The organism is Rheinheimera aquimaris (assembly GCF_020531985.1).
Lineage (GTDB): Bacteria > Pseudomonadota > Gammaproteobacteria > Enterobacterales > Alteromonadaceae > Alishewanella > Alishewanella aquimaris.
Map to the genome: position 1 here is coordinate 172631 of NZ_JAJAVQ010000004.1, position 56502 is coordinate 229132.

Genomic DNA, 56502 nt, shown 5'->3' on the forward strand with positions numbered 1-56502 from the left:
TCGGTTAAGCTGGTAAAGTGTTTTAGCTCGGTGACGGTACCGCTTATCTGCAGTTGCTGGCCGGGTTGATATTGCTCTGCCGCTTTCGCATCGGCAATAAACAGGCTGGAAGACGCACCACTAACTGCCCGGTTAGTTGCCCGCAGCATAACACCGGCCATTTTCGTACCCGGATAAAGCTGCGCCGTGACGACGCCGCGGGTACTGACCTGTTGTCCGGCCAACGGGCTGGCATCTGTTGTGCCCTGTATAGTATCGATAGCGGTAAAGTTATCATTGCATGGCAGTGCATAAGCAAACTGAACGCTGAATGCGGCACTGAGTAGCGTCAGCGGCACAGAAAGACGTAGTAGATTAACCATAAAGCCGTAATTCCGAATTAAAAAAGCAGTGTAGGCTGAAAGGATTAACAGACTATGACAACAGCCTTGCGCCGGTCATAGTCTGGGTTGCGACAAACTAGCCTTCAGGCCGGCAGCAAACCGGCCTGCGGTTTTAGTTTTTCTCGCGGGCGATGGCGCGATAGCCAATGTCGGTGCGGCAGAACATACCATCCCAACTGATTTTATCCGCCAACTGATAAGCCGCTTTTTGTGCAACAGTAACATTGTTGCCCAAAGCCGTAGCACACAGCACCCGGCCACCGTTAGTTACTACGTCATTACCGTTAAACTCGGTACCGGCGTGAAACACTTTGGCAGAGGCGCTATCTGCACCATCCAGGCCAGATATTACTTTGCCTTTGGCGTAGCTGTCCGGGTAGCCACCTGCAGCCAGCACCACGCCGACAGCCGCATCAGAGGTGAAATCTATGGCTTTACCAGCCAGCTGCGCTTGCGTTGCCGCTAAGCACAGCTCAACCAAGTCGGATTGAAGCCGCATCATAATGGGCTGGGTTTCCGGGTCGCCAAAACGGCAGTTAAATTCCAGTACTTTGGCGCTGCCATCTTCAGCAATCATCAGGCCGGCGTATAAAAAGCCGGTAAATAAAGTGCCTTCGCTTGCCATGCCATTTACCGTTGGGTAAATCACGTTTTGCATCACCCAGTCATGTACCGCAGGCGTTACCACCGGTGCTGGTGAGTAAGCACCCATACCGCCGGTATTCGGGCCTTTATCGCCGTTATCACGTGCTTTGTGATCCTGTGATGAGGCAAACGGCAGCGCAGTTTTGCCATCAACCATAACGATAAATGAGGCTTCTTCGCCGGTTAAGAACTCTTCAACCACAACGCGGCTGCCCGCATCGCCAAACTTATTGCCAGATAGCATATCGTCAATGGCCGCAGCGGCTTCTGCCTGCGTTTGTGCGATGATCACACCTTTACCTGCTGCTAAGCCATCAGCCTTGATAACAACAGGCAGGCCAAGTGTTTGCGCGAAGGCTTTTGCCGGTGCGGTGTCAGTAAAGTTCTGGTAAGCGGCGGTTGGGATCTTGTGGCGCGCTAAAAAGTCTTTGGCAAAAGCTTTAGAGCTTTCCAGCTGAGCGGCTGCTTTGGTTGGGCCAAAAATAGCCAGTCCTTCTGCCCGAAATGCATCTACCACGCCTTTTGCCAGTGGCGCTTCGGGGCCGACGATAGTCAGGCCGATGTCTTCTGCTTTGGCAAACGCCAGCAGCGCATTAACATCATCAGCTGCTATCGCAACATTGGTCAGGTTGCTTTCGCGTGCTGTGCCGGCATTCCCCGGTGCAACAAACACTTTGCTAGCCAGTGGTGACTGCGCTGCTTTCCAGGCCAGAGCATGTTCGCGGCCACCGCCGCCAATTACCAGTACTTTCATTTAACTTTCCGTCTGTTATGCAATAAAAAATTATTCTGTTTTCGCCGGTTTGCGGAACTTAAGCGTCATGCGATCGCTTTCACCAATTGCCAGATATTTGGTTCTGTCTTGCTCTTTTAATCGCAGAACCGGTGGCAGCGTCCAGACTCCGCCCGGGTAATCGGCGGTATCCTTCGGGTTGGCGTTAATTTCGCTGCTGTCTTCCAGTACAAAACCGGCCTTCTGTGCCAGTTCAATCGCCAGCTGCTGTGGGAAATAACCGGTTTTCACCCAGTCACCGCTTGCTTTATCGGCAGGTAAACGGTGTTCCACCACGCCCAGTACACCACCCGGTTTTAACGCTTTATAAAAGTCTTTAAAAATGGCAACCATGCCGTCGTTGCCGCCACTGTTATACCAGTTGTGCAGGTTACGGAATGTCAATACCACATCGGCGCTGCCGGCAGGCGCTATGGCACTGCTGTTGCCTGGGGCAAATTCGGTTAGCTGTACGCGGTTATAAACAGGATCGCTTGCCAGTTTTTCAGCAAAGGCGGCGCGGTTGCGCTTGTAATAATCTGAATCGGTCTCTGCCGGGAAGTGCGCGGCGTAGTAGGTACCGTGCGCCGCCAGTAGCGGTGCCAGAATTTCAGTGTACCAGCCACCGCCGGGGGAAATTTCTACCACAGTACTGTCTGGTTTTACGTCAAAGAAGGCCAGTGTTTCGACTGGATGACGGTATTGATCCCTGGCGGCATTTTCAGCGCTGCGATTGTGATGTTTAACAGCCAGTTGCAAAGCGTCGGCGGCATCATCTGCCAGAGTTAACGGGCTTAACAGAAGAGCAGACAGCATAGTAACGAGTTTTATGGTTTTCATCTTCGTGGTTCCCTGTGGTAAAAGTGGCGCTAGTGTAGCAAAAGCCTGCAGAAAAAGCAGGCGCGCTGCAGATTAATCCGCACTGAGTGGATGGCCAGACTGCTAATTTCTAATCAACAATTGGCTAAGGCTGTGATAGAATGCCCGCCCTTTTATGCGGGATGCCTTATGTTAGATCAAATCCGTATTATTCTTGTTGGCACCACCCATACCGGTAACATCGGCTCGGTCGCGCGCGCGATGAAAACCATGGGCTTGTCGCAACTGTATCTGGTTGCCCCGAAAGAGCTGCCTGATGGCCAGGCGTATGCGCTGTCGGCCGGCGCAAGCGATATTCTGGCCAATGCCAAAGTGTTTGATACGCTACAGCAAGCGATTACTGATTGCCCACTGGTGATTGGCAGCAGCGCGCGTTCACGTACATTAAGCTGGCCAATGCTGGAGCCGCGTGAATGCGGTGTGCAGGCAGTAAAAGAGGCTGTGACACATCCGGTAGCGCTGGTGTTTGGCCGTGAAAGCAGTGGTTTGACCAACGAAGAGCTGCAGCTGTGTAACTACCATGTCTGTATTCCGGCAAATCCTGAATACAGCTCGCTGAACCTGGCGATGGCGGTGCAAATTGTCACCTATGAAGTGCGGATGGCGTATCTGCAAACACAAACTGCAGCTGCCGTCAGCGACGACATTGCCTATCCGACTAATGAGCAACTGGCCAGCTTTTATCAGCATCTGGAAGACACGCTGAATGAGACCGGCTTTATCATCAAGCAGCATCCGGGCGTGGTGATGACGAAGCTTAAGCGCTTGTTTACCCGGGCGCGGCCGGAAGAGGCGGAATACAATATACTGCGCGGCATTTTAACGTCGGTGCAGCGATATGGCGCAAATGCCAAAGGCGACAAGGAGTAAAGCATGTTTGCTGGTATCAAAGAAGATATCAAAAGTGTGTTTGAACGCGACCCGGCTGCCCGCAGCAGCTTTGAGGTGCTAACCAATTATCCCGGTTTACACGCGATTTGGTGGCACCGGGTTAGCCATAAATTGTGGCGTGCGAACTGGAAATGGCTGGCACGGTTTTTAAGTACAGTGGCGCGCTGGCTGACCGGGGTTGAAATTCATCCCGGCGCCAAGATTGGCCGACGCTTTTTTATCGACCATGGCATGGGCGTGGTGATTGGTGAAACCGCAGAGATTGGTGATGACGTTACCTTATATCATGGCGTGACCTTAGGTGGTACCAGCTGGAACCCGGGCAAGCGCCACCCGACACTGGCAAATGGTGTGGTGATAGGTGCTGGCGCTAAGGTGCTGGGGCCGTTAATGGTCGGCGAAAACGCCCGTATTGGCTCTAATGCTGTGGTGGTAAAAGACGTACCTGCCGAGGCAACTGTGATTGGTATCCCAGGCCGCATTGTGGCGAAAGCCGATGTAGAAGTCAGTGACGGCCGTAAACAGTTGGCGAAAAAGTTTGGTTTTGACGCTTACGCCGTTGCTGCTGATAACCCGGATCCGGTGGCCAATGCCATAGGCCGGATGCTGGATCATATACAGTTTCTCGACAACAAAGTCGGTGAGCTGTGTCATAGCGTCAACAAGCTCGGCGGCAATGTGTGCGAGCAGGTCCCGGCCGTTGATATTGAAGAAGAAGACTTTAAACTGGCTGAGCAACGCGCCGCACAGCAGCGTAAGCGTGATGTCGAAGCCTTTGATCCAAATATTTAAACTGAACCTTAGCCCTGAATACCTGACTAAAGCAGTAGGTTATTAATACTTGACTAAAATAGTCAGGAAAGTAAAATAGTGCCAGTGTTTTCAGGGAGCAGACTATGAGATTAACGTCGAAAGGCCGCTATGCGGTGACGGCTATGCTGGATGTAGCCTTACACACAGCAACCGGGCCGGTGCCGCTGGCTGATATTTCAGAGCGCCAGGGGATTTCGTTGTCTTATCTTGAACAATTGTTTGCCCGCTTACGTAAACAGGGGTTAGTTAGTAGTGTGCGTGGTCCCGGAGGCGGTTATCAACTCGGCCGTGACGCAACAGCGATATCGGTATCGGATGTGATCAGCGCTGTTGATGAGTCGGTTGATGCAACCCGCTGTCAGGGCAAGTCTGACTGCCACAGCGGTACCCGCTGTTTAACCCATACCCTGTGGAGCGATTTGAGTCATCGCATCGAAGATTTTCTGACCGGCATTACGCTGGGCGAGCTGGTGAACCAGCAAGATGTTCAGGCCCTGGCCAAGCGGCAGAACAGCCGCATTGTAAAGAACCCGGCAACTGATATTGAAGTCAGCTGCCAGCTGTAGGCAACACGGAGCAAATAATGAAGCTACCTATTTATCTGGATTACGCTGCAACTACCCCGGTCGACCCACGGGTAGCAGAAAAAATGATGCAGTTTTTAACAATGGACGGCGAGTTTGGTAACCCGGCGTCGCGCTCGCATCGTTTTGGCTGGCAGGCGGAAGAAGCGGTAGAAATTGCCCGCAGTCAGATTGCCGAACTGATTAATGCTGACCCGCGCGAAATTGTGTTTACCTCAGGCGCTACAGAATCAAATAACCTGGCGATTAAAGGTGCCGCTGATTTTTACCGTAAAAAGGGTAAGCACCTGATCACCGTTAAAACCGAACATAAAGCTACGCTGGACACTATGCGTCAGCTCGAGCGTGAAGGCTACGAAGTCACTTATCTGGAGCCGCAGACCGATGGCATGGTCACCATTGAGATGCTCGAAGCGGCTATTCGTCCGGATACCACTGTGATCAGCGTGATGTTTGTTAACAACGAAATCGGTGTAGTGCAGGATATTGCTGCTATTGGCGAGTTATGCCGCAGCAAAGGTATAGTGTTCCATGTTGACTCTGCACAAGCGGCCGGCAAGGTAGATATCGACCTGCAAACGCTGAAAGTAGATTTAATGTCGTTCTCTGCGCACAAAGTGTATGGCCCTAAAGGTATTGGCGCCTTGTTTGTGCGTCGTAAGCCGCGTATCCGCTTAGAAGCACAGATGCACGGTGGTGGCCATGAGCGCGGTATGCGTTCTGGTACGTTACCAACGCATCAGATCGTCGGTATGGGTGAAGCGTTTCGCATTGCTAAACTGGAAATGGCGGAAGAAAACCAACGCATTACCGCGCTGCGCGACCGCTTGCTGGAAGGCGTTAAGGATATCGAACAGGTATTTTTAAACGGTAACCGTGAACACCGCGTACCTCAGATCACCAACATCAGCTTTAACTACGTTGAAGGCGAGTCGCTGATTATGGCGTTAAAAGATATCGCCGTGTCGTCAGGTTCTGCCTGTACCTCTGCCAGCCTGGAACCGTCTTATGTACTGCGGGCGCTTGGCATGAGTGATGAACTGGCGCACAGTTCGATCCGTTTCAGTATCGGCCGTTACACCACAGAGCAGCAGATTGATCACACGATTAAAATTGTGCATCAGGCGATTGAAAAACTGCGTGCTATGTCGCCATTGTGGGACATGTATAAAGATGGCGTCGATTTAAACACTGTAGCCTGGGTTGCGCATTAAGCGCGCTGGCTGCACACAGAGGTAACTATTATGGCTTACAGTAATAAAGTAATCGATCACTACGAAAACCCGCGTAACGTTGGCTCTTTTGATAAAGACGATGCAGGTGTCGCGACCGGTATGGTCGGTGCGCCGGCCTGTGGTGACGTAATGAAACTGCAGATCAAAGTTAACGCGGACGGCATTATTGAAGATGCCAAGTTTAAGACCTATGGCTGCGGCAGTGCTATCGCCTCCAGTTCACTGGTTACTGAGTGGGTAAAGGGTAAAAGCCTGGATGAAGCTCAGCAAATTAAGAATACTGACATTGCGCAGGAACTGGCTCTGCCACCGGTGAAAATTCACTGTTCTATTCTGGCCGAAGATGCGATCAAAGCTGCTATTGCTGACTATAAGCAAAAGCACGGGAGCTAAGCAGTATGGCGATTTCGATGACACCGGCGGCCGCTGATCGGGTACGCAGCTTTTTGCATAACCGTGGTAAAGGTATTGGCTTGCGGGTGGGTGTGAAAACCACCGGTTGTTCAGGTCTGGCCTATGTGTTGGAGTTTGTCGATACGTTAAACGATGATGACCAGGTGTTTGAACAGGACGATCTGAAGTTGATTGTTGACGGCAAGAGCCTGGTTTACATCGACGGTACTCAGCTCGATTTTGTCAAAGAAGGCCTGAACGAGGGGTTTCAATTTAATAACCCGAACGTTAACGGTGAATGTGGCTGTGGCGAAAGCTTCACGGTTTAAGCATGTACTTTAACTAGCCAGGGGCCGGATGAATTACTTTCAGCTGTTTAATCTGCCGGCGAAGTTCGATCTCGATTTAACCGAGCTCGGTTCGCGTTACCTTAAATTGCAAAAGCAGTTCCATCCGGACCAGCATAGCAGCGGGTCTGAACGCGACCGGCTGCTTGCGGTACAACAGACAGCTAATATTAACGATGCTTATCATAGCCTGAAGCAGCCATTGCTTAGGGCCGAGCATTTGCTGGCTTTACGCGGCTTGAAGATAAGCCATGAACAGCGCAGTTTTACCGACCCGATGTTTTTAATGCAGCAAATGGAGCTGCGTGAACAACTGGCTGAAATCGATCTCAGTGATGACCCTGATAGCGTAATCGACGATATAGACCGCCAGTTACAGCAACAGAAAAAACAGTTGTTAAACCAGTTGTCGGTGGCACTGGATGCAGAAAACGCAGAACAGGATCAACTGGCGGCCGACCTTATCCGTAAACTAAAATTCTTTTATAAGTTGCAGCAAGAGCTGGAGCTTATAGAACAGCAACTACAAGACTAACAACATTATGGCGTTATTACAGATCGCAGAGCCAGGACAAAGCGCTGCGCCGCATCAGCATAAGCTGGCAGCAGGCATTGACCTGGGTACGACTAACTCTCTGGTAGCAACAGTACGTAGTGGTGAGGCTAAAACGCTGGTTAATAGCCAGGGGCGCGATATGGTGCCGTCCGTGGTACGGTACACGCCAGATAGCGTCATTGTGGGTGATGCAGCAATGACCGCTGCGCAACATGATGCCGATAACACCATAGTGTCGGTGAAGCGTCTGATGGGTAAAGGCTACAGCGAAACGCTGGCACTAAAAGAGAAGGTGCCCTATCAGCTGATCGATCAACAAGGGCTGGTTGCCATCAATACCGTGCAGGGTGTTAAAAACCCGGTAGAAGTATCGGCTGAAATTCTGGCTACGCTGGCCAATACCGCCAGTGAGACCTTGGGCGGCGAATTAAATGGCGTGGTTATTACTGTACCGGCGTACTTTGATGATGCACAGCGTCAGGCAACGAAAGATGCCGCTAAGCTGGCCGGTTTAAATGTAATGCGGCTGTTGAACGAGCCGACAGCTGCTGCGCTGGCATACGGTCTGGATTCTGGGCAGGAAGGTGTGGTGGCCGTATACGATTTGGGCGGCGGTACCTTTGATATCTCTATCTTACGACTGCGCCGTGGTGTGTTTGAAGTGCTGGCAACCGGCGGTGATTCTGCGCTGGGCGGAGACGATTTTGACCATGCTATTGTCAGTTATCTGCAGCAGCAAAGCGGTTTGGCAGAGTTGTCACATCAGCAAATGCGGCAATATCTGACGCTTGCCCGCAGCATTAAAGAGCAGTTAACCGAAGAGGAATCGGTCAGTTTTAACTTGCCGGGTGACTCTGCACAAACGCAGTTTAGCCGCTCTCAATTTGAACAGCTGATTGCCCCACTGGTGAAAAAAACCATTCGTGCTTGTCGGCAGGTGCTACGCGATGCCGGTTTAACTGCAGAAGAAATTGTCAAAGTAGTGATGGTTGGCGGTTCTACACGGGTACCTCTGGTACGCAGCGAAGTGGCCGCGTTTTTTGCCAGTGAACCGCTTACCTCAATAGACCCGGATAAAGTTGTCGCTATTGGTGCCGCCATTCAGGCTAATGTGTTGGTGGGCAATAAAGCCGATGGCGATACACTGCTACTGGATGTTATTCCGCTGTCTTTAGGTCTTGAAACCATGGGCGGCCTGACAGAGAAAATTATCCCGCGCAATACGGTCATCCCGGTCGCGCGGGCACAAGAGTTCACCACTTTTAAAGATGGTCAGACAGCGATGGCGCTGCATGTAGTGCAAGGCGAGCGCGAACTGGTGGAAGACTGCCGCTCTTTGGCTCGGTTTGAATTGCGTGGCATTCCGCCTATGCCAGCCGGTGGTGCTCATATCCGTGTGACTTTTCAGGTTGATGCAGACGGTTTGCTCAGTGTCACCGCGCAGGAAAAATCTACCGGCGTGCAGTCGAATATTCAGGTTAAGCCATCTTATGGCCTCAGTGATGATCAGGTTGCCACTATGCTAAAAGGCTCGATGCAGCATGCCCGGCAGGACATGCAGCAGCGCTTATTACGCGAGCAGCAGGTCGAGGCTGCCCGCGTACTGGAAGCGGTAAGCCGCGCGCTGCAGGCTGATGCGCACCTGTTAAATGATACTGAGCGTTTGGCTATTGAGCAGGCACTGACCGATCTGGCCACTGTGCAGCAGGGCGACGATACCGCCGCAATTAAAGCCGCTATTGAACATACTAACCATTTAACCGATGACTTTGCCGCGCGGCGCATGGATCAGTCGATCCGCAGCGCCTTGACTGGTCACAACGTGGACGAGGTATAACAGATGCCACAAATTGTATTTTTACCCCATGCAGAACTGTGCCCTGAAGGCGCTGCACTGGAAGCAAAAGCCGGTGAAACTGTGCTGGATGTGGCACTGCGTAACGGCATTGCAATAGAGCATGCCTGTGAAAAATCCTGTGCTTGCACGACTTGTCATGTCATCGTGCGCGAGGGCTTTTATTCACTGAATGAAAGTGATGAGCTCGAAGATGACATGCTCGACAAAGCCTGGGGCCTGGAGCCTGAGTCCCGCTTAGGTTGTCAGGCACGGATAGCTGACGAAGACCTGGTGGTAGAAATACCCAAATACACGGTCAATATGGTCAGTGAAGGGCACTGAGTTACAGTGTTAAGAAAAACGGCCTGCGGGCCGTTTTTTGTGCCCGACAACTAATGTAGCTCAATAATAACAACGAAATGCTGGAGATTGGCCGGGCTTGGGCTAGTCTCAGTAAGACAACAAAAGACAAAGACAACGGATGGAGTATCTATGATAAAAAAATCGCTTCTTGCCCTGAGTTTATCGGCGTTGCTGGCTGCGCCGGCCTATGCAGACCTGACCATTAATGGTTTCGCGTCAATCAAAGCGGGTATGACACTGGACAGTGATGACACGCTGTATGGCTACGACGACAGTCTGGACTTTAAAAACGAAAGCTTATTTGCTGTACAGTTGATGTCAGATTTAGGCGACAAGTTGTCAGTCACTGCGCAGTTAATGGGACGTGGCGCTGATGATTTCGACGTCGACTTTGAATGGGCTTTTATCAGCTATCAGCTGACAGACGAGGTGCGGATTAACGCCGGACGCCTGCGTACCCCTTTTTATAAGTACTCTGACTACCGTGATGTAGGTTATGCCTATGACTGGCTACGGGTACCGCAAAGCGTATATGGTTTGGGTTTTGATAACATCGAAGGGGTATCGCTATACCACACTACGCAGCTGGGTAACTTTGATTCGAGTCTGCAGCTGATCGCTGGAGCTTACGATGGCGAGGCGAGTATCAGTGGCACTGAAGTGAATGCTGAAATTAAAGACATTTTGGGTATTACCTGGGAGCTGAGCCAGGATTGGTACAGCCTGCGGGCCGCTTATCTGATTGGTAAGGTCAGTGTCGGTGCAGAGGCCGTATCGTTACAACCCGGCGTTACGTTCGGCGACTTCTTCAACGGTTTAGCCGGTGCGGGTTTCTCTGCACTGGTGAACGAAATTGACATTGTTGAAGAAGACGGCGAGTTTTTCGGCTTAGGCTTCACTGTAGATAAAAATGACTGGTTAGTGGTTGCCGAGTACACCACAGTAAAAGTGGACAACAGTTTTATCGCCGATCAGAAAAACTTCTATGTGTCGCTGGGACACAGGTTCGACACTATTACACCTTATATCTCCTACGAGAAAGAAGATAACCCGGCAAAAGATGAAATTTACACACCTTTTCAGGGTAGCTTGCCGCCGTCACTATTACTGCCGGTTGTCGGCATAGTACAAAGTCAGGCGCGCGAAGCAACAACCTATAATGTTGGTTTACGCTACGACTTCCATCCTTCAGCAGCGTTTAAAGTGCAATACAGCTCTGAAGATAACGAAATTGCCGATCTGCGCCAGGATGTTCTGGCATTTGGCGTAGATCTGGTATTTTAAGGAGGCGTTATGCGTATTAAATATCTTTCCCTGTTAGCCTGCGCTTTGTTGTCTGCCTCTGTTATTGCTGATATCGCTGTGGTGGTACATCCATCGAACGCCAACGCCGTGTCTGCAGATGACTTAAACCGGCTGTTCCTTGGTCGCACATCCAGTTTTGCCGATGGCAGCAAAGCGACACCGCTTAATCTGGCAGAAGGGGCTGCCGCCCGGGACGAGTTTGACAGTAAAGTGCTTAGCCGCTCTTCATCTCAGCTAAAAGCTTACTGGTCAAAACTGGTTTTCACCGGCAAAGGCACTCCGCCGAAAGAACTGGCCGATGATGCTGCGGTAAAAGCAGCGGTAGCGGCTGATCCAACCGCTGTTGGCTACATCAGTAGCAGTAGTGTTGATGGTAGCGTAAAGGTAGTGGCTAACTTCTAAAAACCTGTTTGTCATAAAAAGTCGCGATACTGAGGGGGAACCTTAAATCGCGGCTTTTTTTGTCAGCAAAAATAGGTTTTTTCTGACAACTGGCGTATAATTTGCCGCCTTAAATTTTAATCACACAGTTTAATTACTCACTTACAGGGAGCCTGTTATGGCGTTAGAACGCACTTTTTCAATTATCAAGCCGGATGCAGTAGCAAAAAATGTTATCGGCGCTATCTACAACCGTTTTGAATCTGCAGGTTTACGTATCGTTGCAGCCAAAATGCTACACTTGAGCAAAGAGCAGGCTGAAGGTTTCTATGCTGAGCACAAAGAGCGTCCATTCTTTGCTGCGCTGGTTTCTTTCATGACATCTGGCCCGGTTATGGTTCAGGTATTAGAAGGTGAAGATGCTGTGCGTAAAAACCGTGAAATCATGGGTGCGACTAACCCGAAAGATGCATTAGCAGGTACTTTACGTGCTGACTATGCTGCCAGCATTGACGAGAATGCTGTTCACGGTTCAGATGCTGCTGCGTCAGCTGCACGCGAAATCGCTTACTTCTTTACCGAAGCTGAGCTGTGTGCCCGTACCCGCTAAGCGTTCATCGCCGGCGGTAACGGACTAAGGGGGCAACAGCCCCCTTAGTGCATGTTGGTACAGTGTTTTATGGCTATTGTTTATTGTGGTAAGGAGTGCTCTGCAAATGACTGAGCAGACTAATAAAATTAATTTACTTGATTTAACGCGCGCACAAATGCAGGCGTTTTTTGTCGAGTTAGGCGAAAAGGCTTTCCGCGCTGATCAGGTAATGAAATGGATTTACCACTTTTGTGTCGATGACTTCGACAAGATGAGCAATATCAATAAAGTATTGCGGGAAAAGTTAAAAGCGCGCTGTGTTATAGAAGCGCCTGTTGTTGTTACCCGGCAGGACAGCTCGGACGGTACCATCAAGTTTGTTATGGGGCTGAGCGGCGGCCAGGAAGTGGAAACGGTATGGATCCCGGAAAAAGATCGCCGTACTTTGTGTGTCTCTTCGCAGGTAGGTTGTGCGCTTGATTGTTCGTTTTGCTCTACAGCACAGCAGGGCTTTAACCGCAACCTGAGCGTGGCAGAGATTATCGGCCAGGTTTGGCGTGTGGCGCAGATTATTGGCAGCTATGGTGACACTGGTGACAAGCCCGTGACCAATGTGGTGATGATGGGTATGGGTGAGCCGTTGCTGAATCTGAACAATGTCGTGCCGGCAATGGAGCTGATGCTGGAAGATTATGGCTTTGGTTTATCCAAACGCCGGGTAACCTTAAGTACTTCCGGTGTTGTGCCTGCGCTGGACTTGCTGCGCGACAAAATCGACGTGGCCTTGGCTATTTCGCTGCATGCACCTAACAATGAACTGCGAAATGAACTGGTGCCGGTAAACCGCAAGTACCCAATGGAAGAGTTTTTAGCTGCTTCAAGACGTTATGTCGCGAACTCTAAGGCAAATGATAAGGTCACAGTGGAGTACGTGATGCTTGAAGGAGTTAATGACAGTATGGAGCAGGCACATGAGCTGGCGCATGCGCTGAAAGATACGCCTTCCAAAATTAACCTGATACCCTTTAATCCTTACCCGGGCTCGCCGTATAAACGTTCGAGCAATTCACGGATTGACAGGTTTAACAAAGTCTTACAAGAATACGGCTTTACTGTTATTGTACGTAAAACCCGTGGCGATGATATTGACGCTGCCTGTGGCCAATTGGTGGGCGATGTGATCGACAGAACAAAAAGGCTGATCAAGAAGCAGCAGAAAGGTCAGTCAATAGACGTGAAAATGCTGCAATAAATCAAGGAAGTGGGTCTGGTGAAGCAAAAAGTTATCTTTGGTATTTCACTCTGCAGCGTGCTCGTGTTAACTGGCTGTGTGTCGGAGCAAAGTTATGTTGGCAGCGATAAGCCAGTGTCAGACCGTACCTTTGATAATATTGAGGCAGCCCGCACCCGTATTTCGTTGGGCTTGAACTATCTACGGCGTGGCGATACGTCACAGGCAAAATACAACCTTGAGCGGGCGCGCAGTTTTGCACCTAACTCAGCTGAAGTGCATAGTGCGCTGGCATACTATTATCAGAGTGTTGGCGAAACCAAACAGGCAGAAGAGTATTTCCGCCTGGCCATTCAGAAAGATAGCAATTACGCCGATGCGTATAATAATTACGGCGCTTTTTTATGTCAGTTACATCGGTACGATGAAGCTGAGCAATTATTGTTAAAAGCGATCAGTCGTCCCGGTTACATCAGAGTCGCTGAAAGCTACGAAAACCTGGCGCTATGTCAGTTGCAGCAGAATAACTTTAGCAAAGCTATGAGCTATCTTGAACAGTCTCTTAGCCATAACACCACCCGTATTACTTCACTAACACTGGCTGCCGGCCTGACTTATGCCATGGGCAATATGCAGCAGGCGAAATTACAGTTAGATCGTATTCAGCGACTGGGACGGGTGTCGGCCCGCACCGTATTGCTCAGTTATTTGATCGCAGAGAAAAACGGTGACAGGGAAACCATGCGTAACGCCGAGCAGTTGCTGTTAACCTTGTACACCGAAACACCGGAAACCAGGCTTTTGCTGCAAGGAAAATTGCAGGAAAGTGAGTTTGAGCAGTTACGCGAGCGCTATAAAGATAGTCTGATGGCAAATATAGTGTTGCCTGATGACAATGCCAGCCAAGCCGACAAACCTGTGGCGCCAGTGGCGAACCCAAAACTGAAAGTGGTAAAGCGTAAGACTGTAACCGGTGACAGTGATGAAAGCATGCCTGCGGACGCGGACGCTTCGTCTACACCTGCTGCAACGCCATTGAAACAAGTTACGTCTGATATCGCTAATAGCCTCAGTGGTACAGGTACCGCAGTCGTGGCGGCAAGTACTGGCGCTGCAACTTTACCGGTGGAAACAGTCACTGCTGATAACAGCTATGACCGTGTTAAAAGCCGGGATGCCGAAGCTGCAGAGGAAAAAAGATTAAAAGCTGAGCAGGAAGCTGCGGCACTGGCACAGGCTGAGCAACAAAGATTAAAAGCCGAGCAGGAAGCTGCTGCACTGGCACAGGCAGAGCAACAAAGATTAAAAGCTGAGCAGGAAGCTGCGGCGCTGGCGCAGGCAGAGCAACAAAGATTAAAAGCCGAGCAGGAAGCTGCTGCACTGGCACAGGCCGAGCAGCAAAAGTTGAAAGCTGAACAGGAAGTAGCTGCGCTGGCGCAGCTTCAGCAGGAGCAGGTCACTGCTGAGCAAACTGCAGTGGCAACTGTACAAGAGGTCGCTGCGGCGGGCGTTGATACACCATTAAGCGACAGTGAGCAACTGCCTGCGTTTCATCTGGTGCAGGCGTCAGAGTCGTTATATGCTATTTCGGTACAGCATAATATCCGTTTACAGCGGTTGATGGAGTGGAACCAGCTCGCACCCGATTCAGTGATTAAGACCGGGCAAAAAATATGGCTCGGTCCTGTATCTGAGACCGTACTGCACGAAGTTTCACAACCAGAGCGGGAGCAAGTAGAGGCTACCGAACCCTTTCATACGGTAGCGGAAGGTGAAACCATGTTCGGTATTTCCTTTCGTTATAATGTACGTCTGAGCAGCTTTATGAGTTGGAACAATCTGACTGAGCAGAGCACATTAAAAGTTGGACAGCAGGTCTACATCACCGATCCTGCCAGTGTGGCGCAATGACAACAGATAACACTGCACCGGTAAGTGCCGGGCAAATACTGAGTACAGCCCGGGAGGCTCGCGGTCTGACGCTACAGCAGGTCGCACTGCAGTTGAACTTAAAGCCGGAACAAGTGGCAAAACTGGAGCAGGATCAGCTGGAAGGCACACTGGAAACATTTGCCCGGGGTTATGTGCGGGCCTATGGTCGTTTATTAAAATTGCCTGAGGCTGAATTGATGGCGGCGTTTGGCAGTACTACAGGTTGTCAGCAAAGTAGTCCTAAGCCAATGCGGACATTTTCTAACCGTACAGCGAAGCAGGCCACAGAAAACCGCTTTATGTGGCTGACATACGCCATAGTTGCATTGCTGTTGGTATTGCTATTTGTCTGGTGGTTGCAAACAAATAAACAGCTTCCTCCTTCCGATGCTGTTTCGCTGCCTGCTGTGGGTCCGGTGGTGACGACGGCCGCCGAGCTGGTGCCGGAGCAAATACAACCGACGCCAGAGCAAATAACGGAACTATTGGAGCAACTGACACCTGAGCCGGAGCAAACTGCTGCAGATGAAGACATTATACCGATAGCTGAAGCCGATCAGCTGGAAATGCGCTTTAGCGAAAATTGTTGGGTAGATGTGACCGACGCGGATGGCAACCGCGTTGCTTATGGTACCAAGCAGGCGGGTTACATCATGCAGCTAAGCGGTAAAGCACCTTTTGTGGTTACGCTGGGCAACCCCAGTGTTGTTTCTATTACATTTAATCAGCAAGCTGTTGATATGTCAGCATTAGCAGCAGGCCGAGTGGCAAAATTTACTATTCCTGAGTCTGAATAAGCATGTTTGCAGAAAATCCCATTAAACGCCGTCAGAGTACGCAAATCCGTGTCGGAAACGTACTGATTGGTGGTGATGCACCTATAGCGGTGCAGTCTATGACAAATACCCGTACTACTGATGTTGCGGCAACGGTGGCACAAATACAGGCGATTGCCAAAGCCGGGGCTGATTTGGTGCGCGTGTCTGTGCCGACAATGGAAGCGGCAGAAGCCTTTAAACTGATAAAGCAGCAGTCTCCAATTCCGTTGGTGGCAGATATTCATTTCGATTATCGCATAGCACTGAAAGTGGCGGAATACGGCGTGGATTGCTTACGGATAAATCCGGGTAACATAGGACGGGAAGATCGCATCCGTGCGGTGGTTGACTGCGCCCGCGATCATAACATTCCGATCCGTATCGGGGTAAATGGTGGCTCGCTGGAAGCTGATATTCAGGAGAAATACGGCGAGCCTACGCCAGAGGCACTGGTTGAGTCGGCAATGCGGCATGTGGATATTCTGGACAGGCTGAACTTTGACCAGTTCAAAGTCAGCGTTAAAGCCTCTGATGTGTTTCTGGCTGTCGGAGCTTACCGTTTGTTGGCGCAGCAGATTAAGCAGCCACTGCACCTTGGCATTACCGAAGCCGGTGGCGCACGTGCCGGTGCAGTGAAGTCTGCTATTGGCCTGGGTATGCTGCTGTCAGAAGGTATAGGCGACACGCTGCGTATTTCGCTGGCCGCTGATCCGGTAGAAGAAGTCAAAGTGGCCTTTGATATCCTTAAGTCGTTACGGATCCGCTCACGCGGTATCAACTTTATTGCCTGCCCGAGTTGTTCGCGGCAGGAGTTTGATGTCATCAAAACGATGAACCAGCTGGAAGAGCGGCTGGAGGATGTTACTGAGCCGCTGACGGTGTCAGTTATCGGCTGCGTGGTAAATGGCCCGGGCGAAGCGCTGGTGTCAGATCTAGGCGTGGCCGGTGCCAGTAAAAAGAGTGGTTTTTATATTAATGGCCAACGGCAGAAGCTGCGGCTGGACAACGAGGCTGTTGCTGAACAGCTGGAACAGCAGGTGCGGGAGTATTTGCAGCAGAAAATAGCCGTGCGTCAGCTGGATTAAGCCCGGTAACATACTTGGTGTTTGGTGGCGTTGCGCCTATAATCGCCGCAGTTTTTTAATTAAACCGATGGAAATGTAATTTTGTCGAAGCAAATCCAGGCCATTCGCGGCATGAACGACTGTTTGCCGCAGGACACGCCGGCATGGCAATACGTTGAGCAGATGCTACGCAGTACAGTAGCAAGCTACGGCTACAGTGAGATCCGTTTCCCGATCGTGGAAATGACTGAGCTGTTTAAACGCTCGATTGGTGAAGTGACTGATATTGTAGAAAAAGAAATGTACACCTTTGCTGACCGCAATGGTGACAGCCTTACGTTGCGCCCGGAAGGCACAGCTTGCTGCGTGCGCGCCGGCAACGAACATGGCTTGTTGTATAATCAGGAACAACGGCTGTGGTATACCGGCCCTATGTTCCGTCATGAGCGCCCGCAAAAGGGCCGCTACCGGCAATTTCATCAGTTTGGTCTGGAGGCTTTTGGTATCGCTTCGGCTGATATCGATGCTGAAGTGATCATGCTAAGCGCGCGTTTGTGGCAGCAGCTTGGCTTAACACCTTACGTGAAACTGGAAATTAACTCTCTGGGTTCAAGTGAAGCCCGGGCGGCTTATCGTGACGCTTTGGTTGCTTATCTTGAGCAGCACAAGACAGTACTGGATGAAGACAGCTTACGGCGGATGTACACGAATCCACTGCGGGTGCTGGACAGTAAAAATCCGGCGCTGGCAGAGGTACTCGCCGCAGCGCCTCAGTTGGCGGATTATCTGGATGAAGACTCTGCAGCGCATTTTGTCCGTCTTAAGCAGTTATTAATGCTGGCCGGTATTGAGTTCAGCGTTAACCCTCGTCTGGTGCGTGGCTTGGATTATTACAATAAAACCGTATTTGAGTGGGTCACCACTGAGCTTGGCGCTCAGGGCACAGTCTGTGCCGGTGGCCGCTACGATGGTCTGGTTGAACAGCTAGGCGGTAAAGCGACACCGGCAGTGGGTTTTGCTCTGGGGTTGGAACGGTTGGTATTGCTGCTGCAAACACTGGAGCTTTTACCGCAACTCGCCGCAGCGGCTGATGTCTATCTGATGGCGCTGGGTGAGCAGGCGGAACTTGCGGCACTTTCTGTTGCCGAAAGGCTGCGGTCAGACTTGCCGGGCATGCGTGTTATGGTGCATTGTGGCGGCGGCAATTTAAAGAAACAAATTAAGCGGGCAGATAAATCGGGTGCAGCCATTGGCTTGATCCTTGGCGAAGATGAGCTAAGCCGTAATGAGGTCACCGTGAAATGGTTGCGTGAAGATAAACCGCAGCAAACTATTTTAATAACTGAACTGGCAAAAGCGCTGGCCGTGACAGCATAACCGGCCTTTGACGTAGAACGGAGTAACGCAGTGGAAATTTACAGCAGTGAAGAACAACAGGTAGAAGCGATAAAGCGCTTTTGGCAACAATACGGCAAGGCTATTCTCGGTGGCGTGGTGCTGGGGCTGGCAGCATTATACGGTTTCCGCTTTTATCAGGCTGAGCAACGCGGCGCGGCTGAACAGGCTTCTACCAAGTTCAGTCAGTTGGTTGAACAACGTGATGCGTCAACGGCCAGTGAAGACTGGTTAGCGCAGGCTCAGGGCTTTATCGACAGCTCTAAAGGCGACAATTACGCGGTGCTGACAGCATTACTGGCCGCAAAAGATGCAGTAACACTGCAACAATACGATAAAGCTGCAGAGCAGTTAAGCTGGGTACTGAGTCACGCAAAAGAGCCGGCCGTGCTGGCTGTAACGCAATTACGTCTGGCGCGGGTGCAGCGTGAGCAGGGTAAACTGGATGAGGCACTGGCAACACTTGGTACTGCCGTACCGGAAAGCTTTGCTTCAGCTCAGGCTGAACTGAAAGGCGATATTCTGCTGCAGGCAGAAAAACCGGCAGAAGCTAAAGCTGCCTATCAGCAAGCGCTGACCAAGGCTGGTCAGAATAGCCAGCTGTTACAAATCAAGCTGGATGAACTGGCACACGTCACTGCAGTGTAAAGAGGTAAGCGTGAAATTACAGGTTAAACAGGCAATACTGCTGGCGGCTCTGGTGCTGGCGGGCTGTTCCAGTAAAGAGAAACTTGTATTACCTCCGGTGAATAACATTATTGATCCGGATGTGGTGTGGGAAAAAAGCGTTGGCTCGGGCGTTGAACATTACGAGTCCAGCTTATCGCCAATTATCGTCAAAGACACCGTTTATGCTGCCAGTCGTGAAGGCCTGGTGGCGGCTTTTGATTTGCAAAGTGGTAAACGTAAATGGCAGTTTGATTTACGTAAACCCGCCGGTAGCTCATTCTGGCAGGGTATCAGCGATGTCTGGTCAGGTGACAATGCCCGTATTTCAGGCGGCCTGAGTTTTGGCTACGATAAACTGTATTTTGGCACCGAAAACGGTGACGTTGTTGCCCTAACTACAGACGGCGAACTGGTATGGCGCACGGAAGTAAAGGGTGAAGTGCTGGTCAGGCCCGCTGTAGGTGATGGCTTAGTGGTTGTTGCTACCGGTGCCGGAACCCTGGTTGCGTTGCACCCGGATACCGGCGAGGAGCGCTGGCAGTTTGAAAACGAACAGCCAGTGCTGACATTACGTGGTACCAGTGAGCCTGTTATTGAAGGTGGTGGCGTGATTTACGGCTCAGGCAGTGGCCAGTTGGGTGTGCTAATTGCCGAGCGTGGTTACCAGGCCTGGGAAGAAGCCGTAGGTGTTCCGACCGGGACTACTGATTTATCCCGCCTGGCTGACGTTGATGCTAAACCGATAGTTCGCGGCGGCACTGTGTACAGCATTGCTTATAATGGCGCTTTGGTTGCACTGGAGCTGCGTACTGGCCGCCAGTTGTGGAAGCGCGACTATGCCAGCTTTCACAATATGGCAATGGAAGGCGATACCTTGTATCTGGTCGACAGCGAAGGGCGGATATACGCTATTGATAGCCGCAGCGGTACGGAAAAATGGTCTCAGTTTGGGCTGAATAAGCATAGTCTGACTGGCCCTGCTGTATACAAAGATTACCTGGTTATTGGCGATAAAGCCGGCAACCTGCATTGGCTTAACCGTGAAACAGGTGATTTTGTCGCACGTCTGAGTATGGACAGTTCAGGTTTTTACACCGATGCGGTAAGTGACGGTACCTATCTATTGGTACAAAGCCGTAATGGTGAGCTAGTCTTATTACAAACGCCGTAAACCGGGTTTGGTGGTTAACGTTTTTAAACAGGCCTGTACCGGGCCTGTTTTGTTATTTTTGAGGTTCACATAATGTTGCCTGTCGTTGCCCTTGTAGGGCGAGCCAATGTCGGAAAATCGACGCTGTTTAACCGCTTAACCCGTACCCGTGATGCACTGGTGGCGGACTTTCCCGGCCTGACCCGCGACCGCAAATACGGTTCGGTTAATTTTGAAGGACTGGAGTTCATTGTGGTCGATACCGGTGGTATTGATGGTAATGAACAGGGCATTGAAGTTGAAATGGCTGAGCAGTCACTAAAAGCTATCGACGAAGCAGATGTAGTGCTGTTTATGGTCGACGCCCGGGTTGGTGCGACCGTTGGCGATGAAGCCATAGCCGCCCATATCCGTAAAGTCGAAAAGAAAGTCTTTGTTGTGGCTAACAAAACCGATGGTCTGGACGCCGACACCGCCGTGGCAGATTTTTACAGCCTGGGCCTTGGAGATGTATACCCTATTGCTGCCGCACATGGTCGAGGGGTTTCTGCACTGCTGAACCGGGCTCTGGTGCCACTGCTGTCAGAAGAGCAACAGCAGGCATTAACCGCCGACGAGAGCGAAGATGAAAGCCCGGCGCTGGAAACACTGACCGACGAGCAAGCAGCTGCTGAAGCCGAGCGCCTGCGCAACGAGCATATTAAGCTGGCGATTGTTGGCCGGCCAAATGTGGGTAAATCGACGCTGACCAACCGTATTCTCGGTGAAGAGCGGGTGGTGGTATTTGATATGCCAGGTACCACGCGCGACTCTGTGTATATTCCGATGCAGCGTAACGAGCGTGACTACACCTTAATTGATACTGCCGGCGTGCGTCGCCGTGGCAAAATTGATGACATGGTTGAGAAGTTCTCGGTTGTCAAAACGCTGCAGGCGATTGAAGATGCCAACGTGGTTATTCTGGTGCTGGACGCCCGGTTAGGTATTTCCGATCAGGATTTAAGTATTCTGGGCTTCGTACTAAATGCCGGCCGGTCACTGGTTATCGCAGTGAATAAGTGGGATGGCTTAAACGACAGCATTAAAGATGAGGTTAAACGTGAGCTGGACCGCCGCTTAGGTTTTATCGATTTTGCCCGTTTGCATTTTATTTCTGCTCTGCATGGATCTGGTGTCGGTAACCTGTTTGAGTCGGTAGAAGAAGCCTTTGACAGTGCCACCAAACGCCATAGCACTGCACTTTTGACCCGTATTATGAAAATGGCGCAGGAAGATCACCAGCCGCCACTGGTGCATGGCCGCCGGGTAAAACTGAAGTATGCCCATGCCGGTGGTTATAACCCGCCGCTTATCGTTATTCATGGTAACCAGGTGGATGATTTACCTGACTCGTACAAGCGCTATCTGATGAACTATTTCCGTAAAGCGCTGCAAATGATGGGAACACCTATTCGCATCGAATTCCGCGAAGGTGACAACCCCTTTGCACCCACGAAAAAGAACACCGAAACACCGCTACAGAAGTACAAGCGCGAGCGCTTGATGAAAGCGCGTAAGAAACTGGATCAATAAGGATACAGGCATGAATTTTCGTTTCCCGGTTATTGTTATCGACGAAGACTTCCGCTCAGAGAATATCTCTGGCTCGGGCATCCGTGATTTGGCTGAAGCTATCAGCAGCCACGGCTTTGAAGTGGTCGGTTACACCAGTTATGTCGATTTAAGCGCCTTTGCGCAGCAGGCCAGCCGCGCATCCTGTTTTATTTTGTCGATTGACGATGAAGAGTTTGGTACCGGCACGCCAGAAGAAGTCGAAAAGGCCCTGATGGAACTGCGCACCTTTGTTAAAGAAGTGCGTAAGCGCAATGCTGATATTCCGATTTTCCTTTATGGTGAAACCCGTACCACACGGCATGTACCGAATGATGTCCTGCGTGAGCTGCACGGTTTTATTCATATGTTTGAAGACACGCCAGAGTTTGTTGCCAAGCATATTATCCGCGAAGCGAAAAAATACCTGGATGCCTTGGCGCCGCCGTTTTTTAACGCCCTGATGGATTACGCTTCAGACGGCTCTTATTCATGGCACTGCCCGGGTCACTCGGGTGGTGTTGCTTTCTTAAAAAGCCCGGTCGGGCAGATGTTTCATCAGTTCTTTGGTGAAAACATGCTGCGTGCAGACGTCTGTAACGCGGTAGATGAATTAGGCCAATTACTGGATCACACCGGTCCGGTGGCACAAAGCGAGCAAAATGCGGCGCGGATTTTCAGCTGCGACCATTTGTTCTTTGTTACCAATGGTACCTCAACCTCTAACAAGATGGTGTGGCACTCAGTGGTAGCGCCGGGCGACATCGTGGTGGTAGACCGCAACTGTCATAAATCGATTTTGCATTCGATCATTATGACCGGCGCCGTACCGGTGTTCTTAATGCCTACGCGCAACCACTACGGCATTATCGGGCCAATCCCGAAAAGCGAGTTTTCACCTGAAGCGATAGCGAAAAAGATTGCAGCTAACCCGTTTGCCCGCAATGCCAAAAACAAAAAACCGCGTATTTTGACCATTACCCAAAGTACTTACGACGGCATTTTGTATAACGTTGAAGAGATTAAACAAGAGCTTGGCTCAACTATCGATACACTGCATTTTGACGAGGCCTGGTTACCACATGCCAGCTTCCACGATTTCTATAAAAACATGCATGCTATTGGTAAGGATCGGCCGCGGTCAGAAGAAACGGTGGTCTTTGCTACCCAATCTACCCACAAGCTGCTGGCGGGCTTGTCGCAGGCGTCACAAATTCTGGTGCAGAACGCTGAAAAGCGCAGCCTGGATACGCATCGTTTTAACGAATCTTACCTGATGCACAGCTCGACCAGCCCGCAGTACGCCATTATTGCCAGCTGTGACGTAGCGGCGGCGATGATGGAGCCACCGGGTGGTACTGCGCTGGTAGAAGAGAGCTTGCTGGAGGCGATAGAGTTTCGCCGTGCGATGCGCAAAGTTGATGCCGAATACGGTGATGACGACTGGTGGTTTAAAGTATGGGGCCCGGATGAGTTACCGGAAGAAGGGTTGGGTACGCGTGACAACTGGACACTGCATGCCACCGACAGCTGGCACGGTTTCGGTGCGATAGAGTCGGGCTTTAACATTCTGGATCCGATTAAAGCTACCATCATTACGCCGGGGTTAAACCTGCACGGTCAGTTTGACGAACACGGTATGCCTGCCGCTATTGTCAGTAAATATCTGGCTGAGCACGGTATTATTATTGAGAAAACCGGCCTGTACTCATTCTTTATCATGTTTACCATCGGTATTACCAAAGGCCGCTGGAATTCAATGGTAACTGAGCTGCAGCAGTTTAAAGACGACTATGATCAGAACCAGCCAATATGGCGGGTCATGCCAGAGTTTGCGGCTAAGCACCCGCGTTATGAAAAAGTCGGCCTGCGCGATTTGTGTCAGCAAATACACAATATCTATCGCAAGTACGATGTAGCCAAGGTTACAACAGAGATGTATCTGTCGACCATTGAAACGGCAATGACACCAGCCGATGCGTGGGCCAAGATGGCGCACCGTGAGATTGAGCGGGTATCGATTGATGATATTGAAGGCCGTGTTACCGCTATGCTGGTTACACCGTACCCGCCGGGTATACCCTTGATGGTACCGGGCGAGCGCTTCAATAAGACGATCATCAACTATCTGCAGTTTACCCGTGCCTTTAACAGTGCCTTCCCGGGCTTTGAAACCGACGTGCACGGCTTAGTGCGTGAACTGGTAGATGGTGAAGTGAAGTACTTTATTGATGTGGTAAAAGAATAACGCTGGCGTTCTAGCCTTTTACTAAACAGAAACCGGGTTGGTGTTATACCAGCCCGGTTTTTTTAGCGCTCTATTTTTCGATAAAGGCCTGCTCTATCACGTAGTGGCCCATAGTGCGCGAATTGGCTTTTACAAAGCCACGCTGGTCGAGCATACCCATCAGTTGTTGTAGCATGGCGTCGTTGCCGCATAGCATAAATCTGTCATGTTCAGGGTTAAGTGCTGGCATACCGATATCTTGTAATAGCTTACCGCTGTCGAGCAGATCAGTAATGCGGCCCTGATGTGGCACACCGTTTCTTACATAGTCTTCTCTTGTGACTGTCGGGTAATAAATCAGCTTTGCGCGGACTTCTTCGCCAAAGTAAGGGTTATCCGGTAATACCTGCTCAATTTCATGCTGATAGGCCAGTTCTGAGCGCCAGCGCGTACCATGTACCAGAACAATTTTGTCGAAACTGTCATAAATAAACGGATCACGGATAATGCTCATAAAAGGCGCAAGCCCGGTGCCGGTGCTTAATAAATACAAATGTTTACCGGGAATAAGATAACCGGGGACCAGCGTACCGGCAGGGCGCACTGTCAGCATAACCGGATCGCCAACGTTGATATTTTGCAGTCTTGATGTCAGGGCGCCGTCAGGCACTTTAATGCTGAAGAACTCAAGCTCTTCCTCGTAGTGGGGGCTGGCGATGCTGTAGGCACGCATCAGTGGCCGGCCATCAACTTCCAGCCCAATCATAACAAACTGGCCGCTTTCAAAGCGAAAAGACGGTTCCCGCGTGGTTTTAAAGCTAAACAGCGTGTCATTCCAGTGGTGAACAGCGGTGACAGTGGCACTAACAATATTACGCATGACAGTCCTTACTGAATGGGCCTGAGCGCAATTATGCCACAGTACATTAATTGATAATAGTTATCATTAACGTGTTGTGCGGTCTACTGACAATAATTGCCGGTGAGCTGCAAAAATTTATTTGTTTCTTACTTGGTGCTGCAATGCAGTGGACAGTTTGGTCATGACAATAGCGCCAATAACTGCTTTTCGATAGCAAACACATGTTCATCGTGCTCACTCATATCGCGCAGTGCCTGTGCCAGTTTAAGTACATAGTCGCTGTTCGGCCCGCTCGGGCCATGACTTCTGGCGATATGGGCGGCAATGTCATGATCACTGGCAGGGCCCAGATACGCCTCGTTATCTGCACCGGCTAAATACACCACGCCTTCTGTTTCGCCACTTTCATCTAACCAGTGCAGCGGGGTAAATATACGTAAATAACCGTTTTTCTCACGATGGTCCAAATGTTCAAAGGTATCGGGTGTCACTTCATACGCCATACCGGCGCAACGTGCCCCGGCTGATTCTATCAGTGTTAATACCCGCCCTGGCGCCTCTGGCGTTCCACGGTGATCATGCGAGCCCTGCCAAAACCGGCGCTGCCAGCCATAAATGTAGGCGGGTTTGCTGTGTAAAAACGGAAAATCGGTTTTATAAATCAATGAACCGTAGCCGAATAGCCAGACAGATTCTAAGTGATCCAGTGGCTGGCGCTGTTTATTAAGGGAAATAGTGTTATGTGACATCAATCTATAGTGCCAATTATCTTACTTTGTTCGAATTCTTTATTAATGCCTAAACCTAAACTTCATTTAGTTTAGTCACCTGTGCATCAAACCGGCCTTCTGCCAGTTTAATGGCTACCTTATCGCCGGCTTTTAGCTGGCTGCTATTGGTTACGACCTGTTGTTTTTCATCAAAGGTAATGCTGTAACCGCGTGCTAACGTGGCGAGGGGGCTTACAGTGTTTAGCTGGCTACCTAATTGAGCTAAGCGTTGTTTATGTTGCTTTAACTGCTGTTGCTGCGCTTGTTTCAGCCGTTGCTCCAACTGGCTAATATATTGCTTTTGTTGGGTAAGCACCTTGCCAGGGGAGAGCTGGCGTAGGCTTTTGTCCAGATACTGCTGTTGTTGCTGCGCGCTTAATATGTTGCGTTTGATGCTGGCGGTTAAACGCAGTTGCAGTTCATCAAGCCGTTGCTGTTGTTGCTCCAGTCGCCTTTTCGGGTGTAGCGCCAATAAGCGCTGACTCAGATTTATAAGCTTTGGCGCCACCTGTTGCATACGGGCACGCTGCGCCTGAATAAGTGCACTGCGCAAGCGGCTGATACGTTCCAACAAGTGCGATTGATCCGGTGACACTAATTCTGCGGCAGCAGAGGGGGTTGGTGCGCGCATATCGGCGACAAAGTCGGTTAGCGCAAAATCGATTTCATGACCTACGGCACTTACAATCGGAATCGGGCAGGCTGCAACGGCACGACATAACAATTCATCGTTAAAACACCATAAGTCTTCCAGAGAGCCGCCGCCACGGCCAATAATTAATACATCTACTTCATTGCGGCGTATCGCTGTACTGAGCATATTCCTAAGCTGGGTAGCTGCGCTGTCACCTTGCACCTGGCTGGGGTAAATAATTACTTCAATACCCGGCGCGCGCCGCTTAAGTACGGTAACAATATCCCGCACAGCTGCGCCGGTGGGTGACGTTATTATGCCAACACGCTGTACCTGCACAGGCAACGGCTTTTTATTCGCCGGGTCAAACAAGCCCTCGGCCTGTAATTTGGCTTTTAACTGCTCAAACTGCTGCTTTAATAAACCGGCACCGGCGCTTTCAATAAATTCGGCCAGTAACTGATATTCGCCGCGCGGCTCGTACACACTGATACGGGCACGGATAAGCACCTGCTGGCCGTTTTGTGGCCTAAAAGTGCTGTTGCGGTTAGCCATTTTAAACATGGCGCATTTTACCTGGGCAGCGCTGTCTTTTAACGAGAAGTACCAATGGCCACTGGCGGCCGCGACAAAGTTAGACACTTCACCCTGCAGCCACAGTGTTTGAAACTGCAACTCCAGTGTTAGACGTACTTCACTGTTTAAACGGGATACGGTGTAGATATCAGGGTTTTGCATAGCTTGTATGGTATTGGCTGCCGCGACTTTTGTGCCTAGCGTAACATAAAACAAAAAAAGCTTTGTGATACGCGTGCAAAACCGTTAAAATTGCGCCGCAACATTCCCTATCTTTTCAGCCACAGCGAGATTGTTGCAATGCTCAGGATCAAACAAGAAGCCCTTACCTTTGACGACGTGTTACTGGTACCGGCGCACTCTAGTGTTCTACCTCACACCGCCGATTTACGCACCCGACTGACTAAAAGCATCACGCTGAATATTCCTATGGTATCTGCGTCTATGGACACAGTAACCGAAGCCCGCTTAGCCATTGCGCTGGCGCAGGAAGGTGGCTTAGGTTTTATTCATAAGAATATGACCATTGAAGAGCAGGCTGCCAACGTTCGCAAAGTGAAAAAGTACGAAAGTGGTGTGGTGTCTGATCCGGTAACGGTTGGCCCGGATATGACGATCCGCGAGGTGCAGGCGCTAGCGCAGCAGCACGGTTTCTCGGGTTTTCCGGTGGTAGATGCCAGCCATAATCTGGTAGGTATGTTAACCAGCCGCGATATGAGCTTTGAAGCAAACAATAACGAAAAAGTCTCCAGCCTGATGACACCGCGTGAGCGTTTAGTCACTGTGCTGGAAACGGCACCGCGTGAAGAAGCCTTTAAAAAGATGCACCAGCATCGCATTGAAAAAGTGTTGGTGGTTGACGAAGAATTTAAACTTAAAGGCTTAATCACGGTACGCGATTACTACAAAGCTGCCAGCAAGCCAAACGCCTGTAAAGATGAGTTAGGTCGCCTGCGCGTAGGCGCCGCTGTGGGCGTAGGCCCGGGCACTGACGAGCGCATAGCAGCATTGGTAGAAGCCGGTGTAGATATTCTGCTGATTGATACCTCGCACGGCCACTCGCAGGGCGTGATTGACCGCGTGAAACACACCCGTGCCCAGTACCCGGAGTTACAAATCGTGGCCGGCAACGTGGCCACCGCTGAAGGTGCTAAGGCGTTAGCGGAAGCCGGTGCTAATGCCGTTAAAGTTGGTATCGGCCCGGGCTCTATCTGTACTACCCGTATCGTCACCGGTTGTGGTGTGCCGCAAATTACTGCCATTTCAGAAGCGGTAATGGGCGTGGCAGGTACCGATGTCACTATTATTGCCGACGGTGGTATCCGCTTCTCTGGTGATATCGCTAAAGCCTTAGTCGCTGGTGCCAACTGCGTAATGGTGGGTTCAATGTTTGCCGGTACTGAAGAAGCACCGGGCGAAGTTGAGCTGTATCAGGGCCGTTACTATAAATCTTACCGCGGCATGGGGTCACTGGGCGCGATGGCGCAGCGCAATGGCTCGTCAGATCGTTACTTCCAGGGCAGCAACAATGCTGAGAAACTGGTACCTGAAGGTATTGAAGGCCGTGTGGCGTACAAAGGCCCAATGGAAAACATTATTCACCAGCAAATGGGTGGCCTGCGCAGCGCCATGGGTTTAACCGGTAGCCCGACCATTGATGATTTACGCACTAAGCCTGAGTTCGTGCGGGTAACCTCCGCCGGAATGGGCGAGTCGCATGTGCACGATGTGCAGATCACCAAAGAAGCCCCTAACTACCGTTTAGGCTAAACAGTTTCGGTTTCATCGGCTGGCTCACCCCAGCCGCTTTACTTTTTAAAGGTCGCTATGAACAAAAACATTCATCACCACCGCATCTTAATTCTCGACTTTGGTTCGCAATATACCCAGCTGATTGCCCGCCGCGTGCGCGAAATTGGCGTGTACTGTGAATTGTGGGCCTGGGATGTCACTGAAGAGCAAATTCGTGAATTTAACCCAACCGGTATTATTTTATCCGGTGGCCCGGAAAGTGTGCATGAACATAACTCACCGCGCGCACCAGAGTACGTGTTTAACGCCGGTGTGCCGGTATTAGGCATTTGCTATGGTATGCAGACGATGGCAGAGCAACTGGGCGGTAAGGTGCAGGGCTCTGATCTGCGTGAGTTTGGTTATGCTCAGGTAGAAGTGGTTGCTGAAAACGACCTGTTTGCCAAAATTGAAGATCATGTCGGCAGCAACGGCAACGCTCTGTTAGATGTATGGATGAGCCACGGCGACAAAGTAGTGCAAATTCCGCAAGGCTTTATCACCTGCGCCAGTACCAGCACTTGCCCGCATGCCGGTATGGTAGATGAAGCGCGTCAGTTCTACGGCGTGCAATTCCACCCGGAAGTGACCCACACCCGCCAGGGCCTGCGGATGCTGGAGCACTTCGTCGTTGATATCTGCGGTTGCGACAAGCTGTGGACACCGGCATCGATTATTGAAGATGCCGTTATTCGCTTAAAACAGCAAATTGGTGACGATCAGGTTATTCTAGGCTTATCCGGTGGCGTGGATAGCTCAGTGGTGGCGATGTTGCTGCACCGTGCTATCGGTAAAAACCTGACCTGTGTGTTTGTTGATAACGGCTTGCTGCGCCTGAACGAAGGCAAGCAGGTTATGGATATGTTTGGTGATCATTTCGGCCTGAACATTATCAAAGTCGATGCCGAAGAGCGTTTCTTATCAGCACTTGCCGGGGAGAATGAGCCGGAAGCCAAGCGTAAAATCATCGGCCGCGTGTTTGTTGAAGTGTTCGATGAGCAGGCGCAAAAGCTGGCTAACGCCAAGTGGCTGGCGCAAGGCACCATTTACCCTGACGTGATTGAATCGGCCGGCTCTGCCACCGGTAAAGCACATGTGATTAAATCGCACCACAACGTCGGTGGTTTACCGGAGCATATGAAACTGGGCCTGGTCGAGCCGCTACGCGAACTGTTCAAAGACGAAGTACGCAAAGTCGGCTTAGAGCTTGGTCTGCCATACGACATGCTGTACCGTCACCCGTTCCCGGGGCCAGGTTTAGGTGTGCGGGTACTGGGCGAAATCAAAAAAGAATACTGCGATATTCTGCGCCGCGCCGATGCCATCTTCATTGAAGAGCTGCACAAAGCCGAGTTATACCATAAAGTCAGTCAGGCGTTTGCCGTGTTCCTGCCGGTGAAATCAGTAGGGGTTATGGGTGATGCCCGTAAGTACGACTGGGTAGTATCACTGCGTGCAGTAGAAACTATCGACTTTATGACCGCGCACTGGGCACACCTGCCGTATGATTTACTGGGCAAGGTATCTAACCGCATTATCAATGAAATCAATGGTATTTCCCGTGTGGTTTATGATATCAGCGGTAAACCACCAGCCACCATTGAGTGGGAATAAGCCCTGCGTTTAGCTAAAGCCAGCATATTGCTGGCTTTTTTTTCGGGCGAGGAATTTCATTCTAAGTATCATTTTTAGGTATTATTGTTAGTAGATATGGTTGGTTATAAATTAATCAGCTCTTCACTGTTTTGCTGTTGTCAATTCAATAAGCATTCTATTGACTGGTGTTTAGGGTAAAGAATATTCTTTTTTTGATGGTGCAGTCCAGCGACTGCATATAAAAAAAGAATGCTAAATATGACAAACTTATCAACAGCAATTGGCATACTCGTTCTGTGTTTTGGTGTGGCAGGTTGTGCCGCTGCTCCCAAATTAGGCAAGGCAGATACAACCGGCTTTGACGCCGCCAACGCAACCGTACTTGTAGAATATACGCTCGATATTTCGCCCCTTGACGAACTTGACGCAGAAGAGATAGCGGAGCAACGCAGCATACGCTACGAAGAGATTAAACAGGTACTGCAAAGCCATGGTTTTAACCCGGTAAGCAGCGGCATGGCAAACTTTCGTGTCAGGGTAGCCGAAGGCGTAGCAAAGGATATTACCGGTGAATGGACCGGTGCAGCAGGGGCGACCACGGTTCTGATCACGCTGGGGGTGGTACCGGCGGTATTTAGTTATAGCGCCAATATTAATTATGAACTGTGGGCGGGGCAGGAACTTATTCACTCGATAGAGACGCCGGCGCAGTGGGATGAAGCCGTGGGGCTAATTTCGTTCTCCTCGACATTAAGCGGTACTGATGCCGCCAAATCTAAAGCCCGCACTGAAGCACATGACAGTGTGGTTCGGTTGTGGATTGAACAGGGTTCGTTTGAATGAGTGCCCGTTTGTTATTCACCATACGCAATGTGCTCTGCCTGTTGCTGTTAGGTTGTTCTGCTGGCGCCAATGCTGGGCGCTATCAGCCTGCACCAGAATGGTTACAAAGTGTAAGCGCGCCGGAACCCTTTCTGCCTTATCGGCTCGGTGTTGTCGAATTTAAAGAAGGAACCAGCGGTGACTGGCTGGAATACATGGGCGATCTGCGTGCGGCGCTGCGTGGTAGCAATTATTTTCAGTCAGCCAGTGCTCCGCGACTGCGACTGGAAATAGAGCGTGGTATTCAAAGTGGCAGTGTTAACGAAGACGGTTGTAAAACCAGCCCGGGCTCACTGTCGCTTACTTACCGTTTTCTTGATGCTGGTCGTGAGATAACCAGCTTTGCTATTACTACCCGTGCGCCAATGAATGGTGACAGCAACGATTTTGATGCTGCGATGGCGGGTAATTTGAAACACTTTTTATTACAGCTGCGCAGAACGCAGGCTGACGCCGGTTTTGCAGCAACAGCTGACGCGTTGGCTGCAACTATTCAGCAAGAATTAGGCGAAGGCTCTAGCTTGGGCTGTAATGTTGGTATGGTACTGGCAAATGGTTTTGTTGCGGCAATGGAGGGCACTATCGCAGTTATTGAGGGTGTAGGTGAAGTAGCTGGTGCTGTGGTTGAAGTTGCCGCCAGCCCGGAGTTTCAAAATACATTAAATGCCGAAATGGCTAATTATCAGGCGCAACAAGCGCAGCAAGATGCCTACTACCGCAACTTGCAGGCGCAGGCCAATGCTCAGGCGCAGGCTCAGGCCGAAGCAAAGCGGCAGCGCCAGCTCGCAGTGCAGCAACAAAAAGCGGCCGAGCAGCAAGCCGGCCGCGAGGCATTGGCTAAACAATTGGCTGAGGGTATTGCTTACCGTAATCAGCAAATAGCCAAAACGACGGATGCCACGACTTTGGCAAAGTTGCGCCGCGACAACGAAGGAGCATTGCAGGCGGCGCAGCAAATAGGCATGTACAGTCAGGTCGATAGTATGGCGACTCAGGCTACTCAGGCCGGCTTCGATCAGGCGCGGGTGCAGCGTACTGCTGATGAGCAAGCTGAGAAGCAGCGTCTGGCGGCACAACGTGCTGAACAGGAGCGGCAGCAACGCGAGTTGGAAGCCAGACAACGCGCCGAGCAGCAACGGCTGGCTGCGGAAAAGGCCGCTCAGGAGCGGGCACAACGTGAGCTGGAAGCCAGACAACGTGTTGAGCAACAACGCTTGGCTGCTCAGCGCGCTGAACAGGAAAAGAAACAAGCCTGGTCTGATTATCTGGCTGTTTATCGGCGTTCTATCCGTTTAGGTGCAAAGCAATGTGATGGCAAAGACAAACCGTATCGTCTGATTGGCGATCGGCCATCAAACCCATTGCCGAAAGTAATTTCACATTATTCTTCTTGTATTTCCGTGCACTACGAAGCTCGTTGTCCGGGTACACCAAAAGGGGTTGGTGTAAAAGCGACACAGTATAACTTTACCGGTATGGGCTTGGGGTGTTTGTCCGCAGAGTCCTTAATGCCGCAGCGACTGGCGTGCAAAGACGAAGATGTTATAGTTGAAACAATAGATGTTACCGGTTGTAGCTGACAGCAATGTCTGTACAAGTCTGGTGAAACGCTTAAGCAGCAGAGGCTGGCATCAAATGCGCAATGTAAAACAACTTAACTTCAGTGTTGTGATTAACGCACCGGTACAGACGGTTTGGCAGCGTATGCTGTCTGATGTTGGTTACCGCAACTGGACCTCGGCGTTTTGTGAGGGGTCGTATTTTAAAGGCAGCTGGCAGCAAGGCGAAACCATAAGGTTTTTATCACCGTCTGGTAATGGTATGGTTGCCACTATTGCCGTGAACGAGCCGCTGGAGTTTATCTCGATAAAGCATCTGGGCTTTATTGTTGGCGGCAAAGACGATTTTAGCAGTGACAATGTCACCAGCTGGGCGCCGGCTTTTGAAAACTATTATTTTCATAACACTGATGGTGTTACAGAGCTTAGAGTTGAGCAGGATATTGCACCGGAGTATGAGCAATATATGCAGGATACCTGGCCTTTAGCATTACAGAAACTAAAAGCGTTATGCGAGCGTAACGAATAGCTTAATTAGAGCCTGACAAGGCCTGTGGCACAGTATCTTTTCACTTGCTCGACATCAAACAGATTTCAACAAATAATTAATAAATCACTATTCAGGCTCGTGCTAAACACTTAGTATGAGACTGTTATTGCGTTATATTGTTTCCTTAGCTGGTACAAAAATAACGATAGTTAATTGACTGATATGAGATTTGAGCCTTGTTATCGATATTACTTGTAGATGATGACCGCGAATTTACTGACGTTGCCAGTCACATCATCGACTTTTTAGGGCACACGGTGTCTGTTGCCGCCAATCTGGAGGAAGCAACAGAATGGCTGCAGCACAACAACTTTGACCATATTCTGTTGGATTTCATGCTGCCGGATGGCAGTGGCATCCATTTGATGGACCGGGTGCAGCAGCTGTTTCCGGTACCGAAAGTGACTTTTATCACCGGCCACCCGTCGGTTAAATCGATCATTGCTGAGCTTTGCGGGCCCAAGGTTGATTATTTGCTTAAACCTATTCAGCGCGAAGCGCTGGAGCAAGTGCTTAGCCCGGGCAAAGCTAAAATCAAAAAAGCTGCTGCAAACCAGGTTAAAAAGCACTTTGATTGTTTGATCGGTGAGTCTGAACCGATGCAGCAACTGTATACCATGATAGAGCGCGTTGCGGCGTCAAATGCTAATGTAATGCTGATGGGCGAGAGTGGTGTAGGGAAAGAGGTTGTTGCGTCTGCCATTCACACTGCCAGCAAAACGGCCGGCCCACTGGTTGCAACTAACTGCGGCGGCTTGTCAAAAGAGCTGATCGGCAGTGAACTGTTCGGCCATGAAAAAGGCGCTTTTACCGGTGCTGTTGCGCAAAAAGCCGGGGTGTTTGAACGGGCGCAGGGCGGCACGTTATTTCTGGACGAAGTAACCGAAATGCCGCTGGACATGCAGCCGAATTTATTGCGGGTGCTGGAAACGAAGAAGATTATCCGTGTTGGCGGCAGCAAAGAGATCGCCGTCGATTGCCGGGTAGTGTCGGCTACTAACAGAAGCATGCAGAATATTGCCGAGCAGAATATTTTGCGTGAAGATATTTACTTTCGGCTGGCAGTGTTTCCGATAGAGATCCCACCGCTGCGCGAACGATCCGAAGATATTCCATTACTGGCAAAAGCATTTCTGGCCAGTTTAAACGAAGAGAATAATACGGATTATCACTTAACTGACGCCCAGCTACAGCGGCTGGCCAGCTTTGACTGGCCGGGTAATGTCAGGGAGCTGCGTCACACTATTCACCGTGCTTATATCATGAGCGATCCGGCAAAAAAAGAAATTGAGCTGCCAGTCTCTTTTGCATCACCCTTTTCGGCGGTGAAAAAAGAGCAGACAGGGCTGACACCCGGTAAGACGATAGAGGAAGTTGAAAAAGAACTCATTTATCTGACGCTGAAAAAAGTCAATGGTAACAAAACCTTGGCTGCCGATATGCTGGGTGTCAGTGTTAAAACCCTGTATAACCGCTTAAATGCGTATGGCGGCCTGGGCGAGTTTAGTTAAGTTTGCAAACAGGGGAAGACGGATGGCCGACATCACGCCGGAAAAGTTAGCACAACAAATCCATGATATCCGTAAGCCGTTAAACCGAATCTCAATGCAGGCTGAACTCATCAAGTTGGTGCTGGAAAATAATTTACCACCAGAGAAAGCGATAGAGGCGGTGGATAAAATACTGCAGTCCTGTCAGGACTGTAGTCATTTACTGCAAAGCCTGTTAGATACCTCGCCATGATACCCCAACTAAGGAATTAATAGATGCCAAAACGTGTGTTCGATAGTGCGCGTGCCAGCTGGTTTTTGTTGGGGGCTGTCATGATGTGTCTGATTGCTTTCAATGGTTATCTTGCTGTTAGTTCAATTAAAGAGCTAAGTAGTACGCAAACCAGCCTGACCAACACCGGCGACATTATCACCAAGCTAAACAACTTACATTTGTCCGTATTGTCTGCCGAGTCTGGTCAGCGGGGATACTTATTAACTGACGACGAATTATATCTTGAGCCTTATCAGGACGCATTAAAGCAGGTAAGGGCACAGGTTGCAGATGTTAAAACTATAGCGTCTGAGATGCCTGAGCAGCAGCTGCGCATCAACGAGATAATCCGGCTCAGTGAGGCCAAAATAGCAGAACTGACAGAAACGGTAGAATTGGCACGACAAGATAAAGAAATACTGGCGCTTAGATTGCTAAAAACAGATCGCGGACAGAATATCTATATGGAGCTGCGTGCTTTATTTGAAGTTGCAGGTCAAACTGAAAAGTCCTATCGTGAGAACTTGTTTAAGCGCCTGTCGAAAGGTCGAAAAGACGCGCTGCTGAATTTTATTCTATCTGGTGTGTTAAGCAGTGTGCTGGTGATATTGATGCTGGTGTTATCTTCAATAAGTGTCAGAAAAGAGCGTAAATATCTGGATGCGCTGGAACAGCAAAATGAAACCCTGACGGTTAAAGTAGAGGAACGCACCCAGGAACTACGCCTGTATTCAGAGGAATTAAGCAGAAGTAACAGAGAACTTGAAGACTTTGCCTTTGTTGCATCGCATGATTTGCAGGAACCACTTAGAAAAATTCAGGCATTTGGTGACAGGTTGGAATCGTCGTTCAGTCAGGATTTAGGTGAAAAGGGGTTGGATTATCTGAAACGGATGCGCAATGCAGCCAACAGAATGTCATTGCTGATTAATGACCTATTGGATTTCTCCCGTATCAATACCCGCGGCAGAGACTTTGCTGACACAAACCTGACTGATGTCGTTAACGAAGCATTGGATGATTTAGAAATCGCTATGCAGGAAAGCGGTGCTGAGGTAAATACCGATAATTTGCCCGTTATTCAGGCGGATAATAGCCAACTTCATCAATTGTTTCTTAATTTGCTGTCAAATGCGATTAAGTTTCGCAAACCGGACACCGCACCGGTTATTAGTATTACTGTGGCTAGTCACGAGCCAAACATTATGCAACAAGCCATCTGCGACAATTGGTATCATATAGAATTTAAAGACAACGGTATTGGCTTTGCGGAGGAATATGCTGAAAAGATTTTTACACCGTTTCAGCGTTTGCATGGACGCTCAGAATACAAGGGGACCGGAATTGGCCTGGCGGTGTGCCGGCGCATAGTTGAGCGCCATCGTGGGTTGATTTACGCATCAGGTGAACCGGGTACCGGCGCCACCTTCACTTTAATTTTGCCTGCCGATGCCACACCATTTGGCAGCAAAGGAGACTAAATATGCCACTGACTAAAGCCCGCCCCATTACTATCCTGATGGCGGATGATGACGAAGACGATCGTTTGTTAACACAGGATGCGCTGCGCGAAAGCCGGGTGCTTAACTCACTGTATTGTGTTGAAGACGGTGTCGAACTGCTGGAGTATCTGCGTAAGCAGGGCAAATATGCTATCGGTGCACCATGCCCCCGGCCAAGTTTAATTCTGCTTGATTTAAATATGCCACGTATGGACGGCAGGGAAGCGTTACGTGCGATTAAAGATGACGAGAATTTACGTGGTATTCCGGTGGTTATATTGACTACCTCTAAGCAAGAAGAAGATATGGTAAGGGGTTATAATCTGGGCGCGGCGTCTTACATTACTAAGCCGGTTAACTTTGACGGCCTGGTTGAGCTGATGCGCACTTTGGGCAAGTACTGGGTTGAATTTGTCGAGTTACCAGAACAAGACGATGACTGAGTTATTAAAGCCGATTGTCCGTGCCAACATCCTGTTAGTTGAGGATGATGAAGATGACTACATAATTACCCGAAGCCATCTTGATGATTTAGTGTCACTAGACTGCCAGCTGACATGGGTTACCAATTCAGCTGACGGTTTGCGCAAGCTAACCGAAGGCTACTTTGATGTGTGCTTGCTGGACTATCAACTGGGGGCCGAAACAGGCTTGTCTTTATTAAAGCAAGCCTTTGATGCTGATATATCAACACCAATCATTATGCTTACCGGTCAGCCAGACAAGCAGCTTGACCTGCAGGCTCTAGAGTACGGTGCTGCAGACTTTCTGGTAAAAAGTGAACTGACAGAAGCGCGGTTTGCCAGGGCAATACGCTATGCGTTGAGCAGACGCGAGTTTGAACTTGAACGTATGAATCGGATGCAGCTTGAAGCCGATAACAGATCAAAAGACCGTTTTCTGGCCCACCTGAGCCATGAGCTCAGAACGCCGCTATCTTCAATACTGGGTTATACCGAGTTACTACTGGAGTCGGATACAGCAAAGGACGCCAGACCAGAGCTAAATATTATTCTGAGCAATGGCAAGCATCTGCTGAGTTTGCTAAACGATGTGCTGGACCTGTCTAAAATAACCGCTAATAAACTGGAACTGCGACCAGAGCCAACCAGTTTACGGCATGTCTTACTTGATATCTATACCCTACTTAAAGTAACGGCGGTCGATAATGGCTTAACGCTGACTGTCAACTCATTAACCACTTTACCGGTTCTGATAACGGTTGATGGTACCCGGCTGCGACAAGTACTGATAAACCTGATTTATAACGCGATTAAATTTACTGAAAGTGGCGGCATTACGGTTGACTTATGGGTGCAGCAGGAAAGCAACAGAGAAATGCTATATTTCCGAGTCACCGATACCGGCGTCGGTATTCCCACCGGGCAGCTAAAAGACATTTTTGCCCCCTTTATGCAAGTCGAGGATTACCTGACAAGGAAAAAAGGCGGTGCAGGCTTAGGTTTAGCCATTTCTGCAGAGCTGATCCAGCGGATGGGCGGCAGCATAGATGTTGTCTCTGAAGAGCAAAAAGGCAGTGTCTTTACGTTTTGCGTCGACCCGGGCGATATCAGTGATACGCAGAGATGTTATTTTAATCCGGAGCAACAGCTTATAGACAGCGGTAGCAGACAGGATAAATTGACGCTGGCAGGCGAAGTACTGATTGTCGACGACCTGGAAGACTTACGTAAGCTTGCCAGTTACTGGGTAAGTGCGACCGGAGCTAGCGTTGATTTGGCAGAGAACGGTTCTGAGGCTATTGAGAAAGTAAAACGCAAGCAGGAAACAGGAAGCAGTTATAGCTTGATCCTGATGGACTTACATATGCCGGATATTGACGGGCGCGAGGCAACAACCGTGATTCGCAAGCTTGGCTATCAGTATCCGATTGTGGCGCTAACAGCTGCTATGGCAAAAGGCATTAAGCAGCAGCTCGCGGGTCTGGGTTTTAATGATGTATTGTCGAAGCCAGTAACAAAGCATCAGCTTTATCGCATGTTACGCTCGTATTTAACGAGCCCTGCACTATCTGCTTCTACCGCGGTATCTGAAGATAAACCATTGCATTTTCTGGTCGTTGAAGATGATGCTGAAGCTGCTCAACTGATGCAGATACTGCTGCAGAACCTTGGCGTTAATGTAACCTTGGCGCAAAGTGCGGAAGAGTGTATGCAGCTGCTAGCATTGCATCATCACTTTGACCGCATTTTGCTGGATATGGGCCTGCCCGATTGCAACGGCTTGCAACTGGTTGAACGTATAGAGCATAGCTATCCTGAGAATGTTGTCATTATTGTCAGTGGCCACGATTATGAACCGGCTGTATCGTCCAGCGCTATAGTGCAGCAAAGCGTTGTAAAGCCGTTGAGCAAACAAACACTGAGTCAAATTGTGGCCACATGCCGTTGATTTTTAGTCAGTTAAATGAAGGTCTCTGAGCAGTTTATTCAGTTTGGGCGATGTAAATAATTCCCACTGCTATGTTGGTATTACACTGTGTTAACGCCACGGCATTAGTCGCATCCTGCATAATATGCTTTTAAGTTTTTGAAAATATTTAAATTATTTCCATCCTCATCGCTGGCATAAAGCTTGTAATAAGGTAACTGACTTCAAGCCAACAGGCTGTTAGTTATCTTGTGCATTTTATGGAGGCTACAATGAAAAAATCTTATCTGGCTGCATTAACGGTTTCTGCGCTTTTCCTTTCCTCTGCTCATGCTGCTCCGGGTGATGATATTGACCATATGGGTATTTATGTCGGCGCTGGCTATGGTTTGCTAAATGTTGATGGTGACGACGAAGATTTTGATCGCGAAGACAATGCTACCCGCATCTTTGCTGGCGCCCAATTTAATCAGGCTATCTCGTTAGAGGGTGGCTATATCGATTTTGGTAATTATGGTAACAGCGTATTTAACACGGATTTAGACGGCTACACCTTAGCGCTGAAAGCTGGTTTACCGGTGTCAGATCGTTTCACTGTGTATGCTCAGGGCGGTAATATCTGGTGGAAAGCTGATATTAATGCGACCGATGACAATGATGATGTTGACGGTTCAGATATTTTCTACGGTGTTGGTGTCTCGTTTGCGCTGACGGAGAATTTAGACTTGCGTCTGGATTACACTCGTTTCGATGTTGAGTTTGACCGCGATGAAATAGGCATTCTGGCTGAAATTGATAACTTCGACACTAAAGTCGACTACGCCAGCTTAGGTATCCAGTATACGTTCTGATTTGTTGTCTCTTTCTCTATAACGCCGGCGCTTCGTGCTGCCGGCAGTGCCACTCGTTATACATCAAAAATAGTGCGAATATTCCGTGCCGTGCAAGCCGAACTTTGGCCGCTGAAGCAGGTCTTATGCCTGTTAGCCCAAGGCGGAGCGGAGTAAACGGAATGAATAAATTAGCGCAACTATGGCGGGACAACCGCGGTGTTATTGTATTTTTAAGTCTGATGTTTGTCTTTCGAAGTGCGGTTGCTGATTGGAACGATGTGCCGTCGGGTTCCATGCAGCCTACGATTCAGATAGGTGATCGCTTACTGGTGAATAAGATGGCTTATGATATACGGCTGCCTTTTACCACCACTTCATTAATTAAACGTGTCGATCCTAAGCGCGGTGATATCGTTATTTTTATCTCAGAGGTGGCGGATAATCGTCTGGTAAAGCGGGTTATCGGGATACCTGGAGATGTTGTAGCCATGCACAATAATGTGCTGAGTATTAACGGACAACCACTAAGCTATATTGCTGTGGATGAAGCGGCAGATAGTAGCAAAGTCCTCTCTGAGCAACTGGACGCCATAAAGCATCAGGTGAAATTAGCACCATTTTCAACCGGACGTGACAGCTTCGCTGCCGTTACTGTACCCAAGGACCATTATTTGGTGCTGGGTGATAATCGCGATAACAGCGCCGATTCGCGTGTGATTGGTTTTGTGCCACGCGGTGAAATTGTTGGCCGCGCCAGCACAGTATTGTTTTCGCTTGATTACGACAACTATTTTTTGCCCCGCAGCGAGCGCTTTCTGGCTGCGTTATAACAGAAAAAGCACGGCTTAGCCGTGCTTCCTTGCGCTTAAACGTACCCATTCATCCTGCACAGCGATGGGGTCAAAGCTAAACTCATCGCTGTAAGCCGCCATGACCGACTGTGCCTGACTTTCTAAAATACCAGACAGTGCTAACAGACCACCGGGTTTAACATAAGCACTGATAACGTCTTTCAGCTCAGCTAACGGGCCGGCCAAAATGTTGGCTAATACAACATCAGCCTGAAAATCTTTTGGCTGATCTTTGGGTAGGTAAAGTTCAATCTCGCCTTCAACACTATTACGTTTGGCATTGGCTGTGCTTGCTTCAATTGCCTGCGGATCGATATCCACACCTATCACCCGTTTGGCACCAAGCTTAAGCGCAGCAATACCTAAAATGCCAGAGCCGCAGCCAAAATCGACTACCGTTTGCTCCGGCTGAATGGTGGCATCTAACCACTGCATACACAGGGCAGTAGTCGGGTGGGTGCCGGTACCAAACGCCAGACCAGGGTCAAGCATAACATTGACCGCTGTCGGGTCTGGAATATCGCGCCAGCTTGGGCAAACCCATAGCCGCTTGCCAAACTTAATCGGATGGAAGTTATCCATCCACTCGCGTTCCCAATCTTTATCTTCTAACTGCTCCAGCTTGAAGTCAGGTTCGCCTTTAAAGAACGATACCTGCTTCAGCTGATTCACCACTTTGTCCATTGGATGTTCGGCGTCAAACAGCCCTACCACCACAGTGTTGGTCCAGTAAATGACTTCACCTGGCATCGGCTCATAAATAGGGGTGTCATGCGCGTCGAGAAAGCTCACGGCTTGTGCACCCCAGCCCATCAGCATATCGCTAACCTGCTCGGCTTTTTCTTCAGTGGTGGTCACTCGCAGTTGGATCCAGGGCATAATCAGTCTCGCTCAAAATTTTGCGCATTATAGCAAAAAGGCCGCAAAAGCGGCCCTTAATCTGTAAACACGAAGAATTACTTAATACCCAGTTTCTTTTCCAGATAATGGATATTAGTCCCACCTTTACAGAAGCCTTCGTCACGCATAATGTCTTTGTGCAACGGAATATTGGTTTTAATACCTTCAACCAATAATTCGTCCAGTGCATTACGCATACGAGCGATGGCGATATCACGGGTTTCACCATAAGTGATCAGTTTACCCACCATTGAATCGTAGTTTGGCGGTACGCTGTAATCGGCATAAATATGCGAGTCCCAGCGAATGCCATTACCACCTGGTGGATGGAAGCGGGTAATTTTACCCGGTGACGGCATAAAGGTCTTCGGATCTTCCGCATTGATACGGCACTCGACGGCATGACCGCGAATTACAATATCTTCCTGCTTAATGGTCAGCGGCATACCTGACGCGACACGCAACTGCTCTTTAATCAGGTCGACGCCGCTGATCATTTCAGTAACCGGATGCTCTACCTGAATACGGGTGTTCATCTCGATAAAGAAAAACTCGCCGTTTTCAAACAGAAACTCAAAGGTGCCGGCACCTCGGTAGTTCATCACTTTACAGGCATCAACACAACGGCCGCCGATAAAAGCACGCAGCTCTGGGGTAATACCCGGCGCAGGTGCTTCTTCAACCACTTTCTGGTGACGACGCTGCATTGAGCAGTCACGTTCACCTAAATGAATGGCATTGCCCTGGCCGTCCGCTAATACCTGAATTTCGATATGACGTGGGTTTTCCAGGAATTTTTCCATATACACCATGTCGTTACCAAAGGCAGCTTTCGCTTCAGCTTTGGTCATTTCGATAGAACTTACCAGCTCTTCTTCGTTACGTACCACCCGCATACCACGACCACCACCGCCACCGGCAGCTTTGACGATAATCGGGTAACCGATGCGTTTCGCGATAGCTTTATTGGTATCGGCATCATCACCGACAGCACCATCAGAGCCCGGCACACAGGGCACACCGGCTTTCTTCATCGCTTCAATGGCTGACACTTTATCACCCATCAGGCGGATAGATTCCGGATGCGGGCCGATAAAAATCAAACCACTTTCCTCTACCTGTTGGGCGAAGTCAGCACGCTCGGCTAAGAAGCCATAACCCGGATGGATCGCCTGAGCGTTGGTGACTTCAGCGGCGGCAATCAGCGCTGGAATGTTCAAATAGCTTTGTGGTGAGGGTGCAGGGCCGATACAAATGGTTTCGTCGGCCAGCAATACGTGCTTAAGATTACGGTCTACGGTGGAGTGCACCGCAACCGTTTTGATACCCAGCTCTTTGCAGGCGCGTAAAATACGCAGTGCAATTTCGCCGCGGTTGGCAATCAGTACTTTTTCTAGCATCAGTCTGCCTTTTGCGTTATTCAATCACAAACAGTGGCTGGTCGAATTCAACCGCCTCGCCGTTTTCTACCAGAATTTCTTTTACCACGCCTGCTTTGTCAGACTGGATCTGGTTCATCATTTTCATCGCCTCAACGATACATAGCGTATCGCCAACCTTGACGCTCTGGCCTACTTCTACGAAAGCTTTCGCAGTTGGCGATGCGGCACGGTAGAACGAACCTACCATAGGTGATTTCACTACATGGCCGCTAATGGCCTTAGGAGCTTCAACTGCCGGAGCAGCAGCTGCAGGTGCAGCAACCGGAGCGGCGTGTTGTGGCGCAGGTGCATAGTGCTGCATTGGTGCAAATTGCTGTACCGGACCATTACGGCTGATACGTACTGATTCTTCACCTTCAGTGATTTCAAGCTCAGAAATACCTGATTCTTCTAAAAGTTCGATCAATTTTTTAATCTTTCTAATATCCATGTCTTTTTAGCCTGATTGAGTTATTACTGTTTGGTTGTTTGTAATGCTGATACCGCCGCATCAAGGGCGTATTGATAACCTCTGTCGCCAAGACCACAGATCACTCCTCTGGCGATATCAGATAAATATGAATGCCGGCGAAAACTTTCGCGCGCGTGCACATTAGATAAATGCACTTCAATAAAGGGTATTGCCACTGCCAGCAGGGCATCGCGAATAGCTACACTGGTGTGGGTAAAAGCACCGGGATTAATCAGAATATAATCCTGTTGTCCCAGGCTTTGTTGAATGGCTGTCACCAATTCGTGTTCGGCATTTGATTGTAAATGTGTCAGTTCGACACTTTTTGCCGCTGCCTGTTCCGTCAGGTCGGTAATAATATCCTGCAAGGTGGCAGAACCATAAACTGCCGGTTCACGTACGCCGAGCATATTCAGGTTGGGGCCATTTAAGACTAAAATCCGATAAGTTGCCGCCATTTGTGCGTTATTCCCGCTAATTGTTGTGATCCGGCACTATCTTGCCAAAGCTAAGGTGCAATTGCATCTGTTTGACGAATTTATCTCGTAAGCAGAGCCGTTGGCTTAACAATAGCGCCTTATTATAGTGAAATCGTGACAAATGGCAGCAAAATACTGGTCTTATCAGCCAGAGTGCTGGTGAGAGTAAGCGGCGCTGACAGCTAGCGCCGCTTTTGCGGGTTATTGTTGAACTTGTTGCAGGTGTTTAGAGAAGTCATCGGCGTTCATAAAGCCGGTGATGCGGGCCTGAGTGAGCTCTTCACCTTCTGGAGTAAACACCAATAGGGTAGGCAGGCCTAAAACACGGTAGTGATCCAGCAGTGCCTGGTCCTTGCGAGTCATCCTGGTTACATCGACTTTAAGCAGCTGCATTTTCTGCATCTGTTCCTGTACCTGCGGCTTCGGGAAGGTCAAATGTTCAAATTCCTTACACGCAATACACCAGTCGGCATATAAATCGACCAGCGTGTATTGCCCATTGTTTTGGGCAACGCGCTGTTGTAAATCTTCCAGCGTGGTGACAGTGTCAAATCCCTTCTTTTCTGTGGCAATAGTGGCGCTGGCTGCAGGAGCCGTTGCTGGCCACCAATGTGTGATATTGAAATACAAACCAGCAAATAACAGCAACTGGCCCAGCACTAATATCACCGCTTTAGCGGTTGGCTGTTGTAAGCTGAATACCACCCGGAACAGATAGACTACAAAGGCCAGCAGTAATGCTGAGCCAGCAAGCAGCACGTAGTTAAAATCTACGATGCGATCGAGCAATAGCAGTGGCACCGCTAATAACAGGAAGCCGAAAGTGGTTTTTACTGCATTCATCCAGTTACCGGCTTTGGGTAGAAGTTTACCGCCAGAGCTGCCAAGTAATAACAAAGGCAGGCCCATACCCAGGCTTAGAATATATAACGTAATAGCACCTAACAGTAAGTCGCCACTTTGTGCCACATATAACAGCGCCGCAGAAAGTGGCGCGGTCGTGCACGGGGACGCGATAAGGCCGGATAACGCGCCCATAGTAAAGGCGCCTTTAAGTGAGCCGCCCTGTTGTTTATTGCTAACGTTACTGACTTTTTCCTGCCAACTGGACGGCAGGCTGAGGTTAAATATGCCAAACATAGACAATGCCAGCAGAACAAAGATAATGCTGGCAACAATCAACACTGCCGGATGCTGCATATAAGCCTGAAATTTTACGCCGAGGCTGGCGACGACTAAGCCTAATAATGAATACGTGACTGCCATACCCTGTACGTAAGATAATGACAGCGTAAAGGCACGCTTATTGGATAACTGACTGCCTTGACCAACAATAATACTGGTTAAGATCGGGTACATTGGAAATACACAGGGTGTAAAAGCCAGGCCAATACCTAACAGAAAAAAGCCGGCCAGCGTAGCCAGGCTGGCACCGTCGGTCAGGGTTTCAGCCAGGCTATTCTGACTGGATACCGGTACATTGTTATCGTTCGGGACGGGGGCCGTATCATTTTGTTTGGCGTTTTTATTTGATAGTAGCGGCAGCTCTTTGGTTACCGGTGGGTAGCACAAGCCCGCTTCTGCACAGCCCATATACTGAATTTTAAATACTGCGTCGTCGCTGATATCGGTCAGTGGAATACGCAGAGTCAATTGATGAAAATACACCTCGCTGACGCCAAAATACTCGTCTTCTATCTGCATGCTGGCCGGGTAGCTCGGGTGTGAAAAACTTACCGCTATGCCGCCCAGTTTAATTTTATCTTTGTATAGGTAATAACCATCGGCTATGGTCCAGCTGACAACCAGTTCATCTTGTTGCTGAACAAAGTCAAATACAAAAGCCTGCTCAACTGGCAAAAAGCTGTCAGCAGGTTTTAACAGGCTATCGAGCACTGAGTTCTGCTGTGCCTGAGCCTGGGGTAGCAATAAGCACCACAGCATAAAGGGTAGAAAAAATAGTTTGTACATCAGCCTATACTTCCTCAATTGACAATACGGCGCGGCGTCAGCCTAGCACTATTGGTGCTGTGTTATACAGCGACAAACCTTGATTTGTTCAGTTGGTGCGACATTTTGCACCTAAGCACAGACCTGTTACTACTATGGATTATTTCAGCTTCGGCAAATATAAGTTGTTTGTGTGCGTTGAGGCTAAGAAATTTTGCCATACCCCCTTGGATTTTTTTTCCGTGTGCCCCATATACCGAGCAGACAATTTAACACCCATGTTAAAACACAAAAAATAGCTTTAGGAGATAGAGCATGAATATTCGTCCATTACATGATCGTGTCATCATCAAACGTTTAGAAGCTGAGAGTAAATCAGCTGGTGGCATCGTCTTAACTGGCGCTTCGGCGGAAAAATCTACCCGCGGTGAAGTGGTCGCAGTTGGCAATGGCCGTGTTCTGGATAACGGTGATGTTAAACCGTTAGATGTAAAAGTTGGCGACAAAGTACTGTTCGGCGCCTATGTAGAGCGCACCGAGAAAATTGATGGTCAGGAATATGTGATCACCAAAGAGGAAAATATCCTGGGTGTGATTCTGGACTAATTCCAACTGCGAACTGTATTTAGCATTAACTGAATTGAAGGATTAGAAAAATGGCAGCAAAAGACGTACGTTTTGGCGATGAAGCCCGCAACAAAATGCTGAAAGGCGTAAATATTCTGGCAAACGCAGTACGCGTTACGCTAGGCCCTAAAGGCCGTAACGTGATTCTGGACAAGTCGTTTGGCGCACCACTTATCACTAAAGACGGTGTATCTGTAGCTAAAGAAATCGAGCTGGAAGATAAGTTCGAGAACATGGGCGCGCAGATGGTGAAAGAAGTTGCTTCTAAAGCCAACGACGAAGCCGGTGACGGTACCACTACTGCAACAGTATTAGCGCAAAACATCATCAACGAAGGTGTTAAAGCGGTTGCAGCCGGTATGAACCCAATGGATTTAAAACGTGGTATCGACAAAGCTGTTGTTGCTGCGGTTGAAGAATTAAAAGCACTGTCTCAGCCATGTGCTGACAGTAAAGCCATTGCACAGGTAGGTACTATCTCTGCAAACTCTGACGATGAAATCGGTCAGATCATTGCTAAAGCGATGGATAAAGTTGGTAAAGAAGGCGTTATCACAGTTGAAGAAGGCCAGGGTTTAGCGAACGAGCTGGACGTGGTTGAAGGTATGCAGTTCGACCGTGGTTACCTGTCGCCGTATTTCATCAACAACCAGGAAGCAGGCCAGGTAGAACTGGACAACCCATACATTCTGACCGTTGATAAGAAGATCTCTAATATCCGTGAATTACTGCCGGTATTGGAAGGTGTGGCCAAGTCTGGTAAGCCTTTACTGATTATCGCTGAAGATGTTGAAGGCGAAGCCTTAGCAACACTGGTAGTAAACAACATGCGCGGTATCGTGAAGATTTCTGCCGTTAAAGCCCCGGGCTTCGGTGATCGCCGTAAAGCGATGCTGCAGGATATCGCTACCCTGACTGGCGGTACGGTAATTTCTGAAGAAATCGGTATGGAGCTGGAAAAAGCAGGTCTGGAAGAGTTAGGTACAGCGAAGCGCGTGGTTATCACTAAAGATAACACTACCATTATCGATGGTGCAGGCGAGCAGGCCGCTATTGATGGTCGTGTGAAGCAAATCCGTCAACAAATTGAAGAAGCAACATCTGACTACGATAAAGAAAAACTGCAAGAGCGCCTGGCCAAGTTAGCTGGCGGTGTGGCAGTTATCAAAGTGGGTGCGGCAACTGAAATCGAAATGAAAGAGAAAAAACACCGCGTAGAAGACGCGCTGCACGCGACCAGAGCTGCAGTTGAAGAAGGCGTAGTGCCTGGCGGTGGTGTAGCTCTGGTGCGTGTGGCGGCCAAGTTAGTTGACCTGCGTGGTGCTAACGAAGATCAGAACCACGGTATCAAGATTGCCCTGCGTGCAATGGAATCGCCACTGCGTCAAATTGTTGATAACGCCGGTGACGAGCCATCAGTAGTGGTTAACCAGGTTAAATCAGGTAATGGTAACTACGGTTACAACGCAGCAAGTGGCGAGTACGGCGATATGCTGGAAATGGGTATTCTGGACCCAACCAAAGTAACGCGTTCTGCGCTGCAGTTTGCTGCCTCTGTGGGTTCTCTGATGATTACCACTGAAGCTATGGTAACTGAACTGCCAAAAGCTGATGCACCTGCAATGCCTGATATGGGCGGTATGGGTGGCATGGGCGGCATGATGTAAATGCTGCTGTAAGTGCTTACTTACTGATAAACCCCGGCTTTATGCCGGGGTTTTGCTTTTTCAGCACAGGTAATTCGGCAAAATGGCTACATTTTTATACAAAACACTTTAGCTGTTATGCGGCTGTTAGCGGTATAGTTGACACTAACATTAAACTTATACCAGCGAATCGGCTCTAAAGGCGTTACAGGCGTGAAGCCTCAGCAGATACAGGAGATGAGTTATGCGTAAAATACTACTTTTATGTGGTTTGAGCTTCTTCACTGTTGCTACTGCATACGCAGGTGAAGTTTCTGTGCAGTGGCAACAACCGGAAAAATTTACTGATATCCGCCCGGCTAATGATACCCGCAAGGCTTACCGCGAGCGGGTATTGAAAAAGTTTGATGGTTTTTTTGCAGAGCTGGCAAATAAACTGCCAGAAGGATATAAATGGGAAGTCACGGTAACAGATTTAGATCTGGCTGGTGATGTTGACTATTTTGCCGGTGGCGCGGGTAATCCGCTGCGTGTCGTGAAAGATATTTACTCCCCGGCTATTAAATTCAGCTATGTTGTGCGTGACAAGCATGGTGAGGAAGTCGCCAGCGCAGAGGAAAAACTGCGTGATATGGGCTTTATGCAAACGCTCAACTCCGTGAATAATTCTGACGAATTTCGCTACGAGCGCCAGATGCTGCAAGACTGGTTCAGCAAAGAGCTGCAACCTAAAGTAGAGCAATATGCACAGGCCCTGCCGAAGGTGAGCCAGTAATTACAGTAAACTGGCAATTTGCCGGTAAATGTCGACCGCTTCCTGCCGGCTTAGTTGTCCGGCAGAAGCCGCCCGGCCAATAGTGCTGCTTACTCTTACGCTTTCACGCTGTGGTTCGGCGTCAGTGTCAGGTGCTGCCGGTAAAGTTGAACTGGTCAGTACTGCAGACATGGTTGCAGTACGTTCAGGTATTTGATTTGGCCTGACGGCTATCTGATTGCTGGTCAATGCCGTACTACTTAATGCAGACATGGGCACCTCCAATTATCTCTTTAGATTAGTGTAGCGCAGAAACTCCGTTAGATCGTTTTTTGAACAAGGCGAGGTGTTTATTTCATTTGGTTATAACAGTGCGAAATTCAGTTAATGTCTGGTGTAACTGTTTTAACTGCTTGACGACGCGCTGCAAAGTGGCCGTGTTAAACTGCTGGCTTTGTCTCATTGCCGCAACCTGCTCTGCGGTTTCGGCCAGATAGGGCATAAAGCGATTGCTCGATGCCTGAAACAGCGTGTTATCAGCAAAAATACGTTGATGCTTGCCATGACCTTGTTGTTGCAGGTTGTCGAGCAAAGCGTCGGCATCCAGCGCCTTGCGGTATAATTCTTTTAAGTTGTCATCAAGCTGATTTAATAAAGCGTCCATAGATTGACCAAGCCATAAAAAGTGGCGCCATTATGCCATAAGCTGCAATGGTATTCAGCTTATGTCGGCCAGCCAGCTTTGCTGGAGGTTATTTTTATCCTCGCCCATTCCTTTAATAAGTGTTTTGTTATATTATCTCGTTTATTCGGCGTTGGCTGTCAGAGTAAGCAGAGTGTTAGCAACAGTAAGAAGCGTATTTGATAAAGTGGGTATCACAGTGACATCGCTTTGTGCCATTCACTGCATTATGCTGCCTGTTATTTTACCTCTGTTGCCTTTACTGGGTTTAACGGCAAGCCATAACCATGCGTTTGAGAGAATTGTATTACTGATTACGATGGTGCTGGGCTTCATCACACTGTTTATTGGTTTTCATCGTTATCATCGCAAGTTGTATCCGTTTTACTCGTTATTTCTAGGCGGTTTTATTTACTGGCAAAAAGATGTCTGGGGCCATGAATACGAGCATGCTGTACTGATGGTTGGTGCAACTCTGGTGGTACTGGCGCATATTATGAATATGCGGCTTTGTAACAGCTGTAACAGCTGTGAAGATGATCACTAAGCAGAGCCTTAAACTAAAAAATCCCGCCACGGCGGGATTTTTTAGTTTTAAGCGGCAAGCTCATTTAATTGCCGCCAGAAACTGCCGGCTGGCACCGGGATAGTTTGTGAAGATTCCGTCAACCCCGTATTGCTGCATACGCTGGATGTCATCTGTGTGATCTACCGTATAAACATACACTCTTAAACCACGCGCTTTGGCATCGTTGACGAATGCCTGATTGATAAAGCTGACATCGCAGTTAACTGAATAGGCCTGCAGCTTCTGCGCGAAACTGGCGTAGTCAACCGGCATCGAGGCGGTAAGGGCTCCAAGCTTAAGCTTCGGCATCGACTGTTTTATTTCAGCCAGTAAATGATGGTTAAATGAAGAAATGAGTAACCGTTTGCTGTCGAAATTATACTCTTCTTCAGCTTTGTCCAGTAGCCTCAGTAGTGGCGTTACGGTATCAGAACCCTTTAATTCAATATTGAGCCACTGCGGAGCCTGCTGCAGGCGTCGCAAAACCTGCGCTAAAGCAGGAATGCGTTCCCCCTTACCGGCATCAAATTGCTTCAGCTGCTCAACACTATACTGGTAAATGCTGCCCTTACCATTGGTAGTGCGTTGTAAATGATGGTCGTGAATGACGATCAGCTCACCCTGTACTGCGAATACATCCAGCTCGATAGCATCGGCACCCTGAGCTATGGCTTGTTCTATTGACAGCATGGTATTTTCAGGGTATTCGCCACTGGCGCCGCGGTGAGCAATGATCTGCATGTTATTTCAACTTTGCAAAAGGTGCACCCATGCGGGTTACCGAGCCTGGTTTCTGGTCGTCTAAGAAAGATAGCTTATCAGCAGCAAATGCCAATACTACTGTTGAACCTAATTTAAAGCGGCCCATTTCGGCACCTTTTTCCAGCGTTATGGCATTTTTGCCATGGGCAGGGTAGGTCCAACGGAATATATTTTTACCGGCCGGTGGTGTTACTGTACCGGCCCAAACTGTTTCAATACTCGCTACTATAGTTGCGCCGACCAATACCAAGGCCATAGGGCCCAGTTCAGTGTCGAAAATGGTTACGACACGCTCGTTACGGGCAAATAAGTCAGGCACGTTTTCAGCAGTTAATGGGTTTACTGAAAACAGCTCGCCTGGCACATAGATCATTTGCCGCAGCGTGCCGCTAACCGGCATGTGGATGCGATGATAATCTTTTGGCGCCAGATAAATAGTCGCAAAGTCGCCGTTCTGAAAAGGAGCTGCAGTGGCAATATCGCCGCCGAGCAAACTCTGTAAAGAGTAGTCATGGTTTTTTGCCTGCACCAGTTTACCTTCAACAATAGGGCCGAGCTGACTGATACAGCCATCTACAGGGTGGGCAATAACATTACTTTCTGTCGCCAGCGGGCGTATACCGTCTTTTAGCGGACGGGTAAAAAACTCGTTGAATGTGGCATAGTCCTGTGCCCGCTCAAACTGAGCTTCGCTCATATTAATGCCGTAGGCTTTGATAAAACGATTTATTAAAAAGTGGGTAAACCAGCCAAGTCTGGCGCTGGCTATTTTTCCGGCCAGGCGTGATATCAGGTGTTTTGGCATCAGGTATTGCAGGGTAATTTTTAAATTATCCATCTTGGTCTCGATTAAAAGTGTCAAAAAACAAGTTACAGGTAACTGGGTTTATCTTGCGCCATACTGGCAAGAATTTTCAGATAACTGTCGTAACGTTCATGCAGGATCTCACCGCTTTCAACGGCATGTTGAATGGCGCAGCCGGGATCAGAAATATGTTTGCAGTCTCTGAATTTACAACGTCCAAGCCAGGGCGTGAATTCCACGAACCCCCGTGTCACTTCCTCAGCTGTTAAATGCCACAGCGCAAACTCACGGATACCCGGGGAGTCAATCAAATCGCCGCCTTCTGGTAAATGATAGAGTCTCGATACAGTTGTCGTGTGCTGACCAAGACCTGAATTTTGCGAAACCTCCTGGGTTTGTGCTTCCAGGCCCGGCATCAGGCTATTCATCAGTGATGATTTGCCGACACCTGACTGGCCGACGAAGATACTGGTGCCGCTGTGCAGGTAATTAAGTAACTCTGGCATGCCTTCGCCGCTTTTAGCGCTTACCATGACAAAGCTATAGCCAAGCTTTTCATACTGTGCCAACTGTTGCTCTACAGCATGTTTTTGCTCTGCGCTGAGCAAATCCGTTTTATTAATGACCAGCAATGGCTTGATACCGGTTATTTCTGCGGCAACCAGATAGCGGTCGATAATATTCAGCGACAGCACGGGTAAGATGGCAGAGACAATGATCATCAGGTCAATATTGGCCGCGACGGGTTTTAAGCCATCATAAAAGTCTGGCCGTAATAAAACTGAGCTGCGCTCTTCTACCGCATCAATGACACCATCAACACCACCCGTCTGCCGTAATGCCCTGCGCCAGACTACCTTGTCGCCGGTGACTAATGACGCGACCGAGCGGCGCATATTGCAGCGGGTCACCGCGCCATTAGCATCTTCGACATCAGCATGCTGACCAAAACGGCTTATGACCAGGCCAGCTTCTGCTGCGCTAAAGCTGGCGTCATCAACAGTTTCGACCCCTTTATTCTTGCCTACGCGCAGCTTTTTACTGGCATTGTCAGCAATGCGTTGTTGTTGACGCTGGGTGAGATGTTTTTTCTTCGTCACTGGTGCTGTTTTCGCTCTGATAAAAAGGGTGCTATTACTGCTAAGCTTAGGGCGTGTATGATACCTGTATTCTGTAAATGAACAAAGCAGCATGCTGCGTAAGGGCTTTTGATGAGTGTAAATGATAATAACCTAATCTGGATTGACCTGGAGATGACGGGGTTAGAGCCGAAAACCGACGTTATTCTGGAAATGGCAACGATAGTGACCGACAGCAATCTGAATATTCTGGCGGAAGGGCCGGTATTTGCTATCAAGCAGCCTGATGAGGTGCTGGATAATATGAGCGCCTGGTGTGTAGAACAGCATGGTAAAAGCGGTTTGACGGCACGTTGCCGTGCCAGCAAGGTTTCACTGGCAGAAGCCGAGCAGCTGACGATCGCATTTTTAAGCCAGTATGTATCTGCCGGCAAATCGCCGATGTGCGGCAATAGCATTGGGCAGGACAGACGTTTTCTGGTGGAATATGCACCTGCGCTGGAAGCGTTTTTCCATTACCGCAATTTAGATGTCAGTACTGTAAAAGAGTTGGCAAAACGCTGGCACCCTGAAGTAACGAAGAAAGTGCAAAAATCAGGCAGTCACCTGGCTTTAGACGACATTCGTGAGTCAATTGCTGAATTAGTGACCTATCGACAGCATTTTTTCAAATTACCGCAATAAAGTACTTGCATAAGCTAACTGATTTTGTAAAATGCGCGCCATCACGACGCAACAACGTCTGATGATGCGAGTATAGCTCAGCTGGTAGAGCGCGACCTTGCCAAGGTCGAGGTCACGAGTTCGAACCTCGTTACTCGCTCCAAATTCGACAGAAACCGCACCTTGTGTAAGCAAGCTGCGGTTTTTTGTTATCTGAATATTTTTCATCTGCAGACTGTTATATGCGATATAGTTACTGCATGTAGCACAACACATCGGTTGCTATGACTGACTCACCTTGTATTCGAAACTGCTGCCTTGATCAGCAAGACTGTTGTATTGGCTGCGGGCGCCTGCTGCAAGAAATACTGGAATGGCACGCTGCCTCTGCAGCGCGCCGGGCACAAATTGTGCAGTTAGCTGCAATCCGGCAGAAACAGCGGGATGAGGTGCAAATGATCAGGCGTCGCGTGGTAAGCCCTTCTGAATAATTCTGACCAGGCGTTCTGTGCTACGGGGCAACAGTGATTCCGCTTGCCAGCTTTTACGTTTTTGCTGATTAAGTGCCCACTGAATATGCTCCGCAACCAATTCACTGGCACTGTCCAGTTTAGCCTGAAGTGCCTGTATAATCTCCTGCTTGTAAGGTGCATTACCAAGCGCTACAGCAATATTACGTTGCCAGCGCTCAAAGCCAATGCGGCGGATAGCACTGCCTTCGGTGTTGCTTAAAAACTCATGTTCCTGCCAGTTGAACAGGCTGAGCAGGCTCTGGCTTTGCCACTGTTTTCGGCGCTGAAAATCGCCTTCTATCGACAGCGGGGCATGGCGGTTTTCCGGGCAAACCAGCTGGCAATCATCGCAGCCGTAGATGCGGTTCCCCAGCAAAGGCCTGAATTCTTCCGGTATGGCGCCTTTTAACTCTATTGTCAGATAAGAAATACAGCGCCGTGCGTCAACGACATAAGGTTCTACAATGGCGCCGGTAGGGCAACTGGTAATACAGGCGACACAGCTGCCGCAATCACCGTTATGCGGCTGATCTGTCGGTAGAGGCAGGTTAACCAGCAACTCCCCGAGAAAAAACCATGAACCGGCTTCGTGGTTTAATAACAAACTGTGTTTACCAATCCAGCCAAGGCCGGCTTTTTGCGCCAGCGGCCGCTCCAGAATAGGTGCTGAGTCGGTAAAAGGCCGGTATCCCAGTTCGGCGACATGCTGATTAATGCGTTCACCAAGCTGCTTCAGGCGGTTGCGGATCAGCTTATGATAATCACGCCCCAGTGCATAACGGCTGATATAAGCTTGCAATGGATCCGCGAGGTTGGTAGCGAAGCCGGCGCCTTTGGGTAAGTAATTCATCCGTACACTTAGTACCCGCAGAGTTCCCGGTACCAGTTCTGCCGGTCTCGCGCGCAACATACCATGGCTTGCCATGTAGTCCATTTCGCCGTGGTAACCGGCGTCCAGCCACTTTTGCAACTGACGTTCAGCGTCAGGCAGGCTGACATCTGTTATGCCCAGCTGGTCAAACCCAAGCTGCTGAGCCCAGAGTTTAATTTTTTCAGCCAGTTCGGCGTAATCCATAGATGTCTAAAGCCCCTGATAACGACGGCACAATTTATCATAACTGTAATGATATCGCCTAGTTATGCCGGAACTTGCTTTTTTAGTGATGGTCTTAGCTGCAGTGTGCGGTTTTACTGGCCCGGAAGTTGATTAATTTGTTAACATAGTGCTGTCTATACAGCAGCAACATAAGAGTGGTGGCCGGTGACACAATTTCAACGAGTATTACAGGACGAATCGGCAACCTTATTGCTGGCTGAGCAGGTAGCCCGGCATATTCAGCCTGGTATGACGCTGTTTTTGCACGGCGGTTTAGGCGCCGGAAAGACCACATTCAGTCGGGGGCTGCTACAGGCGTTGGGGTATAAAGGCACAGTAAAAAGCCCGACCTATACGCTGGTTGAGCCATACCAACTGGCTGCTATGACGGTGTTTCATTTTGATCTGTACCGACTGCGCGATGCCGAGGAATTGGAGTTCATGGGGATCCGTGACTATTTCCGCACCGATACGTTATGTCTGATTGAATGGCCAGAGCAAGGGCAGGGTTATTTACCTGTGCCGGATCTCGACATACACTTAGTTTTTGAAGCAGAGCACAGGCATGTCTCAGTAAGCGCTAATACTGATGCTGGTGCCAACATAATAAAAGCCTTAACGGATGATGCAGAATAATTATTACATAAAAGTCAGAGGCTACTTGCTACTGTTGCTGACCATTGGCAGTTTTTCTGCCGCTGCGGTGAATCAGGTGCAGGGTGTAAGGGTGTGGCCATCTCCTGACAATACCCGCGTTGTGTTTGATATGGCGACGGCGCCAGAACATAAAAGCTTTACGCTGGATAAACCAGATCGTCTGGTCATTGACCTGAGTAACACGAAAGGCGGGAGCAGTTTACCGCAGGTGTCCGGTGAGTCGGCATTGATTAAAAGCATCCGTAGCAGCGGCGACGGTAATAAAATGCGCATCGTGCTGGATTTAACCCGGGCGGCTAACGCCAATGTTTTTGCGTTACCGCCGACCCCGCCTTACGGTCATCGTCTGGTTGTCGATTTACCCGACAATAACCCGACGCAACCTGCGCCACCAGTGGCTATCCGGGCGGCACGTGACATTGTTGTGGCGATTGACGCCGGGCACGGCGGAGAAGACCCTGGCTCTATTGGTCCAAGTGGCTTTTACGAGAAAAATATAACACTGCCTATCGCAAAACAACTGGCCAGATTAATAGATGCCCAGCCAGGCATGAAAGCCATGATGGTGCGTACCAACGATTACTATATCCATGTTAATAAACGTACCGAAATTGCCAGAGGCCAGCAGGCTGACTTGCTGGTTTCTATTCATGCTGATGCTTTTACGTCACCGCAACCGCGTGGTGCGTCGGTATGGGTGTTGTCGCTACGCCGTGCAACGACAGAAGTCGGTCGGATGCTGGAACAAACAGAACGCCATTCAGAGCTGCTTGGCGGCGTGGCCGAAATTATTAAAGACTCGGCCAATGAGCGCTA

The 56502-nt window shown here is 49.5% G+C and carries 58 protein-coding genes and 1 tRNA gene (2 of these 59 only partly in view); 42 read left to right on the forward strand and 17 right to left on the reverse strand.

All coding sequences use genetic code 11. The features are described 5' to 3' along the window. The 3 genes from LHL18_RS13290 to LHL18_RS13300 all read right to left on the reverse strand — a co-directional run. Positions 1–362, reverse strand: the start of a protein-coding gene (locus LHL18_RS13290) for an ExeM/NucH family extracellular endonuclease (protein ID WP_226767429.1). The gene continues 1420 nt to the left of window position 1, outside the view; only the first 362 of its 1782 coding nucleotides appear in the window; the start codon lies at positions 360–362; its stop codon lies off the left edge, out of view. A gap of 133 nt (positions 363–495) precedes the next feature. Beyond that, positions 496–1782, reverse strand: coding sequence for a phosphoribosylamine--glycine ligase (gene purD, locus LHL18_RS13295; RefSeq protein WP_134057696.1), 1287 nt, complete (start codon positions 1780–1782; stop codon positions 496–498). Positions 1783–1812: 30 nt separating this feature from the next. Next, on the reverse strand, positions 1813–2640 hold the full coding sequence (locus tag LHL18_RS13300) for a class I SAM-dependent methyltransferase (protein WP_226767430.1): 828 nt from the start codon (positions 2638–2640) through the stop codon (positions 1813–1815). Positions 2641–2808: 168 nt separating this feature from the next. Between LHL18_RS13300 and trmJ the strand changes: the two genes are divergently transcribed. The 21 genes from trmJ (at position 2809) to LHL18_RS13405 (ending at position 24073) form a co-directional block, all read left to right on the forward strand. Beyond that, positions 2809–3549: a tRNA (cytosine(32)/uridine(32)-2'-O)-methyltransferase TrmJ gene (trmJ, locus tag LHL18_RS13305; protein WP_134057692.1), complete on the forward strand. Its 741-nt coding sequence runs from the start codon at positions 2809–2811 to the stop codon at positions 3547–3549. Between the two features lie 3 nt (positions 3550–3552). Beyond that, positions 3553–4362, forward strand: coding sequence for a serine O-acetyltransferase (gene cysE / locus LHL18_RS13310; protein ID WP_226767431.1), 810 nt, complete (start codon positions 3553–3555; stop codon positions 4360–4362). A gap of 104 nt (positions 4363–4466) precedes the next feature. Beyond that, positions 4467–4949, forward strand: a complete 483-nt coding sequence (gene iscR, locus LHL18_RS13315; protein ID WP_226767432.1) for a Fe-S cluster assembly transcriptional regulator IscR — start codon at positions 4467–4469, stop codon at positions 4947–4949. Between the two features lie 17 nt (positions 4950–4966). Then, on the forward strand, positions 4967–6181 hold the full coding sequence (locus LHL18_RS13320; protein WP_226767433.1) for an IscS subfamily cysteine desulfurase: 1215 nt from the start codon (positions 4967–4969) through the stop codon (positions 6179–6181). Between the two features lie 30 nt (positions 6182–6211). Beyond that, a complete protein-coding gene (gene iscU / locus LHL18_RS13325; protein ID WP_134057684.1) occupies positions 6212–6595 on the forward strand; it encodes a Fe-S cluster assembly scaffold IscU in 384 nt (127 codons plus the stop codon). Positions 6596–6600: 5 nt separating this feature from the next. Further along, a complete protein-coding gene (gene iscA, locus LHL18_RS13330; RefSeq protein WP_134057682.1) occupies positions 6601–6924 on the forward strand; it encodes an iron-sulfur cluster assembly protein IscA in 324 nt (107 codons plus the stop codon). A 28-nt stretch (positions 6925–6952) separates the two neighbouring features. Next, positions 6953–7477, forward strand: coding sequence for a co-chaperone HscB (gene hscB, locus LHL18_RS13335; protein WP_134057680.1), 525 nt, complete (start codon positions 6953–6955; stop codon positions 7475–7477). 7 nt (positions 7478–7484) lie between these two features. Then, entirely contained in the window at positions 7485–9335 is a 1851-nt protein-coding gene (hscA, locus tag LHL18_RS13340) for a Fe-S protein assembly chaperone HscA (protein WP_226767434.1), read from the forward strand. 3 nt (positions 9336–9338) lie between these two features. Beyond that, positions 9339–9677: an ISC system 2Fe-2S type ferredoxin gene (gene fdx / locus LHL18_RS13345; RefSeq protein WP_134057676.1), complete on the forward strand. Its 339-nt coding sequence runs from the start codon at positions 9339–9341 to the stop codon at positions 9675–9677. Positions 9678–9827: 150 nt separating this feature from the next. After that, positions 9828–10982, forward strand: a complete 1155-nt coding sequence (locus LHL18_RS13350; protein WP_226767435.1) for a porin — start codon at positions 9828–9830, stop codon at positions 10980–10982. Between the two features lie 9 nt (positions 10983–10991). After that, positions 10992–11405, forward strand: a complete 414-nt coding sequence (locus LHL18_RS13355) for a type 2 periplasmic-binding domain-containing protein (protein ID WP_226767436.1) — start codon at positions 10992–10994, stop codon at positions 11403–11405. A gap of 157 nt (positions 11406–11562) precedes the next feature. Continuing rightward, positions 11563–11994, forward strand: coding sequence for a nucleoside-diphosphate kinase (ndk, locus tag LHL18_RS13360; RefSeq protein ID WP_134057670.1), 432 nt, complete (start codon positions 11563–11565; stop codon positions 11992–11994). 106 nt (positions 11995–12100) lie between these two features. Next, positions 12101–13228 (forward strand): bifunctional tRNA (adenosine(37)-C2)-methyltransferase TrmG/ribosomal RNA large subunit methyltransferase RlmN, encoded by a 1128-nt coding sequence (locus LHL18_RS13365; RefSeq protein ID WP_226767437.1) that lies wholly within the window; start codon positions 12101–12103, stop codon positions 13226–13228. A gap of 18 nt (positions 13229–13246) precedes the next feature. Further along, a complete protein-coding gene (gene pilW, locus LHL18_RS13370) occupies positions 13247–15118 on the forward strand; it encodes a type IV pilus biogenesis/stability protein PilW (protein WP_226767438.1) in 1872 nt (623 codons plus the stop codon). Continuing rightward, positions 15115–15936 carry a RodZ domain-containing protein gene (locus LHL18_RS13375; protein ID WP_226767439.1) on the forward strand — a complete coding sequence of 274 codons (822 nt, stop codon included), beginning with the start codon at positions 15115–15117 and terminating at the stop codon, positions 15934–15936. The genes pilW and LHL18_RS13375 overlap by 4 nt, the downstream gene beginning before the upstream one ends. A gap of 2 nt (positions 15937–15938) precedes the next feature. Continuing rightward, positions 15939–17042, forward strand: coding sequence for a flavodoxin-dependent (E)-4-hydroxy-3-methylbut-2-enyl-diphosphate synthase (gene ispG, locus LHL18_RS13380; RefSeq protein ID WP_226767440.1), 1104 nt, complete (start codon positions 15939–15941; stop codon positions 17040–17042). Between the two features lie 81 nt (positions 17043–17123). After that, positions 17124–18398, forward strand: a complete 1275-nt coding sequence (gene hisS, locus LHL18_RS13385) for a histidine--tRNA ligase (protein ID WP_226767441.1) — start codon at positions 17124–17126, stop codon at positions 18396–18398. A 30-nt stretch (positions 18399–18428) separates the two neighbouring features. Beyond that, complete coding sequence (locus tag LHL18_RS13390; RefSeq protein ID WP_226767442.1) at positions 18429–19064, forward strand: YfgM family protein; 636 nt, start codon at positions 18429–18431, stop codon at positions 19062–19064. Between the two features lie 10 nt (positions 19065–19074). Then, complete coding sequence (bamB, locus tag LHL18_RS13395) at positions 19075–20256, forward strand: outer membrane protein assembly factor BamB (protein WP_226767443.1); 1182 nt, start codon at positions 19075–19077, stop codon at positions 20254–20256. A 72-nt stretch (positions 20257–20328) separates the two neighbouring features. Further along, positions 20329–21807 (forward strand): ribosome biogenesis GTPase Der, encoded by a 1479-nt coding sequence (gene der, locus LHL18_RS13400; protein WP_226767444.1) that lies wholly within the window; start codon positions 20329–20331, stop codon positions 21805–21807. A 10-nt stretch (positions 21808–21817) separates the two neighbouring features. Further along, positions 21818–24073 (forward strand): arginine/lysine/ornithine decarboxylase, encoded by a 2256-nt coding sequence (locus LHL18_RS13405; RefSeq protein WP_134057654.1) that lies wholly within the window; start codon positions 21818–21820, stop codon positions 24071–24073. 70 nt (positions 24074–24143) lie between these two features. On the opposite strand, the gene LHL18_RS13410 is transcribed toward LHL18_RS13405, so the two are convergent. The 3 genes from LHL18_RS13410 to xseA form a co-directional block, all read right to left on the reverse strand. Beyond that, entirely contained in the window at positions 24144–24932 is a 789-nt protein-coding gene (locus tag LHL18_RS13410; protein WP_226767445.1) for a ferredoxin--NADP reductase, read from the reverse strand. Positions 24933–25093: 161 nt separating this feature from the next. Beyond that, a complete protein-coding gene (locus LHL18_RS13415) occupies positions 25094–25663 on the reverse strand; it encodes a gamma-glutamylcyclotransferase (RefSeq protein ID WP_226767446.1) in 570 nt (189 codons plus the stop codon). A 55-nt stretch (positions 25664–25718) separates the two neighbouring features. Beyond that, positions 25719–27056, reverse strand: coding sequence for an exodeoxyribonuclease VII large subunit (gene xseA / locus LHL18_RS13420; protein WP_226767447.1), 1338 nt, complete (start codon positions 27054–27056; stop codon positions 25719–25721). Between the two features lie 138 nt (positions 27057–27194). On the opposite strand from xseA, the gene guaB reads away from it, so the two are divergent. The 12 genes from guaB to lepB all read left to right on the forward strand — a co-directional run bounded on the left by guaB (position 27195) and on the right by lepB (position 40592). Then, the gene (guaB, locus tag LHL18_RS13425; RefSeq protein WP_226767448.1) at positions 27195–28664 is read left to right on the forward strand and encodes an IMP dehydrogenase; all 1470 of its coding nucleotides are present in this window, start codon (positions 27195–27197) and stop codon (positions 28662–28664) included. Positions 28665–28721: 57 nt separating this feature from the next. Then, on the forward strand, positions 28722–30299 hold the full coding sequence (guaA, locus tag LHL18_RS13430; protein ID WP_134057644.1) for a glutamine-hydrolyzing GMP synthase: 1578 nt from the start codon (positions 28722–28724) through the stop codon (positions 30297–30299). Positions 30300–30539: 240 nt separating this feature from the next. Further along, positions 30540–31124 (forward strand): hypothetical protein, encoded by a 585-nt coding sequence (locus tag LHL18_RS13435; protein ID WP_134057642.1) that lies wholly within the window; start codon positions 30540–30542, stop codon positions 31122–31124. Further along, positions 31121–32743, forward strand: coding sequence for an MAP7 domain-containing protein (locus tag LHL18_RS13440; RefSeq protein WP_226767449.1), 1623 nt, complete (start codon positions 31121–31123; stop codon positions 32741–32743). Before LHL18_RS13435 ends, LHL18_RS13440 begins: the two co-directional genes overlap by 4 nt. Further along, positions 32724–33251 (forward strand): SRPBCC family protein, encoded by a 528-nt coding sequence (locus LHL18_RS13445; RefSeq protein ID WP_226767450.1) that lies wholly within the window; start codon positions 32724–32726, stop codon positions 33249–33251. The genes LHL18_RS13440 and LHL18_RS13445 overlap by 20 nt, the downstream gene beginning before the upstream one ends. A gap of 197 nt (positions 33252–33448) precedes the next feature. Further along, a complete protein-coding gene (locus tag LHL18_RS13450) occupies positions 33449–34783 on the forward strand; it encodes a sigma-54-dependent transcriptional regulator (RefSeq protein WP_226767451.1) in 1335 nt (444 codons plus the stop codon). A 22-nt stretch (positions 34784–34805) separates the two neighbouring features. Then, on the forward strand, positions 34806–35015 hold the full coding sequence (locus LHL18_RS13455) for a histidine kinase dimerization/phospho-acceptor domain-containing protein (RefSeq protein WP_134057636.1): 210 nt from the start codon (positions 34806–34808) through the stop codon (positions 35013–35015). Between the two features lie 23 nt (positions 35016–35038). Then, positions 35039–36517, forward strand: a complete 1479-nt coding sequence (locus LHL18_RS13460; RefSeq protein WP_226767452.1) for a sensor histidine kinase — start codon at positions 35039–35041, stop codon at positions 36515–36517. 2 nt (positions 36518–36519) lie between these two features. Next, on the forward strand, positions 36520–36981 hold the full coding sequence (locus LHL18_RS13465; protein ID WP_134057632.1) for a response regulator: 462 nt from the start codon (positions 36520–36522) through the stop codon (positions 36979–36981). Beyond that, on the forward strand, positions 36974–38950 hold the full coding sequence (locus LHL18_RS13470; protein ID WP_226767453.1) for a response regulator: 1977 nt from the start codon (positions 36974–36976) through the stop codon (positions 38948–38950). The genes LHL18_RS13465 and LHL18_RS13470 overlap by 8 nt, the downstream gene beginning before the upstream one ends. Positions 38951–39201: 251 nt before the next feature. Continuing rightward, positions 39202–39780, forward strand: coding sequence for an outer membrane beta-barrel protein (locus LHL18_RS13475; RefSeq protein ID WP_134057628.1), 579 nt, complete (start codon positions 39202–39204; stop codon positions 39778–39780). A 161-nt stretch (positions 39781–39941) separates the two neighbouring features. Next, positions 39942–40592, forward strand: coding sequence for a signal peptidase I (gene lepB / locus LHL18_RS13480; RefSeq protein WP_226767454.1), 651 nt, complete (start codon positions 39942–39944; stop codon positions 40590–40592). A 15-nt stretch (positions 40593–40607) separates the two neighbouring features. On the opposite strand, the gene prmA is transcribed toward lepB, so the two are convergent. The 5 genes from prmA to LHL18_RS13505 all read right to left on the reverse strand — a co-directional run bounded on the left by prmA (position 40608) and on the right by LHL18_RS13505 (position 45856). Continuing rightward, on the reverse strand, positions 40608–41492 hold the full coding sequence (gene prmA / locus LHL18_RS13485; protein ID WP_226767455.1) for a 50S ribosomal protein L11 methyltransferase: 885 nt from the start codon (positions 41490–41492) through the stop codon (positions 40608–40610). A gap of 77 nt (positions 41493–41569) precedes the next feature. Next, positions 41570–42913 carry an acetyl-CoA carboxylase biotin carboxylase subunit gene (gene accC / locus LHL18_RS13490; RefSeq protein ID WP_134057617.1) on the reverse strand — a complete coding sequence of 448 codons (1344 nt, stop codon included), beginning with the start codon at positions 42911–42913 and terminating at the stop codon, positions 41570–41572. Between the two features lie 16 nt (positions 42914–42929). Next, a complete protein-coding gene (gene accB / locus LHL18_RS13495) occupies positions 42930–43385 on the reverse strand; it encodes an acetyl-CoA carboxylase biotin carboxyl carrier protein (RefSeq protein ID WP_134057615.1) in 456 nt (151 codons plus the stop codon). A 23-nt stretch (positions 43386–43408) separates the two neighbouring features. Beyond that, complete coding sequence (aroQ, locus tag LHL18_RS13500; protein ID WP_226767456.1) at positions 43409–43864, reverse strand: type II 3-dehydroquinate dehydratase; 456 nt, start codon at positions 43862–43864, stop codon at positions 43409–43411. Positions 43865–44086: 222 nt separating this feature from the next. Continuing rightward, positions 44087–45856 carry a protein-disulfide reductase DsbD gene (locus LHL18_RS13505; protein WP_226767457.1) on the reverse strand — a complete coding sequence of 590 codons (1770 nt, stop codon included), beginning with the start codon at positions 45854–45856 and terminating at the stop codon, positions 44087–44089. A gap of 294 nt (positions 45857–46150) precedes the next feature. On the opposite strand from LHL18_RS13505, the gene LHL18_RS13510 reads away from it, so the two are divergent. The 3 genes from LHL18_RS13510 (at position 46151) to LHL18_RS13520 (ending at position 48883) form a co-directional block, all read left to right on the forward strand. Next, the gene (locus LHL18_RS13510; protein ID WP_134057609.1) at positions 46151–46441 is read left to right on the forward strand and encodes a co-chaperone GroES; all 291 of its coding nucleotides are present in this window, start codon (positions 46151–46153) and stop codon (positions 46439–46441) included. A gap of 50 nt (positions 46442–46491) precedes the next feature. Then, positions 46492–48129, forward strand: coding sequence for a chaperonin GroEL (gene groL / locus LHL18_RS13515; protein ID WP_134057607.1), 1638 nt, complete (start codon positions 46492–46494; stop codon positions 48127–48129). 223 nt (positions 48130–48352) lie between these two features. Beyond that, entirely contained in the window at positions 48353–48883 is a 531-nt protein-coding gene (locus LHL18_RS13520) for a DUF3016 domain-containing protein (RefSeq protein ID WP_226767458.1), read from the forward strand. On the opposite strand, the gene LHL18_RS13525 is transcribed toward LHL18_RS13520, so the two are convergent. Both LHL18_RS13525 and priC read right to left on the reverse strand, forming a co-directional pair. Beyond that, positions 48884–49135, reverse strand: coding sequence for a hypothetical protein (locus LHL18_RS13525; RefSeq protein WP_226767459.1), 252 nt, complete (start codon positions 49133–49135; stop codon positions 48884–48886). Positions 49136–49217: 82 nt separating this feature from the next. Further along, complete coding sequence (gene priC, locus LHL18_RS13530; RefSeq protein WP_226767460.1) at positions 49218–49526, reverse strand: primosomal replication protein PriC; 309 nt, start codon at positions 49524–49526, stop codon at positions 49218–49220. 172 nt (positions 49527–49698) lie between these two features. On the opposite strand from priC, the gene LHL18_RS13535 reads away from it, so the two are divergent. Further along, entirely contained in the window at positions 49699–50091 is a 393-nt protein-coding gene (locus LHL18_RS13535; RefSeq protein ID WP_226767461.1) for a MerC domain-containing protein, read from the forward strand. A 60-nt stretch (positions 50092–50151) separates the two neighbouring features. On the opposite strand, the gene LHL18_RS13540 is transcribed toward LHL18_RS13535, so the two are convergent. From LHL18_RS13540 to rsgA, 3 genes are read right to left on the reverse strand one after another with little or no spacing between them, the layout of a single operon-like run. Further along, positions 50152–50853 (reverse strand): glycerophosphodiester phosphodiesterase, encoded by a 702-nt coding sequence (locus LHL18_RS13540; protein WP_226767462.1) that lies wholly within the window; start codon positions 50851–50853, stop codon positions 50152–50154. 1 nt (position 50854) lies between these two features. Next, the gene (gene asd / locus LHL18_RS13545) at positions 50855–51712 is read right to left on the reverse strand and encodes an archaetidylserine decarboxylase (protein WP_134057596.1); all 858 of its coding nucleotides are present in this window, start codon (positions 51710–51712) and stop codon (positions 50855–50857) included. A gap of 32 nt (positions 51713–51744) precedes the next feature. After that, a complete protein-coding gene (gene rsgA / locus LHL18_RS13550) occupies positions 51745–52779 on the reverse strand; it encodes a small ribosomal subunit biogenesis GTPase RsgA (RefSeq protein WP_226767463.1) in 1035 nt (344 codons plus the stop codon). Positions 52780–52890: 111 nt separating this feature from the next. Between rsgA and orn the strand changes: the two genes are divergently transcribed. From orn to LHL18_RS13565, 3 genes are all read left to right on the forward strand, one after another. Beyond that, the gene (gene orn, locus LHL18_RS13555) at positions 52891–53442 is read left to right on the forward strand and encodes an oligoribonuclease (RefSeq protein WP_226767464.1); all 552 of its coding nucleotides are present in this window, start codon (positions 52891–52893) and stop codon (positions 53440–53442) included. A gap of 66 nt (positions 53443–53508) precedes the next feature. Beyond that, positions 53509–53584: transfer RNA gene (locus LHL18_RS13560), tRNA-Gly, on the forward strand. Positions 53585–53705: 121 nt separating this feature from the next. Further along, the gene (locus tag LHL18_RS13565; protein WP_134057590.1) at positions 53706–53912 is read left to right on the forward strand and encodes a DUF1289 domain-containing protein; all 207 of its coding nucleotides are present in this window, start codon (positions 53706–53708) and stop codon (positions 53910–53912) included. On the opposite strand, the gene queG is transcribed toward LHL18_RS13565, so the two are convergent. Continuing rightward, positions 53881–55008, reverse strand: coding sequence for a tRNA epoxyqueuosine(34) reductase QueG (gene queG / locus LHL18_RS13570; protein ID WP_226767465.1), 1128 nt, complete (start codon positions 55006–55008; stop codon positions 53881–53883). The genes LHL18_RS13565 and queG overlap by 32 nt on opposite strands. Before the next feature lie 186 nt (positions 55009–55194). On the opposite strand from queG, the gene tsaE reads away from it, so the two are divergent. Together tsaE and LHL18_RS13580 are read left to right on the forward strand one after the other, a co-directional pair. Continuing rightward, positions 55195–55665, forward strand: coding sequence for a tRNA (adenosine(37)-N6)-threonylcarbamoyltransferase complex ATPase subunit type 1 TsaE (gene tsaE / locus LHL18_RS13575; RefSeq protein WP_226767466.1), 471 nt, complete (start codon positions 55195–55197; stop codon positions 55663–55665). After that, positions 55652–56502: the 5' portion of an N-acetylmuramoyl-L-alanine amidase gene (locus LHL18_RS13580; RefSeq protein WP_226767467.1), read on the forward strand. The gene runs 460 nt beyond the window's last position; only the first 851 of its 1311 coding nucleotides appear in the window; the start codon lies at positions 55652–55654; its stop codon lies off the right edge, out of view. Before tsaE ends, LHL18_RS13580 begins: the two co-directional genes overlap by 14 nt.

What these genes read in the sequence shown, in the direction of transcription:
- purD (WP_134057696.1), bottom strand. Translation starts at nt 1,782, where the DNA reads ATGAAAGTACTGGTAATTGGCGGCGGTGGCCGCGAACATGCTCTGGCC.
- LHL18_RS13300 (WP_226767430.1), bottom strand. Translation starts at nt 2,640, where the DNA reads ATGAAAACCATAAAACTCGTTACTATGCTGTCTGCTCTTCTGTTAAGC.
- trmJ (WP_134057692.1), top strand. Translation starts at nt 2,809, where the DNA reads ATGTTAGATCAAATCCGTATTATTCTTGTTGGCACCACCCATACCGGT.
- cysE (WP_226767431.1), top strand. Translation starts at nt 3,553, where the DNA reads ATGTTTGCTGGTATCAAAGAAGATATCAAAAGTGTGTTTGAACGCGAC.
- iscR (WP_226767432.1), top strand. Translation starts at nt 4,467, where the DNA reads ATGAGATTAACGTCGAAAGGCCGCTATGCGGTGACGGCTATGCTGGAT.
- LHL18_RS13320 (WP_226767433.1), top strand. Translation starts at nt 4,967, where the DNA reads ATGAAGCTACCTATTTATCTGGATTACGCTGCAACTACCCCGGTCGAC.
- iscU (WP_134057684.1), top strand. Translation starts at nt 6,212, where the DNA reads ATGGCTTACAGTAATAAAGTAATCGATCACTACGAAAACCCGCGTAAC.
- iscA (WP_134057682.1), top strand. Translation starts at nt 6,601, where the DNA reads ATGGCGATTTCGATGACACCGGCGGCCGCTGATCGGGTACGCAGCTTT.
- hscB (WP_134057680.1), top strand. Translation starts at nt 6,953, where the DNA reads ATGAATTACTTTCAGCTGTTTAATCTGCCGGCGAAGTTCGATCTCGAT.
- hscA (WP_226767434.1), top strand. Translation starts at nt 7,485, where the DNA reads ATGGCGTTATTACAGATCGCAGAGCCAGGACAAAGCGCTGCGCCGCAT.
- fdx (WP_134057676.1), top strand. Translation starts at nt 9,339, where the DNA reads ATGCCACAAATTGTATTTTTACCCCATGCAGAACTGTGCCCTGAAGGC.
- LHL18_RS13350 (WP_226767435.1), top strand. Translation starts at nt 9,828, where the DNA reads ATGATAAAAAAATCGCTTCTTGCCCTGAGTTTATCGGCGTTGCTGGCT.
- LHL18_RS13355 (WP_226767436.1), top strand. Translation starts at nt 10,992, where the DNA reads ATGCGTATTAAATATCTTTCCCTGTTAGCCTGCGCTTTGTTGTCTGCC.
- ndk (WP_134057670.1), top strand. Translation starts at nt 11,563, where the DNA reads ATGGCGTTAGAACGCACTTTTTCAATTATCAAGCCGGATGCAGTAGCA.
- LHL18_RS13365 (WP_226767437.1), top strand. Translation starts at nt 12,101, where the DNA reads ATGACTGAGCAGACTAATAAAATTAATTTACTTGATTTAACGCGCGCA.
- LHL18_RS13375 (WP_226767439.1), top strand. Translation starts at nt 15,115, where the DNA reads ATGACAACAGATAACACTGCACCGGTAAGTGCCGGGCAAATACTGAGT.
- ispG (WP_226767440.1), top strand. Translation starts at nt 15,939, where the DNA reads ATGTTTGCAGAAAATCCCATTAAACGCCGTCAGAGTACGCAAATCCGT.
- der (WP_226767444.1), top strand. Translation starts at nt 20,329, where the DNA reads ATGTTGCCTGTCGTTGCCCTTGTAGGGCGAGCCAATGTCGGAAAATCG.
- LHL18_RS13405 (WP_134057654.1), top strand. Translation starts at nt 21,818, where the DNA reads ATGAATTTTCGTTTCCCGGTTATTGTTATCGACGAAGACTTCCGCTCA.
- LHL18_RS13410 (WP_226767445.1), bottom strand. Translation starts at nt 24,932, where the DNA reads ATGCGTAATATTGTTAGTGCCACTGTCACCGCTGTTCACCACTGGAAT.
- LHL18_RS13415 (WP_226767446.1), bottom strand. Translation starts at nt 25,663, where the DNA reads ATGTCACATAACACTATTTCCCTTAATAAACAGCGCCAGCCACTGGAT.
- xseA (WP_226767447.1), bottom strand. Translation starts at nt 27,056, where the DNA reads ATGCAAAACCCTGATATCTACACCGTATCCCGTTTAAACAGTGAAGTA.
- guaB (WP_226767448.1), top strand. Translation starts at nt 27,195, where the DNA reads ATGCTCAGGATCAAACAAGAAGCCCTTACCTTTGACGACGTGTTACTG.
- guaA (WP_134057644.1), top strand. Translation starts at nt 28,722, where the DNA reads ATGAACAAAAACATTCATCACCACCGCATCTTAATTCTCGACTTTGGT.
- LHL18_RS13435 (WP_134057642.1), top strand. Translation starts at nt 30,540, where the DNA reads ATGACAAACTTATCAACAGCAATTGGCATACTCGTTCTGTGTTTTGGT.
- LHL18_RS13440 (WP_226767449.1), top strand. Translation starts at nt 31,121, where the DNA reads ATGAGTGCCCGTTTGTTATTCACCATACGCAATGTGCTCTGCCTGTTG.
- LHL18_RS13445 (WP_226767450.1), top strand. Translation starts at nt 32,724, where the DNA reads ATGTTACCGGTTGTAGCTGACAGCAATGTCTGTACAAGTCTGGTGAAA.
- LHL18_RS13455 (WP_134057636.1), top strand. Translation starts at nt 34,806, where the DNA reads ATGGCCGACATCACGCCGGAAAAGTTAGCACAACAAATCCATGATATC.
- LHL18_RS13460 (WP_226767452.1), top strand. Translation starts at nt 35,039, where the DNA reads ATGCCAAAACGTGTGTTCGATAGTGCGCGTGCCAGCTGGTTTTTGTTG.
- LHL18_RS13465 (WP_134057632.1), top strand. Translation starts at nt 36,520, where the DNA reads ATGCCACTGACTAAAGCCCGCCCCATTACTATCCTGATGGCGGATGAT.
- LHL18_RS13470 (WP_226767453.1), top strand. Translation starts at nt 36,974, where the DNA reads ATGACTGAGTTATTAAAGCCGATTGTCCGTGCCAACATCCTGTTAGTT.
- LHL18_RS13475 (WP_134057628.1), top strand. Translation starts at nt 39,202, where the DNA reads ATGAAAAAATCTTATCTGGCTGCATTAACGGTTTCTGCGCTTTTCCTT.
- lepB (WP_226767454.1), top strand. Translation starts at nt 39,942, where the DNA reads ATGAATAAATTAGCGCAACTATGGCGGGACAACCGCGGTGTTATTGTA.
- prmA (WP_226767455.1), bottom strand. Translation starts at nt 41,492, where the DNA reads ATGCCCTGGATCCAACTGCGAGTGACCACCACTGAAGAAAAAGCCGAG.
- accC (WP_134057617.1), bottom strand. Translation starts at nt 42,913, where the DNA reads ATGCTAGAAAAAGTACTGATTGCCAACCGCGGCGAAATTGCACTGCGT.
- accB (WP_134057615.1), bottom strand. Translation starts at nt 43,385, where the DNA reads ATGGATATTAGAAAGATTAAAAAATTGATCGAACTTTTAGAAGAATCA.
- aroQ (WP_226767456.1), bottom strand. Translation starts at nt 43,864, where the DNA reads ATGGCGGCAACTTATCGGATTTTAGTCTTAAATGGCCCCAACCTGAAT.
- LHL18_RS13505 (WP_226767457.1), bottom strand. Translation starts at nt 45,856, where the DNA reads ATGTACAAACTATTTTTTCTACCCTTTATGCTGTGGTGCTTATTGCTA.
- LHL18_RS13510 (WP_134057609.1), top strand. Translation starts at nt 46,151, where the DNA reads ATGAATATTCGTCCATTACATGATCGTGTCATCATCAAACGTTTAGAA.
- groL (WP_134057607.1), top strand. Translation starts at nt 46,492, where the DNA reads ATGGCAGCAAAAGACGTACGTTTTGGCGATGAAGCCCGCAACAAAATG.
- LHL18_RS13520 (WP_226767458.1), top strand. Translation starts at nt 48,353, where the DNA reads ATGCGTAAAATACTACTTTTATGTGGTTTGAGCTTCTTCACTGTTGCT.
- LHL18_RS13525 (WP_226767459.1), bottom strand. Translation starts at nt 49,135, where the DNA reads ATGTCTGCATTAAGTAGTACGGCATTGACCAGCAATCAGATAGCCGTC.
- priC (WP_226767460.1), bottom strand. Translation starts at nt 49,526, where the DNA reads ATGGACGCTTTATTAAATCAGCTTGATGACAACTTAAAAGAATTATAC.
- LHL18_RS13540 (WP_226767462.1), bottom strand. Translation starts at nt 50,853, where the DNA reads ATGCAGATCATTGCTCACCGCGGCGCCAGTGGCGAATACCCTGAAAAT.
- asd (WP_134057596.1), bottom strand. Translation starts at nt 51,712, where the DNA reads ATGGATAATTTAAAAATTACCCTGCAATACCTGATGCCAAAACACCTG.
- orn (WP_226767464.1), top strand. Translation starts at nt 52,891, where the DNA reads ATGAGTGTAAATGATAATAACCTAATCTGGATTGACCTGGAGATGACG.
- LHL18_RS13565 (WP_134057590.1), top strand. Translation starts at nt 53,706, where the DNA reads ATGACTGACTCACCTTGTATTCGAAACTGCTGCCTTGATCAGCAAGAC.
- queG (WP_226767465.1), bottom strand. Translation starts at nt 55,008, where the DNA reads ATGGATTACGCCGAACTGGCTGAAAAAATTAAACTCTGGGCTCAGCAG.